Consider the following 55,643-nt stretch of genomic DNA (forward strand, 5'->3'; position numbering starts at 1 on the left):
GAGCGGCCGATGCCCACCGCGAAGCGGTATCAAGGGTTGGTCAAACAAGCCGTTTGCTGAGCGCCTTCAACTTAAAGCGGGGGCGTTCGGTGGCAAGTAGTGAATTTCAACAGCCTGCTAAGGTGCGGGGCACAGCCACCTTCCCGACTCCCCGCGAACCGCCCATGCTGACCGACGACGAGCGCTCTGCCTTCCTGCAATCCATCGCCCGCGTGCGGCAGCGGGCAGCACAGGTGCTGCGGCAGACCCAGGGCGCCGATGGTGCGGATGGCGCCGTGGCTTTCATCGCGCAGCTGCATCGGGGCCTGGACACCGTGGCCGAGCAGGCCCGCGCCACCGGCCCCCAGCACGCCTGCCAGGCCGGTTGCGCCCACTGCTGCCACTTGCGGGTCGAAGCGACCGAGCCCGAGGTCTTCAACATCGCCCAGCACCTGCGTGCCCAGCCAGCAGAGGCATTGGCCGATGCCCTCAGCGCTCTGCAGCGGCATGTGACCACCGCCGCGCTCAACCCCACCAACCCTGCACGCCAGGCCTGCAGCTTTCTCGTGGACGAGCGCTGCAGCATCTACCCCGTGCGCCCCGCCGCCTGCCGCAAGGCGCACTCGTTGTCAGCCAAACACTGCGCAGAACAATCCGCCACCATCCCGCAAAACCTGCGCCTGCTGGTGGACGCCGAAGCCCTGATGGCAGGCACAGCCCTGGCCTACCGCGACCAGCCCCTGCCCGCCAGCGCCCACGAGCTGAACGCCGCCGTGCTCGCCGCACTGGCCGACCCCACCGCACTGCACCGCTGGCACCAGGGCGACCCGGCCGCGCTGGTGCCCACACCCGCGCCAGCGCAAGACCCGCACACCCCCAGCGCACCGCCACGCCCTTGACATCCATCAAGCCCCAGCCCGCCCACCGGCCCACAATGCCGCCCATGAGGTCCTTGCACAACACACCCGCCGCGCGCCGCAGCGCCTGGCCCCGCCGCTGGCCTGTCACCCGCACACGCGTGCGCGCTGCCCCCCTGTTGCTCGCCCTGCCCCTGGGGCTGCTGGCAGGCTGCAGCAAGCCCGAGCCCACCGGCCCGGCCCAGACATCATTTGCCGCGCTGGCCAGCGCCTGCACCCAGTTCCTCGCCGCCCGCCAGCCCCACGTGCGCCCCAGCGGCCCTGGCGAATGGACGCTGACGGGCTACAGCCCTGCCCTGGTCCAGCCCGAAGTCACCCGCACCGAATCGTCCGTGACGCCCTATGTGGGCAAGCTCGTCATCAAGGACAACGAAGCCCAGGCCCACGCCCCCACCGAAGCCGCTGCCCAGGCCATCACCCTCACGCCCGCGCACCTGCTCTCCAACCGCACGCACACCTTCATCTACAGCTTTGACGGCCAGCAGTGGCGCTGGCAAAACGGCCAGCGCCTGACGAAGGTGCCGGGCCAGAACGACAGGCTGGAAGGGGTGACGCTGAAAGAAGTGTCGGCTGCGGGGGCGAACGGGTTTAGCGGTTGTTTGCCGCGCTGACGACAAACAAAAGCTATATTTTTAATAGCTGCTATCGCTTTCTGAACAAGCGTTAGAAGGCGATTTCCTAACAACCTCAGGAACATGAGGTCCAAAGCCGGGCGATGCCTGCCCTGCCCCGGGTCCGCAGCGTGGGAATAGGGTGCGGCAGGAAGCTATAGTCGCGTGCACCGCCCGACCGACTCCCCGGCCTGCTTTGACTTGCAGTGCTGGAGCCCGTATCGCTGAACGTACCTCAACATGGCGGCGGCGCCGCCTGAAGCCCTGCGGCGCGCTCGCCAAGCTGAATCCAAAGACTTCAGTGGGGGGGATACCCGCCCTATAACCTCCGCCTCTGGCGATGATCGTTGTCCATGCGCTTCAAAAGTCAACTGTTCGCCCTTGTGCTATCCGTTTTGCTGCCAGCCTGCCTCGCCGCCATGCTCGCCATCTGGTACGTGTACGAAGAGGAAAAGAACGCCCAGGAGACCGGCCTCAAGGAGGCCGCGCGCACTTTCTCTCTGCTGGTGGACAACGAACTGCAGTCGCGGCAGAGGATTCTGCGGACCATTGCCAACTCCCCGTCGCTGGCAAACGGCGACCTTGAACAGTTCTACGAGTTTGCCAAGAGGAATGCGCCCACGCCGGACACCACCATCATCCTCTTCGACCCCGATGGGCGCCAGCTGCTGAACACGCGAGTGCCTCTGGGGACAGCGCTTCCGACGCAGCGGGCTTCGGGTATCAACGAGTTGATGCAGCGCGACGGGGGCATGACGCCCTTGGTGTCGGACGTATTCTTTGCTCCCCTGGGCAAGCGCTATGACTTTGTCGTGCAAGTCCCGTATGTCGAACGCGGTGATATCCGCTACTTTGTGGTGATGGGCGTCAACGCCGCCGCCATCCAGGCGTTGCTGGCCCAGCAGAAGCTGCCCGAGCAGTGGCTGGGCGCTATCGTGGACCGCAAGGGCGTACTGCTGGCCCGTTCACGCAACCCGGCGGAATTTATCGGCCGCTCGTCGGACGAGCGCCTGCAGCGGCTGTTTTCCTCGACCTCTCAAGGCGTGACCCGCTCGGTCACGTTGGATGGGGTGGAAGTGAAGACGTTTTTCCACCGCGTGGCCAGTTCGGACTGGACCGTTATCCTGAGCATCCCAGAGAACGAGATCCGCAGCTCGGCCGTGCGGGGCGCCATCATCTTTGCATCGGCCGCGCTGCTGCTCCTGGTGGTGGCCCTGCTGTTGGCCCGGCGCATCGGCTCGGGCGTCATCCACCGCATGGAGCGGCTGGAGGACGCCGCGCAGGCGCTGGGCCGCGGCGACCCGGTGCACTACTCTTCGCAAGGGCTCTTGGAGGTGGATGCGGTGGGCATGCGCATGGCCGAGGTCAGCAACCGACTGCTGCTGGGGCAGCGCGAGATGGAACTGCGCGTTGCCCAGGCGGTGGCCGACACCGAACGCGCGCAGCGCGCGCTGCTGCAAAGCCAGAAGATGGAAGCGCTGGGCCGACTGACGGGCGGCATCGCGCATGAGTTCAACAACCTGCTGCAGACGCTGTCCACCTCGCTCCAGCTGGCCAAGCGGAGCAGCAACGACACCGCACGTGTCCACAGCCTGCTGGACACCTGCACCAAGGCGATCAAGCGCGCCAAGACGCTGACGGGCCAGCTCAGCTCGTTTGGCCGCACGCAGGATGCACGGCTGGAAACGGTGAGCCTGCACAAGCAGATCCACGAGTTCCGTCAGCTGGTTGACAACGTACTGCCCGCAAGCATCGCGCTGGACATTGCGGTGGACGAAGACCTGTGGCCGGTGACGATCGATCCCACGCAGTTCGAGCTGGCCTTCCTCAACCTGGCCATCAATGCCAAGGACGCCATGCCCGCCGGCGGGGCCATCCGCGTGCAGGTGCGCAATGAAGAGGCCGTGGTGCCCACCGCAGGCCTGCCGCCCGGCGACTACGTTTGCGTGAGCGTGGCGGACTCGGGGATTGGCATGACGGAGGAGGTCATGGCCAAGGCGCTGGACCCCTTCTTCACCACCAAGAAGGTTGGCCAGGGCACGGGCCTCGGCCTGCCGCAAGCCTTTGGTTTTGCCAAGCAATCCGGCGGCGCGCTTGTGCTGCACAGCCGGGTGGGCGAAGGCACGCGGGTGGACATCTTTCTGCCGCGCGCTCAAGGCGTCGATGGCGCTGTGCACTCATCCAACGCGCGGGGGGCCGACGCGGCGCTCAAAGCCCGAGGCACCCTGCTGTTTGTGGAAGACGACCCGCTGGTGCGCGAAAGCGTTGCCCCCGCCCTGGAAGCCGCAGGCCTCACCGTGGTCATGGCGGAAAGCGCCGATGCTGCACTGGCGCACCTGGAGACCGGCAAGGCCGTGGACTACGTTTTCTCGGACGTGGTGATGCCCGGCGCCCTCAACGGCATCGACCTGGCCCGTGCGGTGGTCAGCCGCTTCCCCCACGTGAAGATGGTGCTGGCCACAGGCTATTCAGAACACAGCGTGGCGATGCCAGGGGTGCAGGTGCTGGCCAAGCCGTATGACCTGGCAGATGTGCTGCGGCTGCTGGCGCGGCAAGGTTGAACATCCCTGGGCTGCCGCAGGGGTCAGCCAAACCCTGCACAAATCTGCAGCGCCCGCGTCCACCCACTTCCCGCAGAGAACCGTGGCCGCCCCCCCCGCGTCATGCGCCACCCCACACCGCAGCCGGGTTGGGATGGCTAGGCGGGCGTGGCGCACCCGCCTTGACACGGCGCACTGGCATGTCGGTAGCGAGTCGTTCGATGGCTGCACAGCGGGACGCGGGCTGAAAACCATGGGGCACCATCAGCACATCTGCGCAGGCCCTGCGCAGGATGCGTTGCGCAACGCTCTCGAGGAGCAAGTCTGCCCACAGGGACGCGGTATGTTTGCCCACCACGATCAGGTCAGCACCTGCGTGCTGCTGAGCCACCAACACCTCTCGTGCTGGGTCGCCACGACCGATGGAGGATGAAAGCCGGTTGCGCCGTGCATCGTACGAGTCGGTCAGCGTGAACATCCTGTCTTGCGCATGGCGCCTGCACTGCTCGCGGTAGCGCCGGATGGCTCGCTCAGACACTTCGGCATACCGCAGCTTGCCCTCGTTGGCGGTGCTGATGGCATGGAACAGTTCCACGCGTGCGCTGGGATCGAGCGCCAGGCCCAGCTCGACCATGCGGTGCGACGCATCTGAAAAGTCCACGGCCACCAGCAGACTCCGGTATGGGTAGGCCGCTGCGGTGCACACCGCGACCACGGGACGCTGGCAATCACGCAGCAGGTGGATGGCCGGATGCACGCCCCACCAGGCCCGCAGCCCGCGCAGCGGTGCCGTGCCCCACACCACCAGATCGTGCCCCGCTGCCGCGCGGGAGATATCGGCCACTGTGCAATCCACGCGCGTTATGGCATGAACGGGAACCTGATGGCGTTGCCTGAGCTGAAGCGCATGGTGCGACAAGCGCACGGCCACGTCGGGAGGGGCAAGCTCGCCCGGCTGTGCGAGGTAGACCAACTGCAATGCGGCGCGGTGCTGCGCACAGAGCAGCGCGGCACGGGCCAGGGCGTGCCCTCCCTGTTCAGAGAAATCGGTCACGGCAAGGATGGAGCGAGGGGTCATGTGAGAACGTCCTTTCTGAGTGCACAGCGCGCAGCTGTCCCGCAACGCCGCTGCGAGACGGCGCCGGGGCAATGGCAGGGATGGGGAGCGCAGCCGGGGGCGGGCCGCAGGCTAGAGGTACGGACTACGTGACGTAGTCACCCGTGGCTTCGGGTTGGAACTGGATGCTCTCAATCATGGCAGCGCACTCTTCGCCATGGGGCGTCTGCCACTTGGCGACATCTCCCACCTTCAGACCCAGCAGGCTGATACCCACGGGCGAGAGCACCGAGATGAAACCTGCTGCGGGTTCGGCGTCCTGCGGATAGCAGACCGTAAGTACCTGGCGCCGGTGGGTGTGCGCGTCCACCAGCTCAACGCGGGAATACATCGTGACCACATCGGGCTGCACCGCGCGGGAGCTGGTGATGTCTGCATTGGCAAGCAGATGCTCCAACACAGGAGGAACGTGATGACCCACCAGTTTTGTCAGACGCGAAAAATCCAGATCGGTGAGCATCCGCTCGCCGTGAACGTTAACCATTGCATGCATGAAAGCACTCCATCGAATGCGGCCGTGCCCATGCAAACAAGGCGGCCGCTACCGCGCCTGGCTGGTGCCCGGCGGTAGATGGTTTGCGCTGAAAGGGATGAGGAGGAGAGATGTGCCGCCGGGCTCAGGAATGTGCTGGCGTCAGTTGACGACGCGCGTTCTTCTTGGCCACCGCTCGCGCACAGGCCGCTGCGCGGGGCAGCGCAGCCAGGGCAGTAAAAGGGCAAACCAGAAGGGTCGTCATGGGCCGAGTGTAGGCAACGCGGGCTGTTTCGGGGGCAATAGCCCCAGGGTTCTTGCCAGATACCCTGCGGCCTGGCCCTGCGATTTCTGACGAGGGTCGGGGCACGCTGGTCTCGGCCACCTTGAAGCCGCGCACACAGCCCGCGTCAGATCACAGCTTGGCGATGGACACCTCGGTGGACTTGACCAGCGCGACCACGTCGGAGCCCACGGCCAGGCCCAGGTCGTCCACCGAGCGGGTGGTGATGACGGAAGTGACGATGCCCCAGGGGGTTTCGACATCGACCTCGGAGACAACATCGCCGCGAATGATCTCGCGCACTTTGCCCTTGAACTGGTTGCGTACGTTGATGGCTTGGATGGACATGGGGTTCTCCTAAAAAAAGTCCGTTGACGAAAACAATGAGGAATTCCGGATCACTCAGCGTTGAACGCTGCGCTCGGAACTGGCACGCTCCAGGCCAGTGCCACCGTGGAACTGGCTTTGCCAGGCCACCGGTGGCGTTCCCCTCCCGGAGGAGAGGGGGAAGGTGCGAAGCGACTCAGGGGTGCTTCTTTCATTCACACTGCCCAGCGCAGCCCATGCGCAGGCACGCCGGGCCAGGTGGGTTCGGGGGTGGGCTCCACATCGGGCTTTTGCAGCACGCGGTCGAGGATGCGCTTTTCAAGCTGGGCGAACGCTGCATCGCCGTGCACGCGCGGGCGCGGCAGGGCTATGCGCTGGTCCAGCGCAATCTGGCCGTCTTCGATCAGGATCACGCGGTCGGCCAGGGCCACGGCCTCTTGCACGTCGTGGGTGACCAGCAGCGCGGTGAAGCCCGACTGGCGCCACAGGCCTTCGATGAGGCGGTGCATCTCGATGCGGGTGAGCGCGTCGAGCGCGCCCAGGGGTTCGTCGAGCAGCAGCAGGCGCGGGTCGTGCACCAGCGCACGCGCCAGGGCCACGCGCTGGCGCTGGCCGCCGGACAGGCGTGCGGGCCATTCGCCCAGCCGGTCGCCCAGGCCCACGCGGGCCAGCACGTCGGCCGCGGCGCCGCGCCGCTCGGGCGGCAGGCCCAGGGCCACGTTGTCCTGCACGCGCTTCCAGGGCAAGAGGCGCGCGTCCTGGAACATGATGCGGGTGCTGCCGCTTTGCAGGCCGTCCACGCGGTTGCCGTCGATGCGGATGTCGCCAGCCGACGCCGGCTCCAGCCCCGCCACCAGCCGCAGCAGCGTGCTCTTGCCGCAGCCGCTGCGGCCCACGATGGCAACGAACTCGCCAGGCGCGATGACCAGCTCCGCCTTCTTGAGCACGTCGCGCGTGCCGTAGCGTTTGTCCACGCCGCTCACTTCCAGGCGCACGCCTTGGGGTTGTTGAGATGATTTATTGGTCAAAATGGCCTCCTGCGCCTGTCCATCAAGCGCTAGCAGCTATAAAAAAGTGAGTATCTGGGTGCAATGACTGCGCTGGGCGGGGCCCAATGCCAGGGACGCCGCGCAAGGGCCGCCCCGCCGCGCTGGCGTCGTCCCCCTTCCCGTAGCGCGCAGCGCGTAGAGAGAAGGGGCCGAGGACTACGGCTCCAAGCCTGCCCGCGCAGGCTTGGACAGTCCGAGGGGCTGCCGCCTCTGGCGGCTGCACCGAGCGGTCGCCGCTCAGGGGGATGCTCATGTCTGATAACCGGGATGCCAGCGCAGCCAGTACCGTTCGAGGCCTTTGGCAAACACATCCGCCAGCTTGCCCAGCAGCGCATACAGCAGGATGCCCACGAGCACGATGTCGGTCTGCAGAAACTCGCGCGCGTTCATCGTGAGGTAGCCGATGCCCGCCTGCGCCGAGATGGTCTCCGCCACGATCAGGATCACCCACATCAAACCGAGCGAGAAGCGCAGCCCCACCAGGATGCTGGAGAGCGCACCCGGCAGGATGATTTGCTTGTAGAGCTGCCAGCGGCCGAGGCCATACGTGCGGCCCATCTCGATCAGCCCCGCATCCACGTTGCGGATGCCGTGGAAGGTGTTGAGGTAGATCGGGAAGAACACCGACACGCTGATGAGGAACAGCTTGGCCGACTCGTCGATGCCGAACCACAGGATCACCAGCGGAATCAGCGCCAGCGCAGGGATGTTGCGCACCATCTGGATGGTGGAGTCGAGCAGCGTCTCGAACAGCTTGATGGAGCCGGTGAGCAGCCCCAGCAGCAGCCCCAGCAGCAGCCCCAGCAGCAGCCCCAGGCCGCCGCCCACCGCCAGCCCGGCCAGCGCGCGGCCCGCGCTGACCTTGACGTGCGTCCACAGCTCGCCCGACGCGGAAAGCGTCCACGCGGCCTTGACGACTTCCAGCGGCGCGGGCAGCACGCGCGTGGAGAGCCAGCCTTGCGACGACGCGATCTGCCACAGCACGATGAGGCCGATGGGCACGGCCCAGGGCAGGAGGCGCTGTGCGACGCTGGTGAGAAAGCGGGTCACGGGTGCGGGCAACAACGGTCCTTCGATGGGCAGGTCCACGGCGTCGGCCACCGGGGATACCTGCAGTTCTCTTACGGTGTGTGTCATGGCGGGTTCCGGTTCGGGGATGAATCAGCTTTGCGACGCGCGCGGCACAAAGTCGTTGGCCACGGTTTCGCCAAACGGGCCCAGCGGGTTGCCAAACAAGGGGTTGCCGCTGGCCAGCTGGTTGCGCAACGGCAGGGGCAGCAGCGGGAACACCAGCTCGGCAAAGCGGTAGGCCTCGTCCAGGTGCGGGTAGCCCGACAGCACAAAAGTGTCCAGCCCCAGCGCGGCGTATTCCTCGATGCGCGCAGCCACGGTCTGGGGGTCGCCCACCAGGGCGGTGCCCGCGCCACCACGCACCAGGCCCACGCCCGCCCACAGGTTGGGGCTGATCTCCAGGTCCTTGCGGCTGCGCTTGGCGCCGCCCGCATGAAGGGAGGCCATGCGCCGCTGGCCCTCGGAGTCCATGCGCGCAAACACGGCCTGGGCGCGCACCACGGTGTCGTCGGTCACATGGCTGATGAGTTCCTCGGCGGCGGCCCAGGCCTGTTCTTCGGTCTCGCGCACGATCACGTGCAGGCGGATGCCGAAGTTGACGGTGCGGCCATGTTTTGCGGCCCGGGCGCGCACGTCCGCCACCTTCTTCGCCACTTCGGCCGGTGGCTCGCCCCAGGTGAGGTAGGTCTCGACCTGCTCGGCCGCCAGGTCGTGCGCGGCGGCGGACGATCCGCCAAAGTACACCGGCGGGTGCGGATGCTGCACGGGCGGAAACAGCAGCTTGGCCCCTTTCACCGACAGGTGCTGGCCTTCGTAGTCCAGCGCTTCGCCGCGGTGGCTGCGCGTGAGGATCTCGCGCCAGATGCGGATGAACTCGGCAGACTGTGCGTAGCGTGTGGCGTGGTCCAGGAACACGCCGTCGCCCTCCAGCTCGGCCTGATCGCCGCCGGTGACCAGGTTGATGAGCAGGCGCCCGCCGGACAGGCGATCGAACGTGGCCGCCATGCGTGCAGCCAGCGCGGGCTGGTGCAGGCCGGGGCGCACTGCGACCAGGAACTTGAGGTTGCGCGTGACGGGCAGCAGGCTGGCGGCCACCACCCACGGGTCTTCGCACGAGCGGCCGGTGGGGATGAGCACACCTTCGTAGCCCAGGCTGTCGGCAGCGATGGCGACCTGCTTGAGGTAGTCGTGGTTGAGCTGGCGGGCGCCTTTGGCGGTGCCAAGGTAGCGGCTGTCGCCGTGGGTGGGGATGAACCAGAAAATTTTCATGAAGACCTCTGAGAAGTTGGATCGAGCAAAAAATCAGGACCGGGCATCAGGCCGCCACACGATGTCCGCCACGTTCACGGGTTTGGGAATCAGGCCGAGCTTGAAAAACGCATCGGCCACGCGCTGCTGGTCGGCCACGGTGTCCTTGCCCAGCAGCCCCACGGGCGACGACGGACGGCGCTGGATGAACAGGCTCACGACACCCGCGTCCAGGCCACTGAAGTCGGCAATGAGCTTGATCGCATCCTTGCGCGCCTCTTGCGCCAGGCGGTCGGCGCGGCTGAGCTCTTCAAACAGCACGCGCAGCACCTGCGGGTGGGCTTGCACAAACGGGCGGGCCGCCAGGTAAAACGAGTTGTTGCTGCTGGCCAGGTCGCGGCCGGTCGCAAGGACCCGGGGCTGGATGGCCAGTTCGGTGGCGGCGTAGAACGGGTCCCAGATGGCCCAGGCGTCCACGCTTTTGCGCTCGAACGCGGCGCGGGCATCGGCCGGGGCCAGGTAAACGGGCTGCATGTCGGACCACTGCAGGCCGGCCTTGTCCACCGCGCGCACCAGCAGGTAGTGGGCGCTGCTGCCCTTTTGCACGGCAATGCGGCGGCCCTTGAGGTCGGACAGGGTGCGCAAGGGCGAGTCCTGGAGCACCAGCAGCGCGGAGCTGTCGGGCTTGGGTGGCTCGGCGCCCACGTAGAGCAGGTCTTTGCCAGCGGCCTGGGCAAACACGGGGGGCGAGTCGCCGGTCAGGCCGAATTCGAGGCTGCCAACCGACAGCGCCTCCAGCAGCTGCGGCCCAGCCGGGAACTCCAGCCAGCTGATTCGCGTGCCCGGAAAGCGCTTTTCCAGCACGCCCTGCTGCTTCAGGATGACGAGGTTGACGGGCGACTTCTGATAACCAATGCGCAGTTGCTCAGGCCCTTGCACGGCGGCGCTTTGCGCGTGGGCATAGCGGCCGGCCAGCGCCCAGCTGAAAGCGGTAACGCCCAGCAGCTGCAGTGCGCGGCGGCGCTCTGCGTTGACGGTGAGGTGGGTCATGGCGATGTGTCCTTTCATGGCCCGGGTCACAGCAGATCCACCGGCGCGGCGTGTAGCAGGTTGAGCTTCTTGGGGATGAGCTTGAGGTCGAAGAAGGTGTCGGCAATCGCCTGCTGCTCGGCCAGGATCTCGCGCGTGACGGGCGCGGTGCCGAAGCGGGCGCGGCTCAGGTACAGGTCGGTGATGGATTTGTCCAGGCCCAGCACGGACGACAGCTCGGCAGCAGCGGCTTCCTTGTTCTTGGACGCCCAGGTGTCGATGGCATTGACCTCTTCGATGGCGATGCGCAATACGTCGGCGTTCTTGGTAGCGAAGTCGCGCGAGGTGAAGTAGTAGGCGCGGTTGTTGACCACGCCCGTGGCATCGACCAGCAGGCGCGCGTCGAGCTGCTTTTGCGCGGCGGCGAGGAAGGGGTCCCAGATGATCCAGGCATCGATCGCGCCGCGTTCAAACGCGGCCCGCGCGTCGGCCGGGGCCAGGAAGATGGATCGCACGTCGCCGTATTTCAGGCCGTTCTTCTCGAGCAGCTTGACCAGGAAATACTGCACGTTGGAGCCCTTGTTGTAGGCCACGCGCTTGCCCTTGAGGTCGGCCACGCTGCGGATGGGCGAATCCTTGGGCACGACCACGGCCTCCAGTGCGGGGCGCGGCACAGTGGCACCGGCATAGACCAGCGGGGCGCCTGCCGCCTGGGCAAAGATGGGCGGGGCTTCGCCCACGTCGCCGAAGTCGATGGAGCCGACATTGAGGGCTTCAAGCTGCACGGGGCCGGCGTTGAACTCTGTCCAGGTCACCTTCACGCCCAGCGGGGCCAGGCGCTTTTCGAGCGTGCCGCGGCCCTTGAGGATGGAGAGCCAGCCCTTTTGGTGGCCCACGCGCAGCACGCGGCCAGCGTTTTGCGACCAGGCCTGGGGCGCTGCGACTGCTGCGGTGCTGGCAGCAACCGCAGCCAGCAGTTGGCGGCGTTGCAGGGAGAAGCGGTTCAGTTCGTTCATGGTGCGGATTCCAGATTCAAAACAGGTGAGGGACTGACGACCGGACTGGGTTGGCAGCAGGCGGCACACCGCCCTGCCCGCGCACCCGGCGCAGCAACAAAATCAAAAAAAGACGAAGGGGTAGGAAGGCAGGCGCTGGCACCACGGCAGGGCCGCAGCGCCAGGCCGGTGTCAGACGCTACATCGCACCTGCGAGAACGGCACCGGCGCAAACCGCGTGGCCTGGGCGGGCGACGGGCGCAGGGTTTCGGTCACCAGCACGTTCACCGCATCGTCCAGCCGGGCGGCAATGTCGGCCTGCACGTGGTAGCGGCCCTCGGGCGTCAGCGTGACCTGGGCATCGGTGGCGTAAATGCCAGGCAGGATGCTTTTGGCACCCAGCGACTGAAGCACGGGGCGCAGCGCGTAGTCGAGCGCCAGCATGTGGTGCGGGCTGCCGCCCGTGGCCAGGGGCAACACGGTCTTGCCCTTGAGGGCCGTTTGCGGCAGCAGGTCCAGAAACACCTTGAGCACACCGCTGTAAGCCGCCTTGTAGACCGGGGTGGCCACCACCAGCACGCTGGCATCGGCCACCTGGTCGATGGCATGCACCACCGTGGGGTGGCCAAAGTCGGCCAGCAGCAGCGCCTGGGGCGAGAGGTCGCGGATGTGGATGCGGTCCACCAGCGCACCGCGCACCGAAAGGCGCTGGGCCACGGCATCCAGCAAGGCGGCGGAGCGGGAACGCTCGGAGGGGCTGCCAGCGATGAGCAAGGCGGACATGGTGTGGATTCCTTGACTACTACTGTTTTGATAGCTATCAGCGCTTGATGGAAGCGCGCAGAAGGCTGTTTTTTCTAATAAGAAGGACGTACAGCGCCCTACCCGGCCCGCCCGGGCTGGGTTTTGTTCATGGAGACTGGGACGCCTTCCACCCGCGCACAGAGGCGGGCGGGCTTGCTGGCTTACTTACTTGCGCGTGAAGATCTGGTCAAAGCTCGCGTTGTCGGCAAAGTGGTCCTTGGCCGCCTTGTCCCAGCCACCGAACGCGTCGTTGATGGTGAACAGATTCAGCTTGGGGAACTGCTTGGCGTACTTGGCCTTGGCTTTGTCAGAGACAGCGGGGCGGTAGAAGTGCTTGCCCGCAATGTCCTGGCCTTCCTCGGTGTAGAGGTACTGCAGGTACGCCTCGGCCACGGCGCGGGTGCCCTTCTTGTCCACGTTCTTGTCCACCACCGTCACAGCGGGTTCGGCCAGGATGGAGATCGACGGCGCGATCACGTCGAACTTGGCGCCGAATTCCTTTTCCAGCAGGTAGGCCTCGTTCTCCCACGCAATCAGCACGTCGCCCTGGTTGCGCTGCGCGAACGTGATGGTGGAGCCGCGCGCGCCGGTGTCCAGCGCAGGCACGTTGCCATACAGCTTGGCCACGAACTCCTTGGCCTTGGCGTCGCCACCGTACTTGCGCTTGGCGAATTCCCACGCGGCCAGGTAGTTCCAGCGCGCGCCGCCCGAGGTCTTGGGGTTGGGCGTGATCACCTTCACGTCGGCGCGCACCAGGTCGTCCCAGTCCTTGATGCCCTTGGGGTTGCCCTGGCGCACCACCAGCACGATGGTGGAGGTGTAGGGGGAGCTGTTGTGCGGCAGGCGCTTTTGCCAGTCCTTGGGGATCCAGCCGCCGTTGGTGTGCAGCGCGTCGGTGTCGCCCGCCAGGGCCAGCGTGGCCACATCGGCCTCCAGCCCGTCGATGATGGAGCGCGCCTGCTTGCCCGATCCGCCGTGGCTTTGCTTGATGGTCACGTCCTGGCCGGTCTTGGCCTTCCAGTGCTTGGCAAAAGCCTGGTTGAAGTCCACGTACAGCTCGCGGGTGGGGTCGTACGACACATTGAGCAGCGTCACCGACTGGGCGAGCGACGGCAATGCCGTCAGGGCCAAACTGCCCACCAGGGCGGCGGCGAAGGGAAACTTGATAAAGTCGCGGCGAAAGTTCATGGAAGAGCCTCTTTTGTGAATGTGTTGCGGTGCCAGACACCGATGAAACGCATTCTGGAAGGCCGTCTTCAAAACTGGAACTACTGAGATTTCAGTTCTTTATACCTAAAACATCTGAAGACTGACCCGCGCAGCCTTCGCATCCACCCCATCACGAGAAGGAAACACCATGGCACGCACCGTCCAATGCATCAAACTCGGCCAAGAGGCAGAAGGCCTGGACTTTCCGCCCTACCCGGGCGAGCTGGGCAAGCGCATCTGGGAAAACGTCAGCAAGCAAGCCTGGGCCGACTGGCTCAAGCACCAGACCATGCTGGTCAATGAAAACCGCCTGAACCTGGCCGACGCCCGCGCCCGCCAATACCTGGCCCGCCAGATGGAAAACCACTTTTTCGGCGGCGGTGCAGACGCCGCGGCGGGCTACGTCCCGCCCAGCGCATAACGGAGCAAAGCGAAGTGCAGCGCTGCAAAAAGTGGTTTCGCCAAAACCATTTCTTTGGCAGCGGCGCAGACGCTGCGGCGGGCTACGTCCCGCCCAGTGCGTAGTGGAGCGCAGCGCGGCATTGCAAAAAGGGGTTTCACGCAAGCTTTGTTTTGGTAGCGCCGATCATTTCAAGCATTCACCGCCAGTGATCTAGAACAACGGCTGTTCTGCCAACTTGCTGTAAAAACCAGCCTCAGCACGGCGCCCTTGTGGCGCCCTTTGTTTTTCTGGGCCACGCGCAAGGCTTGCACGGGCCCGGTGTTCAGCACTTGCATACCCCATGTCCGAGCCCATCGACTGGCTGCCCGACGGCACCCCCTACAGCCCCCGCTTTGGCGACCGCTACCACAGCGAGAACGGCGGACTGGACCAGGCCCGCCGCGTGTTCCTGCAAGGCTGCGGCCTGCCAGCGGCCTGGGCGGGCCGGCCCCAGTGGCGGGTGCTGGAAACCGGCTTTGGCTTTGGGCTGAACTTTCTCGTCACCTGGGCTGCCTGGCGCGCCGACCCGCAACGTCCGCGCCTGCTGCACTTCATATCGACCGAAGCCTGGCCTGTCAGCGCCGCCGACCTGCTGCGCGCCACCTCCGCCCACGCTGAGCTGGCACCGCTGGCCGAACAACTGCACGCCCAATGGTGGGGCCTGCTGCCCGGCGTACACCGCCTGGCCTTTGAAAAGGGGCGCGTGCTGCTCACCCTGTACGTGGGCGACGCGCAAGAAATGCTGCGCCAGCAGGCGCCCACGGCCGACTCGGTGTACCTCGACGGGTTCAGCCCGTCAGTCAACCCCGAAATCTGGAACATCCACACCCTCAAAGCCGTGGCGCGCTGCTGCCGCAGGGGTGCGCAACTGGCCACCTGGACCATTGCCCGCGCCGTACGCGATGGGCTGGCCGAGTGCGGCTTCGAAGTGCAGCGTGTACCCGGCGTGCCCCCCAAACGCGACAACCTGCACGCCACCTACAACCCCCGCTGGGAACCCCGCCCCCGCACAGCCACCTTGCCCAATGCCGTCCCCCAGGCCAGCGCGCAGCATCCGCATTGCCTGGTGATTGGGGGCGGGCTGGCCGGGGCTGCCGCCGCCGCCAGCCTGGCCCGCCGGGGCTGGCAGGTACAAGTGCTGGACCAGGCGGCCGAACCCGCAGCGGGCGCGTCGGGCCTGCCGGCGGGTGTGTTTGCACCGCATGTGTCGCCCGACGATGCCGTGCTGTCGCGCCTGTCGCGCAGCGGCGTGCGCACCACCTTGCAGCAAGCCAGCCAGCGCCTGCAGGCGGGCCAGGACTGGGGCCCCACCGGCGTGCTGGAACACCGCACCGACGGCACCCCCGGCTTGCCCACCGACTGGCACGAGGGGCCGGGCGCTGACTGGAGCATTCCCGCCCCCCCATCGGCCCGTGAACAAGCGGGCCTGCCGCCAGACGCCCTGGCCTGCTGGCACACCCGGGCAGGATGGGTCCGCCCACCCCAGCTTGTGCGGGCTCTGCTGCGCGAGCCGGGCGTGTCCTGGCGAGGCCAATGCGCCGTGGCCAGCCTGCGCCCCATCCCGGGGGCCGATGCCGCCACCCCCACCGAATGGCTGGCGCTGGATGCGCAAGGCCAGGTGCTGGCCCAGGCCCCCGTGGTGGTGATTGCCGCAGGCGCGGGCAGCCCCCCCCTGTTGGCCGAGCGCTGGCCTTTGCAACCCGTGCGCGGGCAGGTGTCCTGGGGCCGCTATGGCACAGACTTGCCGCCACCCGCGCCCTTCCCGGCGAATGGACATGGCAACCTGGTGCCGTCGTTTGGCGTGGGGCAGAACACCAACTCCACGGAACAAGCCACCGAGCGCGCCTGGATCATGGGCTCGACCTTCGAGCGCAATGTGACCGAACTGCCCGCCAGCGCGCCAGACCAGCTCGTAGCCCACCAGGGGCAATGGAACAAGCTGCAGACCCTGATGCCCACGGCCGCCCGCGCACTGGCGCCCCGTTTCGAGGCCACCCTGGCGGCTGGTGAGCAGGCCGATGGCGCAGCCGCCCCGGTTGAACACTGGGCCGCCGTGCGCTGCACTGCGCCGGACCGCCTGCCCATCGTGGGGCCGGTGGATGCCGCAGCGCTGCCCGGGCTGTGGGTATGCACCGCCATGGGTGCGCGGGGCCTGACCCTGGCCTTGCTGTGCGGCGAACTGCTGGCCGCCCGCCTGAACGGCGAGCCCCTGCCGCTGGACGCCAAGCTGGCCCGTGCACTGGCGAGTGAGCGGATGTAACAAACGCTGCGTGGACTGCCGGAAAACTGATTGGCCACCAGCTTGGCGCCTCTTACAACACGTCTTTATATCTATATTTGCATATTAGAAGCACAAAACAATAGTTTGCTTCCATAAGAAGCCCCTCTACATTCGCCGCCATGCAGGAATTGGCGTTTGTCTTTGCGGGTTTCGCGGTGGGTCTGATCGTCGGACTCACAGGCGTGGGCGGTGGCTCGCTGATGACGCCCATCCTCATCTTCTTTTTCGGCATCAAGCCCCACATGGCCGTGGGCACCGATTTGCTGTTTGCGGCCTTCACCAAGATGGGCGGCACCGTCAGCCTGGCCCGCCAGCGCCTGGTGCCATGGAAAGTGGTGGGCCAGCTGTGCGCGGGCAGCATTCCGGCTGCCCTGCTGGCGCTGTGGGCGCTGCACACCCTGGGCCCGGCCAGCGCCACCGCGCAGCGCATCATGACCACTACGCTGGGTTTTGCCCTGCTGCTCACAGCCGCCGCCACGCTCTACAAGGCCATTGTTTTTTCTGCCCAGCGCCAGGCCGCACAAAACGCCGCACGCAAGGCCCACACGGGCGACGCCACCCGCCCCCGCCACTGGAGCCTGCCCATGCTGCTGGGCGCGGTGATCGGCACGCTGGTCACGTTCACCTCGGTGGGTGCGGGCGCCATCGGCGTCACGGTGCTACTGCTGGTGTACCCCCTGCTGCCGCTGCCGCGCATCATCGGCGCCGACATTGCCTACGCCGTGCCATTGACCCTGGTGGCCGGGCTGGGACACGCGTCGCTGGGCTCGGTGGACTGGCCTTTGCTTGCACAATTGCTGGCTGGCTCGCTGCCGGGTATCTGGCTGGGCTCGCGCCTGGTCACCCGCACCCCTGAGCGCCTCATCCGCTCTGCCCTCTCCCTGCTGCTCGCCTGGGCGGGCTTCAAATTGATTCTGATCTGAGTGCTCCACGATGTACCAATACACCGACTTTGACCGCCAATTCATCCGCCTGCGCGCCGAGCAGTTCCGCGACCAGCTCGAACGCTGGCAGGCCGGCAAGCTGCCCGAAGAACATTTCCGCCCCCTGCGCCTGCAAAACGGCTGGTACATCCAGCGCTACGCACCCATGCTGCGCGTGGCGGTGCCCTATGGGGAGCTCTCCAGCGCCCAGTTGCGCGTGCTGGCCCGCGTGGCCCGCGAATACGACCAGCCCGAGCCCGCGTTGCTGGCCGAGGCCCAGGCCACGCAGGAAAAGCTGGGTGCCATTCCGCTGGCCGACGGCCGCCGCATTGGCACCAAGCTGAAGTACGGCTATGGCCACTTCACCACGCGCACCAACGTGCAGTACAACTGGATTCCGCTGGCAAAGGCCGCGGACGTGATGGACCTGCTGGCCACCGTCAACCTGCACGGCATCCAGACCAGCGGCAACTGCATCCGCAACATCAACAGCGACGCGCTGGCCGGCATTGCCGCCGACGAGATCGCCGACCCGCGCCCCTTCACCGAGATCCTGCGCCAGTGGAGCACGCTGCACCCCGAGTTCTCGTTCCTGCCGCGCAAGTTCAAGGTGTCCATCAACGGCGCCCGCGAAGACCGCGCTGCACTGGGCTGGTATGACGTGGGTCTGCAGCTCGTCAAGAACGACGCGGGCGAGCTGGGCTTCAAGGTGCGCGTGGGTGGCGGCATGGGCCGCACCCCCACCATCAGCCCGGTGCTGCGCGAGTTCCTGCCATGGAACCAGCTCATGAACTACCTGGAGGCCGTGATCCGCGTGTACAACCGCTACGGCCGGCGCGACAACAGCTGGAAGGCGCGCATCAAGATTCTGGTGAAGGCCGAGGGCCAGGCGTACGTGGACCAGGTGGAAGAAGAGTTCCGCCAGATCGTGGAGATCGAAGGCGGCCCCCACACCATCACGCAAGCCGAATACGACCGCGTGGCCGCCAACTTCCGCGAGCCCGACCTCGACCTCTCGCCCGCCAACGCCGAGGCCGAAACCCTGGCCCTGCTGCGCACCGCGGCAGAGGAGGACAAGGACTTTGGCCGCTGGCTCACCCGCAACGTGCTGCCCCACCGCCACCCGCAGCTGCGCGCGGTGATGCTGTCGTTCAAGCGCCTGGGCTACGCCCCTGGCGACGCCACCGCCGAGCAGATGGAAGCCGCCGCCGACCTGGCCGACCGCTTCTCTGCCGGTGAGATGCGCGTGACGCACGAACAGAACCTGCTCTTGCCCTGGGTGCGCCGCGACCAGCTGCCCCAGCTGTACCAGGCCGCCAAGGCCCTGGGCCTGGCCAAGCCCAACATCGGCCTCTTGACCGACATGATTGCCTGCCCCGGCGGCGACTTCTGCTCGCTGGCCAACGCCCGTTCGTTGCCGATTGCCGAAGCCATCACCGAGCGCTACCAGGACCTGGACGAGCTGTGGGACCTGGGCGAGATCGACCTGCACATCAGCGGCTGCATCAACAGCTGCGGTCACCACCACAGCGGCCACATCGGCATCCTGGGCGTGGACAAGGATGGCAAGGAGTGGTACCAGATCACCCTGGGCGGCGCTGATGGCTCCAACCTGTCGGGCCCTGCCACGCCGGGCAAGATCATCGGCCCCTCGTTCAGCGCCGCCGAAGTGCCGGGCGTGATCGAGGCCTTGCTGAATACCTACCGCACCGAGCGGCAGCTGCTGGCCGATGACGCGCAAGGCCCGCGCTACGAGAACTTCATCGACACCGTGCGGCGCGTGGGGCTGGAGCCCTTCAAGACCGCCGCCAATGCGGCCCGCCACCCCGTTGAAACCGAAACCGCCTGAGGGTTCATAACTATGAAACTAATAGCTGCTCACGAGCACCAGCCAAGCCCTGCAGGCCTGAAAGTCATCGAACTTCCCAACGACGCCAACCCGTTCGAGCTGGACCTGGCGGGCGTGGACCGCATTGACCTGCAGTTCCCCAAGTTCACCGATGGCCGGGCCTTCAGCCAGGCCCGCCTGCTGCGCGGCCGCCTCAAATTTGCGGGCGAGTTGCGCGCCACCGGCGAAGTGCTGATCGACCAGCTGGTGCAGATGGCCCGGTGCGGCTTTGACGTGGCCGTGCTGCGCGAGGGTGTGGACATGGCCGACGCCCAGCGCCAGTTCGACCGTTTCAAGGGCTTCTACCAAGGCGACGTGACGCACCCCCTGCCCCACTTCCGCGAGGCCGCCTGATGAACACCAGAGCCCCCCAAGCCGTGAGCCAGCTCGATCTGGCCACCGTCAACGCCGACCTGGGCCACAACGCGCCCGCCCTGGTGGAATGGGCCCTGGGCCTGGGCAAGACCAGCATCGTCACCACCAACTTCCGGCCTTTTGAAGCCGTGATCCTGCACATGGTCACGCAGGTGAACCCGAAGGTGCCCGTCGTGTGGATGGACAACGGCTACAACACCGAAGCCACCTACCGCTTTGCGGACGAGGTAACGAAGCAGCTGGGGCTGAACCTGAAGATCTATCTGCCACTGCGCTCGCGCGCCCACCGCGAGGCGGTGGAAGGCCCCACGCCCGCGCTGGACGACCCGCGCCACGCCGCGTTCACCGCCGAAGTGAAGCTGGAGCCCTTTGCCCGCGCCCTGCGCGAGACCGCGCCCGAGGTCTGGTTCACCGCCCTGCGCGCCACCGACACCGCCGTGCGCGCACAGATGGACCCGGTCAGCATCAACCCCGATGGCCTCATCAAGGTGGCGCCGCTGCTGCACTGGTCGTCCAAAGACCTGCACGAATACTGCGTGAAGCACGGCCTGCCCAACAACTTTGACTACGTGGACCCGACCAAAGGCGAAGACAACCGCGAGTGCGGCCTGCACATTGCGCACTGATCCGCCCGCCCAAGGCCCGACCATGAACGCCCGCACCGACTCAGCGCTGCTTGAGAAAACCAACAACATGAGCTACCACCTCAACAACTCGCACCTCGACGCCCTGGAAGAAGAAACCATCTTCATCTTGCGCGAAGTCGCCGCCGCCTTCGAGCGCCCCGCCCTGCTGTTCTCGGGCGGCAAGGATTCGCTGGTCATGCTCAAGTGCGCCGAGAAAGCGTTTGGCGCGGGCCGCATCCCCTACCCGCTCTTGATGATCGACACGGGCCACAACTTCCCTGAAGTCACGGACTTCCGCGACTTCCGCGCGAAGGAACTGGGCGCCGAACTCATCGTGCGCAGCGTCGAGGATTCGATGGCACGCGGCACCGTGCGCCTGGCACACCCGGGCGAGTCGCGCAACGTGCACCAGTCGGTCACGCTGCTCGAAGCGATTGAAGAGTTCCGCTTTGACGCCTTGATCGGCGGCGCCCGCCGCGACGAAGAAAAGGCCCGCGCCAAAGAGCGCATCTTTAGCCACCGCGACAGCTTCGGCCAATGGCAGCCCAAGGCCCAGCGCCCCGAGCTGTGGACCCTGTTCAACACCCGCCTGCAGCCCGGCGAGCACTTCCGCGTGTTCCCCATCAGCAACTGGACCGAGCTCGATGTGTGGCAGTACATCGACCGCGAGCAGATCGGCCTGCCCAGCATCTACTACACGCACAAGCGCCAGGTGGTGGACAAGAAGGGCCTGCTGATGCCCGTGACCGAGCTGACACCAGCGCGCGAAGGCGATGTGGTGGAAACGCGCGACGTGCGCTTTCGCACCGTGGGCGACATCACCTGCACCGCACCGGTCGAAAGCACCGCAGCCACCCCGGCCGAGATCGTCATCGAGACCCTGGCCGCCGACGTGAGCGAGCGCGGCGCCACGCGCATGGACGACAAGACATCGGATGCTTCGATGGAGAAGCGCAAAAAGGACGGGTACTTCTGATGACCACTACCAATTCGATAGCTGCCAGCGCTTATTCAGCAAGCGCTAGCGCCCCAAATGACCATATTTCCGCACTCAAGTTCATCACCTGCGGCAGCGTGGATGACGGCAAGAGCACACTGATCGGCCGCCTGCTGGTGGACAGCAAGGCCGTGCTGCAAGACCACCTGGCTGGTGTGCAGCGCCAGGGCGAGACCGACTTGGCCCTGCTGACCGACGGCCTTAGCGCCGAGCGCGAGCAAGGCATCACCATTGACGTGGCCTACCGCTACTTCGCCACCGAAGAGCGCAAGTTCATCATCGGCGACGCCCCCGGCCACGAGCAGTACACCCGCAACATGGTGACGGCCGCGAGCAGCGCTGACGCCGCCGTGGTGCTGGTCGATGCCACCAAGCTCGACTGGAAGAACCCCGGCCTGGCGCTGCTGCCGCAAACCCGCCGCCACAGCCTGCTGGTGCACCTGCTGCGCGTGCATTCGCTAGTGTTTGCCGTGAACAAGCTCGACGCGGTGGAAGACCCCGCGCTGGCCTGGAAGCACATCCAGGGCGCGCTGCAAGCCTTTGCCCAGGCGGCAGAAATCACCGTGCGCGCTACGGTGCCCGTGTCCGCCCTCAAAGGCTGGAACGTGGTCGATGCCCATGCGGGCTGGTGCGGCTACACCGGCCCCACCCTGCTGCAGGTGCTGGAAGAACTGCCCAACACCCCCGCCGACACGGCGCTGGCCCCGGCCTTCCCGGTGCAGTGGGTCGAGAAATTCTCGTCGTCCTCCGACACCAGCCAGGGCCGCCGCGTGTTCTGGGGCCGCGTGGCTGCTGGCAGCTTCGCACCTGCCACCGCCGTGCAGATCTTTCCCAGCGGCCAGCTGGCCACGGTGGCGCAAGTGCTAGACCATGCCCGCCGCCCCAAGGACGTGCCCGCGGGCACGAGCGCCGGCATCATCCTGGACCGCGAGGTAGACGTATCGCGCGGCGACTGGATTCTGGCCGCGCCCACGGCTGCTGCAGCGCCAGCTGCCGACGACGACTTTGGCGACACGCCCGCCGCCACCCCCGCCTGGCCCGCCAGCCGCGAACTGCGCACCACCATCGCCTGGATGGACGATGAGCCTCTGGTCGCTGGCCGCGTGTACTGGGCGCTGCATGGCCACCGATGGGTCAAGGCCAAGGTCAAGGCCGTGGTGCACAAGCTCAACATCAACACGCTGGCCGAAGAAGCCGCCACACAGCTCGACCCCAATGCGATTGGCCATGTTCAACTCGTGCTGCAAGAGGCCATCCCCGCTGCGCCGTTCACCCAGGCCCGCGTGCTGGGCTCGCTGATCCTGGTGGATACGGCCAGCCACAAGACGGCCGGTGCCGTGCTGGTCAACTGACCTGGATCAGCGCCTACCGACCCGACATCTCCCCCGCGAGAGGCCCCTGTAACCAAAGGGCGGTGAAAGCCTTAAAATCGAGGGTTTTCACCGACCCACACAACTCCTGTCATGACCCACGTCGTTTCCGAAAACTGCATCAAGTGCAAGTACACCGATTGTGTGGACGTGTGCCCCGTGGACTGCTTCCGCGAAGGCCCGAACATGCTCGTCATCGATCCCGATGAGTGCATCGATTGCGCCGTCTGCATCCCCGAGTGCCCGGCCAACGCCATCTTTGCCGAAGAAGATCTGCCCGCAGACCAGATCGCCTTCATCAAGCTCAATGCCGACCTGGCCTTTGCCGACGGCTGGAAGAGCATCACCAAGCGCAAGCCCGCACTGCCCGACGCCGACGAGTGGAACGGCAAGCCGGGCAAGGTCAACGAACTGATCAAGTAACCCGCCGCGCGCCCCGCTTGTGACTGAGACTTTGCAAGCGCCCGCAGTCGTAGAAACCGATGCCGTCGTCATCGGCGCGGGTCCCGTGGGGCTGTTCCAGGTCTTCCAGCTGGGCCTGCAAGGCATCACCGCCCACGCCATCGACGCCCTGCCCCATGCGGGCGGCCAGTGCGTCGAGCTGTACTGCGACAAACCCATCTACGACATCCCGGGCATCCCCGTGTGCACCGGGCGCGAGCTGGCAGGCCTGCTGCTTCAGCAGATCGCGCCGTTCAAGACCCAGTGGCACCTGAACACGCTGGTGTCTGCCCTCACCGTACAAGCGGACGGGCGCATGCTGGTCGAAACCTCGCAAGGCGCACAACTGCTGGCCCGCAGCGTGTTCATCGCCGCAGGCGTGGGCGCCTTTGTGCCACGCACGCTCAAGGTGGACGGCATCGAGCGCTTTGTGGGCACCCAGCTGCACTACCAGAACCTCCCCGCCAGCTTGGATGTGGCCGGGCGCCACGTGGTCGTGCACGGCGGCGACGAGCCCGCCGTGGCCCGCGCCGTGGAACTGGCCGAGCAAGGCCAGGCCGCCCGCGTGAGCCTGCTGCACCGCCGCGACGTCTTCCAGGCGCCTGAAGACTTGCTGCAACGCCTGCAGCAATTGCGCGAAGCATGCCGTATCCACGTCGAGGCCGCGCAGATCACCGGCATTGACACCGTGCGCGACCGCCTCACCGCACTACAGGTGGTGGATGCGGACGGCAGCACCCGGGCCCTGACGCTGGACCTGCTGGTGGCCGTGCTGGGCATCTCGCCCCGCCTCGGGCCCATTGCGGACTGGGGCCTGGCCATGGACCGCAAACAGCTGGTGGTGGACACCGAGGCCTTCCGCACCAGCGTGCCCGGCATCTACGCCGTTGGCGACATCAACACCTACCCCGGCAAACGCAAGCTCATCCTGTGCGGCTTCCACGAGGCCACGCTAGCCGCCTTCGGCGCCGCCGAGGCGCTCAAGGGCGACAAGGTGGCCCTGCAGTACACCACCACCAGCCCACGGCTGCACCAGTTGCTGGGTGTGGCACCCGCCCCTGCGGCTGCCTGACCGGGCGCGCAGCGGCTACACACGCCACTACAATCCGCAGCGCGCTGCTTTTGCAAGCGCTACCGCTAGGGGTGTCGAAACGGGCCCGCCTGTTTCGACTGAGAGAGTCCCTTTGAACCTGATTGAGATCATCCTCGCGCAGGGAAGCAAGTCCGCCATTGCACGGCTCTGAACACGTCAGGGCGCGCCGGCGGGCCGCCCCTGCTCTGTATCTGCTTACGGAGCCAATCCATGTCCTCATCCCCCGCCACGCACGCTACCAACGAAGCGCTGGCCCCCGTCTCCCCAGACCGCCGCGTCTTCCAGTGGCATGACCACGCCTCGCTCTGGTTCAGCCTGGGCGTGGGCCTGCTGGTCATGCAGGTGGGTGCGTACCTGATGCCCGCGCTGGGCACCAAAGAGGCACTGATTGCCATCGTGGCCGGTTCCATCGTGGGCGCGGGCCTGCTGGGCTGGGTGGCCAAGCTGGGTTGCGACAGCGGCCTGGCCAGCGCGGGGCTGATGCACGCCGTGTACGGCCGCACGTTTGCGAGCCTGCCCATCATCCTGAACATCGTGCAGCTGGTGGGCTGGGGCACATTCGAGCTGGTGGTGATGCGCGACGCCACCGTGGCCATCGGCCAACAATCAGGGGCCATGGCCGGCGCCCAGTGGCCCGTGCTGGCCACGCTGCTGTGGGGCGGCGTGGTGATGCTGCTGATCAGCGGATCGATGGTGCAGCTGGTGCGCAAGGTGATTGCGCGCGTGGCGCTGCCGCTGGTGGTGCTGTCGCTGCTGTGGCTGTCGTGGCAGTTCTTGTCGCTGGCTCAGGCCCAGGGTTTTGAAGCGCTGTGGACGCGCCAGGGTGCAGGCGGCATGGGCGTGTTGCCCGCGCTGGACCTGGTGATCGCCATGCCCATTTCGTGGCTGCCCCTGGTGGCCGACTATGCGCGCCATGGCAAGAACGGTGGCTCGGCATTGCGCGGCACCTGGCTGGGCTATGCGCTGGCCAACATGTGGTGCTACAGCCTGGGTGTGCTGGTGGCGCTGACCTTGCCGAGCAAGGACCTGGTGCAGGCGCTGCTGCTGGCCCAGGGCGGACTGATTGCGCTGTCGCTGATTCTGATTGACGAGGTGGATAACGCCTATGGCGATACCTATTCGGGCGCCGTGTCGGCCCACAGCCTGCTGCCGCGCTGGGGCGTGCGCAAGTGGGGCCTGGCCATGGCGGCGGTGTGCACGGCCCTGGCGCTGGTGCTGCCCATGCACAGCCTGGAGCCTTTCCTGCTGCTCCTCAGCTCGGTGTTTGTGCCTCTGTTTGGTGTGATCCTGGGGCGTCTGGCCTTTGGCACCAATGCGCCCGCGCTGCTTGCCGCAGCGGGTAAGGTCAATTGGGTGCCAGTGGCTATCTGGCTGGCGGGCATTGCGTTGTACCACCTGGCACCCAAGGTATTGCCAGGCGCAGGGTCGGCCCTGCCAGCGCTGGCGTTCAGCTTTGCGCTGGCCTTTGCCACACGGCCGAAATCGCGTTGATACGCTATGGAATTGTGAGCTGCTAGCGCTTGACGGACAAGCGCTAGAGCCCATAACGACTGAAATTTCTAAAGCACCAGCTGCGCGACGGGCGCGTAGCCGTGGTTGAGCGGGCCATGGCCACGCCCTGTGGTCACATCAGCGCCCGCTGCGATGGCGCCCAGGATGTAGGCACGCGCGCTCTCCACGGCCTGCTGCAGGGGCAGGCCCTGCGCCAGGTGGGCCGCAATGGCCGATGACAAGGTGCAGCCCGTGCCGTGCCCGTTGGGTGTGGCAATGCGTGCGGACTCCAGCCGCTGCCGCACGCCGCTGCGGGTGGCCAGCACGTCCACCACCCAGTCTCCGGGCAGGTGGCCGCCTTTGAGGAGTGCCGCGCGGGCACCCAGCGCGCACAGCGCCTGCGCCGCTTCATCCAGCGTGTTCACGCCCTTGATGCTGCGCCCCAGCAGCCACCCGGCCTCGTCCAGGTTGGGGGTGATCAGCTCGGCCAGCGGGAACAGCTCCTGCACAAGTACGCCCACGGTTTCCTGCGCGATCAGCCGGTCGCCGCTGGTGGCCACCATCACCGGGTCCAGCACCACATGGGGCAGCTGGTAGCTGCGGATGGCATCGGCCACCACGCGCACCACCTCCGGCGAATGCAGCATGCCGATCTTGACGGCGTCCACGCCGATGTCCTGCACCACGGCGTCGATCTGGGCCTTGAGCATCTCGGGCGGAACGCCGTGGATGCCGGTGACGCCGCAGGTGTTCTGGGCGGTGATGGCCGTGATGGCGGTCATGCCATAGCAGCCAAGGGCTGCAAAAGTCTTGAGGTCGGCCTGAATGCCTGCGCCGCCGCCGCTATCGGAGCCCGCAATGGAGAGCACACGCACATAGCGGCGTGTGGAAGGCTCGGATGGTGAGGAGGACGGCGGGGTCAAAGAAGTCATGGCAAAAATTATGGCCTATGCGCCAGCGCAAAAAGGGCGGCGCGGGCTTGTGCTGTAATTTGATTTTTCCGGACGAAACAGGGGTGTCCCGCCATTGAGAACCTGTTCTTGGGCGTGCGACTGAGAAATACCCTGGGGCTGCACAGAACCCTGCGTTGCGTTGCGCGCAATGGCCCCGCTACCCGATCCAGGTCATGCTGGCGTGGGGAGTTTCTTTTCAAGCGGCACAGCCCCGTTTTGTCCCTATGCACCTTGCTCGCGCCTCGCCTGCAGCACACGGACAGACCACAACGCCTATGCCACTGCCACCCTCCTCCTTTGCCATCCTGGGCGCAGGCCTCATGGGCCGCCTGCTTGCAGTGGAACTGGCCCGCCAGGGCCACCGCGTGGACATCCATGACGCGGGCAGCCCCGCCGCCGAAGGCTCGGCCGCCACGGTGGCCGCCGCCATGCTCGCGCCCCTGGCCGAATCGGCGATCACCGAACCCGGCGTGGTGCGCATGGGCCACCATGCCCTGGCCCGTTGGCCGCAGCTGCTGGCGCCGCTGGCCGAGCCGGTGTTCTTTCAGCAAGCAGGCACGCTGATCGTGTGGCACCGGCAGGACGCCGCCGAAGCCCAGCGCCTGACGCGCCAGCTGGAGGCCAACCAGCACACCGTGCCCGAGCTGCCCCGGCTTGAAAAGCTGGGCAGCGACGGCCTGGCCCAGGCCGAGCCCACGCTGGCCCACCGCTTTGCCCAGGGCCTGTACCTGCCCGGCGAAGGCCAGCTGGACAACCGCCAGCTGCTGGCCGCGCTGGTAGTGGAGATGGAGCGCCTGGACGTGCGCGCGCACTGGCACAGCCCCCAGTCGCCCGACACCTTCACCCCCGGCGCCCCGGGCCAGCCCGACTGGGTGCTGGACTGCCGGGGCCTGGGCGCCAAGAGCCAGTGGAGCGCGCTGCGCGGTGTGCGCGGCGAGGTGGTGCGCATCCACGCGCCCGATGTGACGCTGCAGCGCCCCACGCGGCTGGTGCACCCGCGCTACCCTATCTACATCGCGCCCAAACAAGATCACCTGTTTGTCATCGGCGCCACCGAGATCGAGTCCGACGACCTCTCGCCCGCCAGCGTGCGCTCCACGCTGGAACTGCTGAGCGCTGCTTACGCCGTGCACCCCGGCTTTGCCGAAGGCCGCATCCTGGAGCTGGCCACGCAGTGCCGCCCCACGCTGCCCGACAACCTGCCCGCCATCCGCCAGACGCAGCCGGGCGTGCTGGAGATCAACGGCCTGTACCGCCACGGTTTCATGATCGCCCCAGCGATGCTGGATGTGACGCTGGAAGTGCTGAACACAGGACAATCACAGCTTTCGCAGCGTTTTGATATGGCGTTGGACCTGGCACCAGCATCCGAGCCCACCCCCAACGTCGCCGCCGCCCTCGCATGAACATCACCATCAACCAGACCCCGCACGACCTGCCCGACGGCGCCACCGTGGCCGATGCCGTGGCCGCCATCGATGCACGCCCGCCTTTTGCCGTGGCCGTGAACACCACCTTTGTGCCCAACACCGGCTACACCGCCCGCACGCTGCAGCCCGGCGACAGCGTGGAAATCATCTCGCCGGTCACCGGGGGCTGATCCCGTACAAAAAATTTGAATTAAATTGGCCTCTAGCGTTTATCCATAAAGCGCTAGCAGCTATCAAAACCATAGTAAACCCATGACCACTCCGACGCCGCAAGACCCGCTGGTGCTGTACGGCCAGACCTTTGCCAGCCGCCTGCTGCTGGGCACCTCGCGCTACCCCTCGCCCGCCGTGCTCGAAGCCGCCGTATTGCGCGCCCAACCCGCCATGGTCACCGCCTCGCTGCGCCGCCAGGGCAGCAACTCAGCCGAAAGCGGCAGCAGCTTCTGGGAGCTGCTGCGCAAGCTCAACGTGCCCGTGCTGCCCAACACCGCTGGCTGCCACAGTGCGCAAGAGGCCATCACCACCGCACAGATGGCGCGCGAAGTGTTCAACACCCCGTGGATCAAGCTGGAGCTGATCGGCGATGACTACACCCTGCAGCCCGACACGCTGAACCTGGTGGGTGTGGCCGAACACCTCATCAAGGAGGGTTTTCAGGTGCTGCCCTACTGCACAGAAGACCTTGTGCTGTGTCAGCGACTGGTGGATGTGGGCTGCCAGGCCGTGATGCCCTGGGCAGCCCCCATCGGCACCGGCCGGGGCCCCGTCAACCCCTATGCGCTGCAGACGCTGCGCGATCGCCTTCAAGTCCCGATGCTGGTGGACGCGGGCTTGGGCCTACCATCACACGCCTGCCAGGTCATGGAATGGGGCTTTGACGGAGTGCTGCTGAACACCGCTGTGGCCCTGGCCCAAGACCCCGTGGTCATGGCCGGTGCGTTTGCCGACGCGGTGAACGCCGGCCGCGCCGCGCACCGGGCGGGCGCCATGTCGGCACAAGACGCCGCACAGCCCAGCACACCGGTGCTGGGCACCCCTTTTTGGCACCATGCACAACATGGCTGATACCTCTCAAATCTCTCAACTTGCGCAAGACATTGTTGCGCACCATGCAGCCACGTTTGCTGGCTTTGCACCCGAGCCCATGCCTGCGCCCACCCGCGACGACGCGACCTATCTGGCGGCCCTGCAGGCGTGCAGCACCCTGGGTTTCATCGCGCACGATGCCGAGTGCGTGGCGCAGGCCTGGCAGGCACGCGCCGTACGCACCGGCAGCGCGCAGCCCGAGGCCTGGCCCGACGCGCCAGAAGACTTCGGCCTGCAGCCCGTACCGCGCGCACAGGCGTTTGCGGCCTGCCCGCACAATCTGGGCCTGTACGCCGTTCTGCCCGATGCTGCCTGGGTGGGCCGCATGGCCCGAGCGGGTGTGCCCACGGTGCAGCTGCGCTTCAAGTCCGACAACGCGGCAGCCATTGAGCGCGAAGTGCGCGCCGCAGTGCAGGCGGTGCAAGGCACCGGCGCACTGCTGTTCATCAACGACCACTGGCGCGTGGCGATTGACGCAGGCGCGTATGGCATCCACTTGGGTCAGGAAGACCTCGACGCGCTGAGCGCGGCGGATTTGCAGGCCCTGCGCGGCTCCGGCCTGCGCTTGGGCGTCAGCACCCACGGCTATGCCGAAATGGTGCGCGCCGACGCTGTGGGCCCCAGCTACATCGCCATGGGGGCGGTGTTCCCCACCACGCTCAAGAAGATGGCCACGGCCCCGCAAGGCGTGGGCCGGCTGGGGGTGTATGCGCGCCTGATGCGCCACTACCCGCAGGTGGCCATTGGCGGCATCGGCGCGGAGCAGTTTGCGCAGGTACTGGCAACGGGCGTGGGCTCTATCGCCGTGGTGCGCGCCCTGGTGAACGCGCCTGACCCGGAGGCCGCGGCGGCGCAGCTGCTGCGGCACATGAGGCCTGCGGTTGCGCCGTGACCATGAGAGCATGCGTGTGCCGGCGGTTGTAAGGTAGCGTCACACACCAAGATGGGAGCGCCGATTGAACGCTCCAGCACCATCCGAGCAACAACCAAGCAGCGCCCGTGTTGGTGTTACTTGGGTTGCGTCTTGCGCAGTTGCTGCTGTTGCTGCTCCAGCTCCAGCCGCAGCTCCATGAGGTCGTTGTCCATGCCAAATCCCACAGGCTGGCCCGCCGGTGGAGGCGCAGTCACCGGCACCGGGGGCAGGTCGCTAAGGGTGAGGTGTGGCGGGTCAGACAGGTCCAGGTCCAGCGGTACGCTGCGTGAATCCGGGTCCAGGGCCGCAGGCGCCGTAGCTACCTGGGCCGCAGCAGCCTGCCGCGCCACCTCTGAAGGCACCAGGTCAAAGTCGAACTCCAGACTGGAGGCCATAGAGTCTGGCGGCCGGTCGTCCTTGCGGCGGTGGCCGACCGGAGCTTCTACCACCAGGGTTTCGGTGCGCGGCGGTGCCAGGGGCGTGGTGCGCTTGCGCGGCGGCGGTTCACCGCGCGCACTGGCCGGCGTGGTCTGCGCAATGGACAGCAGCAACAGCAGGTCATCGTAGGCAGCCAGGTCAAAGGGCTCGACCGCCTCTCCGCCGGGACTGCGGAACAGGAATTTCTCCAGCAGAATCAACACCGACGGCGACGTCCATTCGGCTTCGATCTCGGCCAGCGCATCCGTGTAGTGGTACAGCATGCGGCCCGTGCGATGAAAGCCGGTGAACTCCGGCACCTGCGCGTTGAACGACAGCATGAACTGCTTGCGCAACTGCGTGAACTCGTCCACCCGGCTGAGCGTGTGGTACAGCCGCAGAAGCTCAAGGTACGCCAGCGGTGACGATTCGCGGTGCTCAGCGATGTGCTTGCGAAGTACATCAATGGCTTGCTGGTGCTCACCCACCGACACAAAAAATTCAGCCTGCTGCTGCACGTCGAACAGCTCTTCGGGGTTGACGATGTGCATGGCCGCAGCGGCGGCTGGCGCCGACGAGGCCACTGACGTGGGTACAGAGGCTGCGCCAGTCGGCACGGCACGCAAGGCAGGCTTGGGCGCCGCCGCGGGTCTGGCAGCATCATCCCGCGGCGCATGGCCGCTGACGGCGGGGGATGTGGAAACAAAGGGCTCGTACACCGGCACCGGGGCCGACACCGGGACCATGCCTGAGGGGGTGGGTAGCGCGTCGGACGGCGTCCACGTGTCGTTGGGGTGCGGTGTGAGGCCCATGGCCGCATCGTGCGCCGCCTGCGCCTCGCGGTTGCCCAACGCCACGGAGTCGCGCCAGGCCGCCACGGCTTTGTCGGACGCACTGCGCAGGCGGACCCAGGTGCGTGCAAGCGCCAGCAGCGCCAGCAGCAGCAACGCCGCCAACGCATACACCACGGTGGCCGGGAAGCGCTCTTCCTCGGCCTGCGCGAGTTGCTGCTGCAGTTGAGCAGCGGCAGCGCGGTCTCGGCTGGCCTGGTCGCGCAGCGCGGCGGCTTCGGCCTCCAGGGCCTTGACCCGGTCCGTGTCTTGCAGGTCTTGCAGGTCCTGCGGCTGCACGTTCAGCGCCTTCCACTGTGCGGCAGCCTCGGCGCGTTTGGCTGTGGCCTCTTCAGATGGCGTAGTCAGCAATTCCATCGATGGCCGCAGCGTCAAGGGGCTGTCGAGCCAGACATCCAAGGGCTCCACCACCAGCCGCGACCGCGGAGTGGCCTGCTGCGCGGCCCGTGGCGCAGTTCGCGCGGGCGGCACAGCATCGGCGCTTTGCGGTGGGCGCACAGCGGGGCGTTGCGGCACACGGGGCGCGGCACGTTCGGCGGGTGCGGGCTGAGGGGGAATGCGTGGTGGGGATGCAGTTTCGGTAGACGGCGCGGCGGCGGGCGCTGCGGCGCCACCTTGCGCCGCCTGCGCCAGCCGCGCCACATCCACAGGCGCTGCGGTTCGGGGCACGGCCAGCGGAAAGTCGGCTAAAAAGGTATAGGTCCGCGTGGTCTTGCCCGCGCAGCCTGCGGTCAAGGTCACCGTCAGCACAGGCTCATCCACCGCCACTGCGGCTTGCACCCGCACGGCAGGCGTGCGCCCGGGTGCACCGGGTGCATCAGCCAGCGGCGTCACGCGGACCTTGGCTGCGCCAATCGGTGTGTCACCGGCACGCAGCGCAGCGTCAATGCATGACGAGGCCACGTCGGAGCCCGGATCAGGCTGCACTTCGAACGTCAGATCCACCGGACCACCCAACACCACAGCCCCTCGGCTGGCGCCCAAGGTCAGCGCCGAAGCGCCGGTGGCAACCACCCAAAGACCGGCGCCAAACATGGTGTTACGGATATTCACAATAAATTCTGGTCCAGGTTGCGGAGATTCTTGCACATAAGTCCTGCCCAAGGCCAGAGCCATAATGGCGCTATGAAAATTCAGTATTCCAACATCGCCGTCGTCGGCGCCGGCGCCATGGGCCGGGGCATTGCGCAAATTGCAGCCCAGGCCGGAAGCCAGGTTTTTTTGATGGATGCCAACCCCGGCGCTGCAGACGCCGCGAAGGCGGCACTGAACGAACAATGGGGCAAGCTGGTCGCCAAGGGCCGCATTGACGAAGCGCAGGCCGCCGCCTGGGGCGCACAGCTGCACACGGTGCAGGCGCTGGGCGACTTGGCCCATTGCGACCTGGTCATCGAGGCCATCGTCGAGCGGCTGGACGCCAAGCAGGGATTGTTCTCGCAACTGGAATCAGTGGTCCGCGAAAATGCGGTGCTCGCCACCAACACTTCGTCGCTTTCTGTGACCGCCATCGGCGCTGCGCTCAAGCACCCCGAGCGGCTAGCGGGGTTCCACTTCTTCAACCCCGTACCGCTGATGAAGGTGGTGGAGGTGATAGCGGGCCTCAAGACCAACCCCGCCTTGTGCACCGATCTGGCCTCCTACGCACGGCAGATGGGCCACACGCCCGTGCAGGCGCAAGACACCCCCGGCTTTATCGTGAACCATGCGGGGCGCGGCTACGGCACCGAGGCCCTGCGCATCGTGAGCGAAGGCGTGGCCGACTTTGCCACCGTCGACCGCATCCTGCGCGACCAGGTGGGCTTCAAGCTGGGGCCCTTCGAGCTGATGGACCTGACGGCGCTGGATGTGTCGCATCCGGTGATGGAATCCATCTACCGCCAGTACTACGACGAACCCCGCTACCGCCCCAGCGTGATCACCGCGCAGCGCCTCGCCGGCGGCGTGGTGGGCAAAAAGGTGGGCGAAGGGTTTTACCGCTATGTGGATGGAGCGGCACAGGTGCCTGCTGAGCCCCCCGCGCACGTGGTGGCGGACATGCCGCCGGTGTGGGTGTCGCCCCGCGCGTCCCGCCGCGCAGAGCTGTACCAGTTGCTCAAGGACCTGGGCGCAAGCATTGAAACCGGCCAGTCTCCCTCGCCGGCCGCAATCACCCTAGTGGCACCGCTGGGCTTTGATGTGACCACGGTGGCCGTGGTGGAGCGGCTGGATCCGGCGCGCACCATTGGCATCGACATGCTGATTGACGACGCCGCCACCAAGCGCCGCGTGCTGGCCACCAACCCTGCGACGCGGATTGACATCCGAAATGCCGCGCACGCGCTGTTCGCCCGCGACGGCAAGGCCGTGAGCGTGATCCGCGACAGCGGCGGCTTCGTCACCCAGCGTGTGGTGGCCACCATCGTCAACATCGCTTCGGACATCTGCCAGCAGGGTATCTGCTCGCCCAAGGACCTGGAAACCGCCGTGACCCTGGGGCTGGGCTACCCGCTGGGCCCGTTGGCCATGGGCGACCGCTGGGGCCCCACCAACATCCTCGAAGTACTGTTCAACATGCAGACTGTGTACGGCGACACACGCTACCGCCCCAGCCCGTGGCTGAGGCGGCGTGGCGCCATCGGCCTGAGCCTCACGCATGTAGAAGAAAACTGAACTCCCGTACCAAGGCCACCCATGCCCGCAGAACTCCGAAGCACCAGTCAGGGCCAGACCCTCATCCTGACCCTGAGCAACCCCGAGCGACGCAATGCCATCGACCCGTCGATGTACGCGGCGGGTGTGGAGGCCCTGAGCGTGGCCGAGAGCAGCGCCGACATCCGCAGCGTGGTCATCACCGGGTCGGACGGCATGTTCTGCTCTGGGGGCAACCTGCAGCGGCTGCTGGCCAACCGGCAGCAGCCGCCCGATGTGCAGGCCCAGAGCATTGAAGGGCTTCACAACTGGATCGAGACCATCCGCACTTACCCCAAGCCCGTGATTGCAGCGGTGGAAGGCGCAGCCGCCGGTGCGGGCTTTTCGCTGGCACTGGCTTGCGACTTCATCGTCGCGGCACGCAATGCCGTGTTTGTAATGGCCTACAGCAATGTGGCCCTGTCGCCCGATGGTGGCGCCAGCTGGAGCCTGTCGCAGGCCCTGCCCCGCCAGATCGCCACCGAGATCCTCATGGCCGGGGACCGCATTGGCGCAGAGCGGCTGCATGCACTGGGGCTGGTCAACCGCGTTGCCGAGGCAGGCTCGGCACTCGACTCCGCGCTGGCGCTGGCCGCGCAACTCAACACCAAGGCGCCCAACGCGCTGGCCAGCATCAAGGAGCTGCTGAACGAAGCGCCGCAGGCCAGCCTTGCGCAGCACCTGGGCCACGAGCGCGACCACTTCGTGAAGAACCTGCACCACATCAACGGTGGCGAAGGGATCTCGGCTTTCCTGGAAAAGCGCGGGCCACGCTACCAGTAGCCCCGCACAACTGCGCCCTTCCCTGCAAACCCCTGGCCGCGCCCTTTGCGCCCAGGGGTTTTTTGTTGCGTGCCTGGCTGCAGACAGGTTACGCCGCGCTCACAACACAGAGCCCACAGACCACAGACGCGCAGGTGACAACCCTGACGCAGCATGCAGGTCCCTGACGTGACAATGGACCTGTTTCCAGTCACCCAAAAGACAGACCATGGACGACCCGATTCTTACTATCGAAGAACGTGAAGCGATCAACTCCGGTCGCTGGTTCTCATCCCTTTCACCTTCGCTACGCCACGACATCCTGCGATGTGCCTACGTCAAACGTTACAAGGACGGCGCCCTGATCTGCGCACGCGGCGATCCACCCGAGGAGTGGATCGCCTGCGCACGCGGCGCGGTGCGGGTGAGCTCCACATCCATCTCCGGCAAGCAGATCACGCTGACCTATGTGGAGCCGGGCATCTGGTTCGGCGACGTGGCAATCTTCGACGGGGACCGGCGCACGCACGATGCGTATGCGCATGGCGACACCACGATCCTCTGTGTGGCCAAGTCCGACTTCAAGAAGATCCTGGCATCGCACGTGGAGTTCTACGAAGCCATGTTGCGCCTGCATGCGCGGCGCATCCGCCAGCTGTACGGCCTGGTGGAAGACCTCAACACCCTGCCCTTGCGTGCACGGCTTGCCAAGCAGTTGGTGCACTTGGTGCGCAGTTACGGCATTCCCAGCCTGTCGGACGGGCGGGAGATGCGCATCGGTCTGCAGCTGGCACAGGAAGAACTGGCGCAGTTGCTCGGCGCGTCGCGCCAGCGGGTGAACCAGGAACTCAAGGCCATGGAACGCGAGGACGCCATCCGCATCGAGCCGGGCGGGCTGGTGGTGCGCGACCGCGATGCGCTCATGCGCATTGCGGAGACCGACAACTGAAGAACAACAACATCCTTTGCCATCCATGAGCAACTTCGATCACTTTGTCGGCACCCGCCCCGTTACCGAACAGCACGCCTTCGACACCGAAAAGCTGACCGCCTGGCTTGCGCAGAACATGCAGGGCTTTGCCGGCCCGCTGACGGTGGAGATGTTCAAGGGCGGGCAGTCCAACCCCACCTACAAGCTCATCACGCCCACCACCAGCTATGTGATGCGTGCCAAGCCCGGCCCGGTGGCCAAGCTGCTGCCTTCGGCCCATGCCATCGAGCGCGAGTTTGCCGTGATGAGCGGCCTGTACGGCACCGACGTGCCCGTGCCGCGCATGTTTGTGCTGTGCGAGGACGAGTCGGTCATCGGCCGCGCCTTCTACGTCATGGAATGCATGCAGGGCCGCGTGCTGTGGGACCAGTCCCTGCCCGGCATGTCGCAGGCAGAACGCGGTGCCATCTACAACGAGATGAACCGCGTGATTGCCGCGCTTCACACCGTGAAGTTTGCAGACCGGGGCTTGGCCAGCTACGGCAAGCCCGGCAACTACTTCGAGCGCCAGATCGGCCGCTGGAGCAAGCAGTACGTGGCTTCCATCACGCAGCCCATCCCCGAGATGGACAAGCTCATGGAATGGCTGCCCGCCCACATGCCCTCCAGCGCACGCGACGAGAGCCAGGTGTCCATCGTGCATGGCGACTATCGCCTGGACAACCTCATGTTCCACCCCACAGAGCCGCGCGTGATTGCGGTGCTGGACTGGGAGCTGTCCACCCTGGGCCACCCGCTGGCCGACTTCAGCTACCACTGCATGAGCTGGCACATCCCCGCCGCCATGGGCCGCGGCATCGCGGGCCAGGACCTGGTCGCGCTCGGCATCCCCAGCGAAGACAGCTATATCCGCCTGTACTGCGAGCGCACTGCAATAGCCACGCCCGAGGCGCTCGCCGCCGACTGGAACTTTTACCTCGCCTACAACATGTTCCGCATCGCGGCCATCCTGCAGGGCATTGCCAAGCGGGTGGAGGCGGGCACGGCCTCCAGCGCCCAGGCCAAGGCCTCGGGGGATACCGCACGGCCCATGGCCGAGCTAGCCTGGTCGTTTGCGCAGCGCGGGTAGGCATCCCCACGATTACCAACGGAGAAGAGACCCATGGACTTTGACTACTCGCCCAAAACCAAGGAGCTGCAAGCGAAACTGCTGCAGTTCATGGATGACCACATCTACCCCAACGAGGTCTCTTACAAGGATGAACTGGCGGCCAACACCGCCGCAGGCAAGCGCTGGAGCGCTCTGAACACCATCGAGAACCTCAAGCCCAAGGCACAGGCCGCAGGGCTGTGGAACCTGTTTCTGCCTGTCGACAGCGCTGCCGCGTCGGGCTACGAAGGTGCGGGCTTGACCAACCAGGAATACGCACCCCTGGCCGAAATCATGGGCCGGGTGCCATGGTCCAGCGAGGTGTTCAACTGCTCGGCGCCCGACACCGGAAACATGGAAACCATCGCCCGCTACGGCGATGAAGCCAACAAGGCCCGCTGGCTTAAACCGCTACTGGAGGGCAAGATCCGCTCGGCCTTTGCGATGACCGAGCCCGACGTGGCATCAAGCGACGCCACCAACATTGCCACCCGCATCGAGCGCCAGGGCGATGAGTACGTGATCAACGGCCGCAAGTGGTGGATCTCCGGCGCTGCGGACCCGCGCTGTGCCGTGTTCATCACCATGGGCAAGACGGACCCCGAGGCGCCCAAGCACTCGCAGCAAAGCATGGTGCTGGTGCCGGCCGACACCAAGGGCATCACCATCATCCGCCCGCTGAACGTGATGGGCTATGACGACGCGCCCCATGGACACGTGGAGATGACCTTTGAGAATGTGCGCGTGCCCGTCTCCAACATCCTTTTGGGCGAAGGGCGTGGCTTCGAAATTGCACAGGGACGCCTGGGGCCTGGCCGCATCCACCACTGCATGCGCCTGATCGGCCTGGCCGAGCGTGCGCTGGAGCTGATGTGCAAGCGTGCCTCCTCGCGCGTGGCCTTCGGCAAGACAGTGGCCCAGCAGACCGTGACGCAGGAACGCATTGCCGAGGCCCGCTGCAAGATCGATATGGCTCGCCTGCTCACGCTCAAGGCGGCCTGGCTGATGGACGTGGCCGGCAACAAGGTCGCCAAGACCGAGATTGCCATGATCAAGGTGGTGGCGCCCAGCATGGCCTGCCAGGTGATCGACTGGGCCATGCAGGTCCATGGCGGCGGCGGCATGTGCGACGACTTCCCGCTCGCATCCGCGTACGCCAACGCACGCACACTGCGTTTTGCCGATGGCCCGGACGAAGTGCACCGCAACGCCATCGCCAAGTGGGAACTGGGCAAATACGGTACTTACGGCCGCGACGCGGCCGTGCCCATCACGCGCGGCAGCTGAGGCGGCCTCGCGGGTTCGTAGCCCGAACGCCCAGCGCCGGGTTGCGCCGGGTTGCACCGGGGGCAGTCTTGCTCACTCGCGTTCGGGTCCCTCTGAAGGCGGTGGCACGTTCTGCATCGCACTTTGCGCCGCGGCCAGCAGCACCTGCGTGGCGTGTGCAATTTCCGGCAGGCTGCGGCGCGTGTGCTCCATGCGCAGGTAGACCTTGCCACGCACCAGCATCAACAGCAGCGGCGACTCGGCGCGCACCGCGCTGCTTGTTGCATCACCCTGGCCCCCCGCTTCTACCGCATTGAGCAGCTGCGACACCACGGGCGCGTGGATCCAGTGCTGGGCGGTCTCTATGCGTTCTGCCACCACGGCAAAGTGGCGCCGAAACGAGGCGGGCAACTCTGGCCAGGCCACCTCTTCGTACATGGCCAGCCAGCGCATCTCCTCGGGCATGCGGGCGTCCACGGTGGTCTGCAGCGTGTCTGTGATGGCGCTGTAGGCATTGCCTTCCAGCGCCTCCTGCAATGGCCGGTTCAGCACCATCACGGCGGCATCGGGGTCAGCGCCTACGTCTGCACGGCCGCGCAGTTCCAGCCCCCGCACATAGTCGCGCGTGGAGGCCCCACACTCCAGCCGCCACGGTCGGCCGCCCAGTTCGCCCCCTAGGTCGAAGTGCACATCAACGGCTTGCGCCACGATGGCCAAGCGCTGGGCGGCGGCCCAGCGCACCACTTCCGTATTGGTCACGGGTTTGTCGGCAGGCGACAAGCCCGTGGGCTGCAGTGCTTTTCGGATGCGATCAAACATGGCAGGTTCGGAGCGGGGCTCCGCCAAAGTCGCTGGGCGCGGATATCGGGATTATTGGAGGCATTGGCCGCGGCGGCAAACCGCTACCATCCCGGCGTGTTCCGCACCACCCCGCATCCCGTGCACCCTCAACTGTCTTTGCCCGCTCTTCCGTGGAGCCCAACCCGCCGCCGCCTGCTGGTATGGGCCGCGGCGGCCACTTGCGGCCCCGTGGGGGTGCCAGTTGTTTATGCCTCTGCAGGCAGCGATGGGTGGCCGACAACGGACGCGTCCCCCGCCGCGCAGCGGATCGTGCGCTGGGCGGCAGCCACGGCAGACAACCAGGGCATGCCCTTTGCCGTCATCGACAAACCAGCCGCGCGCATCCACGTCTTTTCAGCACGGGCCCAATGGCTGGGCAGCGCGCCCGTGTTGCTGGGCGCTGCGCTGGGCGACCGATCCGCGCCCGACATCGGCACGCGCCCGCTGTCCAGGATTCGGCCCGAGGAGCGCACCACCCCTGCCGGGCGTTTTGTGACCGAGCCCGGCCACAACCTGCGGGGCGAAGACATTGTGTGGATCGACTACGAGTCTGCCGTGTCGCTGCACCGCGTGCGCAGCGTGCATGCATCCGAACGCCGCCTGCAGCGTCTGGCCACCCCCGGCACGCGCGACAAGCGCGTGAGCTACGGCTGTGTGAACGCGCCCGAAGCGTTTTACAACCAGTGGATTGCGCCGCACTTCGGCAAGGTGGCAGGCGTGATTTATGTGCTGCCCGATACCGAGCCGTTTGCTTCAGTTTTTGCAGCTGCTAGCGCTTACTGAATAACAATTTCAGGTAGAAAAGTGCATCAAACGCTTTAACGGCAAGCGCTACCAGCTATCAATTACGTAGCGCCACGGCTGCTGGTGCTTTCAACCTACACCGAAGCCGCCAGCGGCAGGTTCAGCAGCAGGTTCTGTGGCTTGATGCGCAGCGTGCCGTCCGCGCGCGTGGCAAGACCCAGGTACACCGGCTTGCCGGCCACGTCGGCGCGCATCTCGGCCGGTTCGGCAAACGTCAGCGTGAACAGGCTCACCAGACGCTGCATGCGCTCGGCCTCCACCGGGCGGTCTTCGTACAGGTCGTTCAGGATGGCGGTGGATTCCACGTCCAACCCCACGTGCCAGCGCCATGCGCTGTCTTGCACCTGGTGCGCGGGCTCGATCTGTACATGCACGCCTAGGAAATGGGCCACCCACTGCTCAAGCACCCGCGCCAGGGCCTTGAGCCCGGACCCTGCGCGGGTCATCTTGAGCGTGAGGCCGTGGCTCAGGTCCTGCGACACCTCGTGCGTGAGGTCCAGCAGAAAGCGGTGCCGGCCGCTGTCCTGCCAGTACTGGGCAGCGTTGTCCGCGCTCAGCACCTGCAGGTCGATGCGCGGCTGCAGGGCGCCGCTTTCCAGCAGCAGACGCCCCACGTCGCCCAGGCCTGCGGTTTCGTTCAGCATGTCCAGCGTGGCGCTGTCGCCCGCCAGTATCCGGCCTTCATGCTGAGTGATGCGCTGCGGTCTGAACAACATCTCGGCCGCCCGCACCTGCGTGGCGTCGCGGCAGTCGGCCAGCAGGCTGCGCAGCAAAGCCTGCACCACCGCGTCGATGAACACCGCAGGCACATCCACCGCCCCGCTGCGCATGAGCTGAAGGTAGTACGCCTCCAGCGTGCCCGCAGCCAACAGGCCGTCACGCACGCGCAGGAACACGGCGTAGTTCTCTCGCGCATCCCCGTCCATCACTGCGGCCAGCTCTGCGGGCAGCACGGCGCGCGCTGGGCGCACTTGCAGCGATTCATGCAGCGCGATTTCTGCCGGACAGGACTCTTCGACCAGGGCCAGTTCTGGCCGTGCCAGCAGGTGGCGCAGAAAGTCGTCGGTCGGAAGCAGCCAGCCGCGTTCGTTGCGCGCCATGGGCGCCACGCCGATGCCGGGCCAGAAGTGGAGGTGTGGGGTGGAAGTCATGAGAAGGCGCACAAGGCCGCAGTTGCAAAACGTGCATACGCGCTGCGCCCGATATTAGCGGCAGCGGTGTTCTCTCTTAGACGCGCCGGTTCGGATGCCGCAAAGGGCCGCCCTGGCCGTTCGGGAGCCCACCCACCAGGTAAGGGGCCAGGGCATGGGCCAGGCATTGCACCAAGGCCCGGTACGCTCCGCAAACCACTCGGTGGTTGGCGCGGAGCATCCCATGCGGTCAATACGGCGAGTCGGGGAAGTAGAACTTGGACGCGTTGTCCTTGGTTACCAGCACCGACGGGATGATGGTCTTTTCTGGCAAGGCCTTGCCGGCCACGCGCGCCTCGGCGGTCATTTTCATGGCGTCGGCAATCATGCTGGGCGAGTAGGTGACGTTGGCCGTCACCAGCTTGTCGCCGTCCATGACCTTCTTGATGTAGTCCTTCGCACCTGCGCCGCCCACGATGAGCTTCACGTCGGTGCGCTTGGCCTGCTCGATGGCGCGTTGCACGCCCACGGCCATGTCGTCGTCAGAAGCCCAGACGGCGTCGATCTGCTTGAAGCGGGTCAGGTAGTCCTGCATCACCTTGAAGGCATCGTCGCGGTTCCAGTTGCCATGTTTGGCGTCCAGCACCTTGATGTCGGGGTGTGCCTTCATGACGGCGTTGAAGGCGTCCACGCGCTCGTTGTCGATCACGGTCGGAATCCCGCGCAGGATCACCACGTTGCCCTTGCCCCCCATGGCCTTGGCCATGTATTCGCCTGCCACGCGGCCAAAACCGGGGTTGTCGCCCGCCACATAGGCGTTCTGCGCGGTGGGGTCCGTCAGGCCGCGGTCCACCACGGTCACATACACGCCCTTGCTCTTGACCTGCGCCACGGGCCGCGTGAGGGGCGCCGATTCGAACGGCAGGATCACCAGGGTGTCGATCTTGTTGACCGCTTGCAGATCCTGCACCTGGTTGGCCTGCTCAGTGGGCGATCCTGCGGTCTTGACGATGACCTTCACGCCAGGGTACTGCTTTTCGATCTCGTCCTTGGTGCGGTTGGCCCAGTACACGACCCCGCCGGTCCAGCCGTGCGTGGCTGCTGGTACGGACACGCCGATGACGGGCTTGTTCTGCGCCATGGCGGGCGCGGCAAAAACGCTGCCGAGCGCGATCGCGGTAAGGGCGAATAGTCTGCGTTGCATGCTTGTCTCCTGAGGGTTTCTTCTTGGGTCACAGGTATCCACAGGGCACGCGGGTGCGGCCTGCGGTTCGTCTCACCGCCGCCCTCTTTGCAAAAAGGCCACGATGATGATCACGAACCCCTGCACCGCCGCGTTCAGGTACACGCTGATGATGCTGGTGAGGTTCAGGATGTTGCTGATGACAGAAAGCAGCACGGCGCCCACGACGGTGCCGAAAACGCGGCCGCCACCGCCCTTGAGGGCTGTTCCCCCGACGATGACGGCGGCAATGGCTTCCAGCTCCCACAGCAGGCCCGTGGTGGGCGATGCCGAGCCCAGGCGCGGCACGTACAGCAGCGTGGCCACCGCAACGCAACCGCCCAGCAGCACGTAGGTCAGCACCTTGACCCGGTCGACCGCCACAGCCGAATAGCGCGCCACCTGCTCGTTGGATCCAATGGCCTGCACGTAGCGGCCGTATCGGGTGCGGTTGAGCAGATACCCGCCGACCAGTGCGATGGCGGCAAACACCCAGATGGGAATCGGGACACCCAGCCAGCTGGCGTAGTAGACGGGGCTGTAGACATCCACCAGCGCGCCATCCAGCGTGATGGCGCCGCCGTTGGAGAAGTACGTGAGGTACGCGCGAAAGATGCCCAGCGTGCCCAGCGTGACGATGAAGGGCTCGATACGCCCTTTGGTGATGAGCAGCCCGTGCGCAAGGCCGAACACCGCGCCCAGCACCAGCGCCACCGCGGCCCCGAGCAGCACCGCCACCAGAGGCGATCCCACCATCGGCGCCAGCTTGTTCATCACGAGAATGGTGCTGCCGGCGATCAGCGCGGCCATGGACCCCACCGACAGGTCGATGCCCCCGGAGATGATCACGAACGTCATGCCCACGGCGATGATGCCGATGAAGGCGGTGCGTGTGAGCACGTTCATCCCGTTGTCCCACGTGGCGAAGTCCGGGTTGAGCAGCGTGCCCGCCAGGCACAGCAGCAGCAGGCCCGCCAGCGGCCCGAACGCAGACAGGCGCGCCGCCAGGCTCCCGCGCCGGCGCGCGGCGATGGTGGGCGCATCGGACTGCGGGGCGGCGTGGGCGGGCGACGCCATGGGGTCAATGGGTACCGGTGGCATGGGCAATAAGCTCCGCTTCGTTCAGTTGGTCTCCGGCCAGCGTGGTCTGCACCCTGCCCGCGCGCATGACGACCACGCGGTGGCACAGGCCGATGAGCTCGACCAGCTCGGACGAAATGACGATCACGCCCCGGCCCTGGGCCGCCAGCTGCGCGATCAGAAAATAGATGTCGCGCTTGGCGCCCACGTCTACGCCCCGCGTGGGCTCATCCAGCACCACCACGCGCGGGCCGGGCTGCAGCACCTTGGCGATGGCCAGCTTTTGCTGGTTGCCGCCCGACAGGGCGCCCGCGCGGACGTCCAGGCTGCCGGTGCGCAGCCGAAAGTCCCGCACGGCCTGCTCCAGTGCGGCGCGCTCCGATGCGCGGTCCAGCCAGGGGCGCGCGTGCCGGTCCAGGTCCATCAACGTGACGTTGTCCTGCAGCGAAAGGCCCACGTGCAGGCCGCGACCCTTGCGGTCCTCGCTCAGATAAGTCATCCCGGCGCGGGCAGCGGCGCGCGGGTCGGCGAACGCCACGGCTTGACCTGCCAGTTGCATCTGGCCGCCCGCAGCGCGGGGGCGCAGGCCCAGCAGGCCTTCGAACAGCTCGGTGCGGCCGGCGCCGACCAGGCCCGCAAACCCCAGGATCTCGCCCGGCCGCACCTCAAAGCTCACATCGTGCGCCCAGCCGGGCACGCTGACACCCTGCACGGAAAAGAGCGGGGCAACATCCGTCGCCACGGGCGCCTTGGGCGGGAACATGTCGGTGAGCTCTCGCCCCACCATGAGGTTGGCCATGGCGTGGCGCGTGTACTGCGCGGTGGGGCCCCGGGCCACGAAGCGGCCATCGCGCATGACCACGATCTCGTCGGTGATCTGCTCCACCTCGTCGAGCTTGTGCGAGATGTACACGACGGTCACGCCCCGGTCGCGCAGCTGGCGGATGAGCTTGAACAGCTGCTGCGTCTCGCCGGGCGTGAGGGTGGCGGTGGGCTCATCCATCACCAGCAGCCGGGCATCGCGCGCGACGGCCCGGGCAATTTCCACCATCTGCTTTTCGGCCACGATGAGATCGCGCGTGCGGGTGTGGGGGTCGATGTCGAGGCCCACGGCGGCCAGCGCCTCGCGTGCCGCGGCCGCCATGCCGCGGTCGTCCAGGCGCCAGCCCCGGCGCCATTCGCGGCCGAGAAAGATGTTCTGCACCACCGTGAGGTCGTCCGCCAGGTTGAACTCCTGGTGGATGAGCACCACGCCTGCAGCCTCGGCCTCGCGCGAGTCGGCAAAGCGGCAGGGCCGGCCCTCGATGCTGAAACCTCCCTCACCAGCCTGCTCATAGCCGCACAGGATTTTCATGAGCGTGGACTTGCCCGCGCCGTTTTCGCCCAGCAGCCCGTACACGCGGCCCGGAGCAAGGTCAAAGCTCACACCGTGCAGCACCTGCACCGGGCCGAAGTGTTTGCACACCCCGTCAAAACGCACGGAGAGGCTCACGCTACAGCTCCACCCAGGCAGCACCCGCAGCCGCAGAGCGCACCGCCGCCTCGATGAAGGCCACGCCGTGCACACCGTCTTCAATGGTGGGAAATTCAACTTCATCGGGCACCGGCCGACCCTCACGCGCCGCATGAATGGCCTGGGCGATCTCGGTGTAGACCGTGGCGAAGCCTTCAAAATAGCCCTCGGGGTGCCCCGACGGCAGGCGCGTGACGCGGGCCGCAGCGCTACCCGCAGAGCTGGTGCCGCGCGACAGGGTGCGTGGCGCCTCGCCAAAGGGAGAAAAGCGCAGCTGGTTGGGGTGCTCTTGCTGCCATTCCAGCCCGGCCTTGCTGCCGTAGACGCGCAAGCGCAAGGCGTTTTCATTACCCGGCGCCACCTGGCTGGCCCACAACATGCCGCGCGCGCCGTTGGCGTAACGCAGCAGCATCTGCACGTTGTCGTCGAGGGCGCGGCCGGGCACCAGGGTGCTCAGCTCTGCACACAACTGGGTGGGATGCAGGCCGGTCACAAAACTCGCCAGTTGGTAGGCGTGCGTGCCGATGTCGCCCACGCAGCCTCCCGCCCCGGCGCGCGCCGGATCGGTGCGCCAAGCGGCCTGCTTTTGCCCTGTGGTTTCCAGCAGTTCGGTCAGCCAGTCCTGCGGGTATTCCACCTGCACCAACCGGATGTCGCCTAAAGCGCCCTCCCGCACCAGCTGCCGCGCATGGCGCACCATGGGGTAGCCGGAATAGTTGTAGGTCACGGCGAACAGCCTGCCCATGGCGCGCGCCAACGCGCGCAGGCGCTCTGCATCGACCACGGTGGTGGTGGCCGGCTTGTCGCAGATCACGTGGATGCCGGCCCGAAGAAAAGCTTCGGCGGCCGGAGCATGCTGGTCGTTGGGCGTGACGATGGCCACCGCCTCGATGCCGTCGGGCCGCGCGGCCTCTTCGCGGGCCATGGTGGTGTAGTCGGCATAGCTGCGCGGCAGGCCGATGGCGGCAGCCGAGCGCATGGCCTTGTCGGGTGTGGAAGACAGGGCGCCCGCCACCAGCTCGTATTGGTCGTCCAGCCGCGCCGCGATGCGGTGCACGGCGCCAATGAAAGCGCCCTCCCCACCGCCCACCATGCCCAGGCGAATGCGGCGGCGGCCCTCAGGTGCCGGTCCGCTGGCTTCGATGGTCATGCGGCCTCCGAGGTGATGCCCAGCATACGGCGCAGCTGTGCGGCGTCGGTCTCTGCGCCGGCAAAATCGTCAAACGCCTTTTCGGTTACGCGGATGATGTGATCGCGGATAAAATCGGCGCCCTCGGCTGCACCTGCTTCGGGGTGCTTGAGGCAGCACTCCCATTCCAATACTGCCCAGCTGTCGTAGCCGTACTGCGCCATCTTGGAGAAGATCGCGCCGAAGTCGATCTGACCATCGCCCAGCGAGCGGAAGCGCCCCGCGCGCTGCACCCAGGGCTGGTAGCCCGAGTACACGCCCTGGCGCCCGTTGGGGCGGAACTCCGCATCCTTGATGTGCAGCGCTTTGATCCGCTCGTGGTAGATGTCGATGAATTCGAGATAGTCGAGCTGCTGCAGCAAAAAGTGTGAGGGGTCGTAGTTGATGCAGCAGCGCGGGTGGTTGTTCACGCGCTCCAGAAACATCTCGAACGTCACGCCATCGAACAGGTCCTCGCCCGGGTGCAGCTCAAAACATACGTGGCAATCCGCATCCTCGAAGGCGTCGAAGATGGGTCTCCACCGGCGTGCGAGTTCGTCAAATGCGGTTTCTATCAGCCCAGCAGGCCGCTGCGGCCAGGGGTACAGATAGGGCCACGCGAGCGCGCCGGGAAAGCTAACATTGCTCTTGAGACCGAGGTTCTTCGATGCCTTGGCAGACAGCATCATTTGCTCCACCGCCCAGGCCTGACGTGCAGCGGGCTTGCCGCGCAGCGGCTCGGGCGCAAACCCGTCGAAGGCTTCGTCATACGCTGGGTGCACGGCCACCAGCTGCCCCTGCAGGTGCGTGCCCAGTTCGGTGATGGCCACACCATTCTCGTGCGCAATGCCGGCGATCTCGTCGCAATAGGTCTTGGACGCGGCCGCCTTCTCGAGGTCGAACAAGCGCTTGTCCCATGAAGGTATCTGCACGCCCTTGAAACCCAGGCCACCGGCCCAGCGGGTGATGGAAGCCCATGAGTCAAACGGCGCTGCATCGCCGGCAAACTGTGCCAGGTAGATGCCCGGGCCTTTGATGTTGGTGGCCATGTCTCGCTCCTTGTGTTTTCAGAGATAGCTGTTGACGAGGTGCTCCAGCCGCTCTTGCTGCGCGGAGCGCGGCTGTGGATCGAGCCCCCGTGCATCCACGTCGCTCGCGAGCTCTTCCAGCGAACGCTCGCCGCGCAGGATGGCTTGTCCGCCGTCTTCATCCCATCCGGCGTAGCGCGCTTGCACGTGGCGCTGCAGCGCGCCGTCCTGCAGCATCTGCTCTGCCACCAGCAGCCCGCGCGCGCACAGATCCATCGCCGTGGCATGGGCCCACACCAGGTCGTCCGGATCAATGGACTGGCGGCGCAGCTTGGCGTCAAAGTTGAGTCCGCCCAGGCCCATGCCACCGCCCTTGAGCACTTCATACAACGCCAATGCCAGCTGCGGCAGGCTGTTGGGGAACTGGTCGGTGTCCCAGCCCAGCTGCTCGTCGCCGCGGTTCATGTCCAGCGATCCGAAGATGCCCAACGCATGCGCCAGAGCAATTTCGTGTTCGAACGTATGGCCCGCCAGCAGCGCGTGGTTTTGCTCGATGTTGACCTTGACCTCGCGCTCCAGGCCATGCTCGCGCAAAAATCCGAACACGGTCGCCACGTCGTAGTCGTACTGGTGCTTGGTGGGCTCGGCCGGCTTGGGCTCGATGAGGATTTGCCCCTTGAAGCCGATCTTGTGCTTGTGCTCCACAACCAGGTTCAGGAAGCGCCCCAGCTGGGCCAGCTCGCGCTTGAGATCAGTGTTGAGCAGTGTCTCGTAGCCCTCGCGGCCACCCCACAGCACGTAGTTGTCTCCACCCAGCTGGTGCGTCAGCTCCAGCACACTCTTGACCTGGCCTGCTGCATAGGTGAACACCGCCGGGTCGGGATTGGTGGCCGCTCCGGCCATGTAGCGACGGTGCGAAAACAGGTTGGCCGTGCCCCACAGCAGCTTGATGCCGGTGTCCTGCATCTTTTTGGCGAACACGTCGCCGATACGGCGCAAATTGGCGTTGGACTCGGCGAGGGTTGCACCCTCGGGCGCCACGTCACGGTCGTGGAAGGTGAAGAATGGCGCATCGACAGTCCGAAACAGCTCAAAGGCCACGTCGGCCTTGGCCACCGCCTGCTCCATCGGGTCGCCAGCTGCATGCCATGGTCGCTGGAAGGTCGCATCACCAAAAGGGTCGGTACCGCCCCAGCCGAAGCTGTGCCAGTAGCACACCGCAAAGCGCAGCTGCTGCTCCATGGTCTTGCCCATGACCATCCGGCTCTTGTCGTAGTGCCGGTAGGCAAAAGGTTCTTGCGCGGTGGGCGTGAAGCCGGGGCCGCGGTAGGCCAGCGGCTGTGCAAAGCTGAAGTACGAAGGGCGTTGACCGCCTGCGGGCTCGTGTCTCATGCGGACTCCGGTAGGGGTGAAGGAAGTGGGAGCTGGCGCAGCCGTCCGTACAACTGCTGCCATTGGCTGAAAGCGCGGTCATGGTGTTGGGCGCGCGTGGCATGAGGCTCAAATGACCGCTGCCGCGCCGGCTTGTCGAAGAGCTGCACGCCATCTGCGGCCACGCGCGCCAGGCGCGCTGCCCCCAGGGCACAGCCGTGCTGCGAACCAGTGACCTGGTGCAACGGCATGCCCAGGACATCGGCCATCGTCTGGCACCAGAGGTCCGACCGTGCACCGCCGCCAATGAGGTCCGCCTCAGAAATTACGGTGCCGGCACTACCGAGTGCATCGCGCATGTCGCGGAATGCAAAAGCCACGCCTTCAAGCAGTGCGCGCGTCATGTCGGCGCGGCTCGTGTTGGGCGTCAGGTGAAGAAAGCCGCCGCGCACTGCAGCGTCGTTGTGCGGCGTGCGCTCGCCAGACAGGTACGGCGCGAACCAGCAGGCGCCATCGCTGCGCGGGCTGGCGTCCACTTCCTGCAGCAGCGCCGCCTCCGTGTAGCCGGAGACTCCGGCCCACCAAGAAAGGCTGGCAGCGGCCGAGAGCATCACGCCCATCTGGTGCCAGGTGTGAGGGATGGCATGGCAAAAGGCGTGCACTGCGCGGTCCGCAGCGGGCATGAAGCCGCTGGTAGTCGCCCACAACACTCCCGAGGTGCCCAGGGATACAAAGGCATCGCCCGGCGCGACAGCGCCCACGCCCACCGCGCCTGCCGCGTTGTCGCCCGCGCCGCCGGCAATCACCGGTGGTTGTGCAAACCCCCAGCGGGACACCCACTGCTGCTGCAGCACGCCCGTAGGCTCCACCCCCTCAACGAGGCGTGGCATCTGGCGCTCATCCAGACCACAGGCGGCGAGCAACGGAGCGCTCCAAGTGCGCGCCCCCACGTCCAACCACAGCGTACCGGATGCGTCGGACATGTCCTCGGCGAACTCACCACACAACCGATACCGCAGCCACGCCTTGGGCAGCAGCACCTTGGCGATACGGGCGAAGACGTCTGGCTCATGCTCGCGCACCCACAACAGCTTGGGCGCGGTGAAACCAGGCATGGCGGGGTTGCCCGCTCGCTGCCGCAGGTGGAGTTCGGGCACCTCGAGGGCGGCACATTGGGCTTCGCTGCGCCCGTCGTTCCACAAGATGCAGGGGCGCAGCAAGGCACCGTCTGCACCCAGCAGCGTGGCGCCATGCATCTGGCCCGACAAGCCGATCGCGCGCACGGCGGCAAGCGCGTGAGGATGCTCGGCCTTCAGTGCATCCAGGCAGTCACACGTGGCACGCCACCAGTCGGCAGGGTCCTGTTCGGACCACCCAGGGTACGGGCGGCTCACTTCCAGCGCGGCTGCGGCCACCGCGATCTGTCGGCCGTCGTCCAGCAGAAGCGCCTTCACACCCGAGGTGCCCAAGTCGATACCAAGGGCGATCACGGCAGGTTGTCCTTTACGTAGATGTCGATGCGAATACGCTCTTGGTCGGCGTGTACCGGCTCTTGGGTGACGCGCGCAAGTGCCTGGCGCAGCGTGGATCGGATTTCATGCCCGGCGTCCTGGTTGATGACCGCGTCCATGGTCCCATCCAGCAGGTCCGCACGCGCAGCAGGCGTCAACTCGTGCCCCACGAACACCACCTTGTCGGCACGCGTAGCGGTTTTGAGCGCCGCCGAGATGCCCTGGTTGCCCGCGCCAATGCTGTAGATGGCACGCAGCTCCGGGTGCTGCGCCAGCAGCTGCCCGGCAAGCGTCTCATTGAGCGCCGACGAATCTTTGCCCTGCAGCGTGGGCAGCACCGTGAGATGCGGGTACTCAGACGACATCACCTGGTTGAAGCCGAGGTTGCGCTCAGCGTGGTCGCGCAGCGAAAGGCTGCCCGCGATCACGCCCACCTCGCCCGGCTGACGCCCCACGAACCGGCCCAGCAAGGTCGCGGCCGTGCGGCCCGCAGCCACATTGTCGATGCCCACATACGCATGGCGACGCGACCGGGGCACGTCGGAGACCAGAGTGATGACGCCGCAACCATGCTCTACCAGGGAGTCGATGGCGGCCTGCACCTGGGGGTGATCAAGCCCCATCACGACCGCTGTATCGCACTCGTCCCTCAGCCCTCTAAGGAAGTCCGCGAGGTGCTGAGGTTCGAAGACATCCACCTCGCGGATGAGCGCACTCACCCGATGGTCTTCCAGCCACACGCGGCTGGCGTGGAGTTCGGCCTGCAGTTGCGCCACGAACGGGTTATCGCCCGAAGGCAGCACAAAACACACACGGTGCGTGCGGCTGCGCGCCAAGCGCGCCGCCGCAGGGTCGGGCCTGTAGCCGAGTCTTGAAACCGCTTCCCGGACGCGGGCGATGGACTTGGCATGAACGCCGGCGCGGTTGTTCAACACGCGGTCTGCAGTGGCCAGACTGACGCGGGCCTCGCGCGCCACATCGCTGAGCGTGGGACGCGTAGAGGATGACTCGAATGCAACGGACATGCACCCATTTTGATGTGCGCACCTCAAAAAATAGCATAGGGTTTACGCTTGAATAGACTTAGAAAAGATCCGCACTAACAATTCATGCACTCCTGGCCACCATCGAAATGATGTTCGAACATCAATTTGCCGAGCAACGCTGTGGAGCCAAGAAAAATGCCGCCAGCGAAGACCGGTGGCGGCATACATTGCAAGGCGCCCCACTCCACATCGGAGTGCGTCGCATCCGGCTTTGATCAGCCGGGCTGTAGGGGGCTGCTACATCACTCCCACTCAATCGTCGCTGGCGGCTTGCTGCTCACGTCGTAGGTCACGCGGTTGATGCCACGCACTTCATTGATGATGCGGCCTGACACCTTCTTGAGCAGCGCGTAAGGCAGCTCGGCCCAGTCGGCGGTCATGAAGTCGCTGGTCTGCACGGCGCGCAGTGCCACAACGTAGTCATACGTGCGGCCGTCCCCCATCACGCCTACGCTCTTGACCGGCAGGAACACGGTGAAGGCCTGGCTGGTCAGGTCGTACCAGGTCTTGCCAGTGGCTTCGTCCACAAAGTTGCGCAGCTCTTCGATGAAGATCGCGTCGGCGCGGCGCAGCAGGTCGGCGTATTCCTTTTTCACTTCACCAAGAATGCGCACGCCCAGGCCGGGACCGGGGAAGGGGTGGCGGTAGACCATGTCGGGCGGCAGGCCCAGAGCCACGCCGAGTTCGCGCACTTCGTCCTTGAACAAATCGCGCAGCGGTTCCAGCAGTTTCAGGCCCAGTTGCTCGGGCAGGCCGCCCACGTTGTGGTGGCTCTTGATGGTGACGGCCTTCTTGCTCTTGGCGCCGCCGGATTCGATCACGTCGGGGTAGATCGTGCCCTGGGCTAGGAAGGTGGCGCCCTTGTGGCCGCCGGTGCCCGCCTTGAGCTTGGCAGCCTCGGCCTTGAACACGTCCACAAACAGGCCACCGATGATCTTGCGCTTTTGCTCGGGCTCGCTCACCCCCGCCAGCTTGCCCAGGAACAGGTCGCTGGCGTCCACGCGGATGACCTTGGCGTGCAGCTTGCCTTCGAACATGTCCATGACCATGTCGCCCTCATGAAGGCGCAGCAAGCCATGGTCCACAAACACACAGGTGAGCTGGTCGCCGATGGCGCGGTGGATGAGCGCCGCAGCCACGGACGAATCCACACCACCCGACAGGCCGAGGATCACTTCCTCATCGCCCACCTGTTCGCGGATTTTCTGCACGGCTTCTTCGATGTAGTCGCCCATGACCCAGTCGGCACGGGTGCCGCAGATGCCCAGCACAAAACGCTCCAGCAAGGCGCGGCCCTGCACGGTGTGCGTGACTTCGGGGTGGAACTGCACGGCGTAGTAGTGGCGGCTTTCGTCGGCCATGCCAGCAATGGGGCACGACGGTGTGGAGCACATCACCTTGAAGCCAGGCGGCAGCGCCGTGACCTTGTCACCGTGGCTCATCCACACCTTGAGCATGCCGTGGCCCTCGGGCGTGGCGAAGTCTTCGATGCCCTTGAGCAGCTCGGTGTGGCCATGGGCGCGCACTTCGGCGTAGCCAAACTCGCGGGTGTTGGAGCCCTCGACCTTGCCGCCCAACTGCTGGGCCATGGTCTGCATGCCGTAGCAGATGCCAAGCACGGGGATGCCGAGTTCAAACACCGCATTGGGTGCCTTGTCATCCACCTCGTACACGCTGGCGTGGCTGCCCGACAGGATCACGCCCTTGAGCGAGCCGTCCTTGGCGTAGGCACGGATCCACTCGTCGTTCACGTCGCAGGTGTGCACTTCGCAATACACATGGGCCTCGCGCACACGGCGGGCGATGAGCTGGGTGACTTGCGAGCCGAAATCGAGGATGAGGATTTTCTGGTGTTGCATGCTGGTGGTCCGTCAGAGGCTGGAGAGATCAAGAAGCGGGACGCCGCTGCGCTGGGCGGCAGCAATCTGCTGGGGGTCGAAAGTGGCCAGCGGCAGGCGCAGCGAGCGCGCCAGCCACAAATAGGCGGCATCAAAGGTGGGCAGGCCGGTGTCGAGCGCCACGTCCATCACGGCTTTGTGCTGTGCAGGAGCCAAGTCGTGCAGCTCGACACGGTGGCGAATCGCTTCGAGCACGCCCCACAGGCCTTCAACCGATGCGGATGGGATGCGGCCGCTGTGCACGCCGCTGCTGATGAGGTTGCTGCATTCCCACTGCCAGAGGTTGGGCGCCTGCGGCTCAACCTCGTCGCGGCGGATCAGGGTGTACAGGCGGCGGGTGTGCTCGCTGGCTGTGTCGGGCAGCAGCCAGGCGGCGGTGACGGAGGCGTCGAGGACGAAGGCGGTCATGCGGCGCTCCGGCCCTTGCGGCGCAGGGTGTCGGGGGTGGCAACAGCTTCACCTGCAGGGCGGACGGTGGCGTGCAGCGCGTCGATCTGGCCCAGCTCGCGGGCGATCTGCTCGTCAGTGATCACGGGGCGGCGGCGCACGGGCAGCATGCGCACCACCTCTTTGCCGTGGCGGGTGATGCGCACTTCCTCACCCTGCTCGACCAGTTCGATCAGGGCGGAGAACCGGCTCTTGGCTTCGTAAATACCGACGGACTGCATGGAAATGCGGACCCCAAAAAAGAAAAGTCTGGCCTGAACAATTAATTCAGACCAGACTATATCAGTCTGACCAGATTTTTTCAATCAGGCCAGACTCCGGATCTCCGAGGGTCGAGCAGACCCATGGCTTGCGAACATCGACAGCGCAAGCCAGGGAAGCCGTGCAAGGGCCGCCCTGCCGCACTGGCTGCGTCCCCCTTCCCGAATGGCGCGGCCATTCGAGAGAAGGGGGAAGGCGCGAAGCGACTCAGGGGGTTGTCACTTAGTCAGCGCGGTAGTTCGGCGCTTCCTTAGTGATCTGCACGTCGTGCACGTGGCTTTCGCGGATACCTGCGGTCGTGATCTCGACGAACTCGGCCTTGTTGTTCATCTCTTCAATGGTGGCGCAACCGCAGTAGCCCATGGAGGCACGCACGCCGCCCGCCATCTGGTAGACGATGGAAACCATCGAGCCCTTGTAGGGCACGCGGCCCTCGATGCCCTCGGGCACGAGCTTGTCGGCATTGGGGTTGCCGGTGCTCGACTCCTGGAAGTAGCGGTCCGCACTGCCCTGCTGCATGGCGCCAATGGAGCCCATGCCGCGATAGCTCTTGTAGCTGCGGCCCTGGAACAGGATCACTTCGCCAGGTGCTTCTTCAGTGCCCGCAAACATGCCGCCCATCATCACCGTGCCTGCGCCAGCGGCCAGGGCCTTGGCGATGTCACCGCTGTAGCGAATGCCGCCGTCAGCAATCAGCGGCACGCCGGTGCCTTTAAGGGCTGTAGCCACGCTGTCAATGGCCATGATCTGCGGCACCCCCACACCGGCCACGATGCGGGTGGTGCAGATGGAGCCAGGGCCAATTCCGACCTTGACTGCGTCGGCGCCCGCCTCGACCAGCGCCAGCGCTGCCGCGCCCGTGGCGATGTTGCCGCCAATCACGTCGATCTGTGGGTAGTTCTGCTTGACCCAGCGTACGCGGTCTATCACTCCCTTGCTGTGGCCGTGGGCCGTATCCACAACGATGGCATCGACACCGGCCTTGACCAGCGCTTCGACGCGCTCTTCGGTGCCCTCGCCCACACCCACCGCCGCCCCCACACGCAGGCGGCCTGCGGCATCACGCGCGGCATTGGGGAAGCTGGTTTGTTTGGTGATGTCCTTCACCGTGATCAAGCCCTTGAGTTCGAAGGCGTCATTCACGACCAGAATGCGCTCTAGCTTGTGCTTGTTGAGCAGCGCCTTGGCTTCGGCAGGCGTGGTGTGGTCCTTTTCGTTGACCGTGATGAGCTTCTCGCGCGGTGTCATGATCTGGTGGACCTTGACGTCGTAGCGCGTTTCAAACCGCAGGTCGCGACCCGTCACGATGCCGACCACCTTGCCACCATCGCACACCGGGAAACCCGAGATGCCCAGCTGCTCGGACAGCTGCAGCACCTGCAGCACCGTGTGCTCGGGGGTGATGACCACGGGGTCGCGCAGCACGCCGGATTCGTAGCGCTTGACCTTGGCTACATGAGCTGCCTGCTCTTGCGCCGTGAGGTTCTTGTGCACGATGCCGATGCCGCCCTCCTGGGCAATGGCAATGGCCAGACGCGCCTCGGTCACGGTGTCCATGGCAGCAGACACGAGCGGCAGGTTGAGTTGGATGTTGCGGGAGAGTTTCGTCGCGAGGGACGTGTCCTTGGGCAGGACCTGGGAGTACGCTGGCACCAGCAACACATCGTCGAAGGTGAGCGCTTTTCCAAGAAGGCGCATGAGAAAGCTCCAAAAAACGGATTGTACCCGTGCCCAGCAAGCCCGGGCCTGCCGCGCCGATGGCTGAAGTCGCCGTCAGCATGCCCTGCCGCCTCCGAGTGTGGCGTAAACGCGCCCACCGGTCGTATCCGCACTGGCGGGCGGGTGACCGCAGGGATAAACTTGTTCGGATGAAAACGCACAAGCTTCTCCTGCTGGCCGTGGCCTGCACCTGGGCCATGGGCGCTTCGGCGCAATGGCAGTGGATCGATAAAGATGGCCGGAAGGTGTTCAGCGACCGCCCTCCCCCACAGGAAATCCCTGAAAAAAGCATCCTGAAACAGCCCGGCGGCACCCGCGCTGCCCGCACCGCACCCGTTGCAGCGGCGCCGGCCGACTCCGCATCCGCTCCTGCTGCGGCCGGTGCGCCGCGGGCAGCGGCCAGTGCAGCCGGCGCCAGCAAGGACAAAGAACTGGAAGCCAAGAAGGCCCAAGCCGACGCCGCAGAAGCCGCCAAGAAGAAGGCAGAAGAGGAAAAAGTCGCCAAGGCCAAGGCTGAAAACTGCACCCGAGCCCGCCAGGCCAAGGCCACGTTCGATAGCGGCCGCCCCATCACCCAGTCCAACGCCCAGGGCGAACGCAT

General features: G+C 66.1%; 51 protein-coding genes and 2 riboswitches (1 of these 53 running past the window's edge). Of the genes, 25 read left to right on the top strand and 26 right to left on the bottom strand.

Going from position 1 to position 55,643, the window contains the following annotated elements; all coding sequences use genetic code 11:
- Window positions 1–164 precede the first annotated feature (164 nt).
- The 3 genes from ACK4HJ_RS15920 (at window position 165) to ACK4HJ_RS15930 (ending at window position 4,068) form a co-directional block, all read left to right on the top strand.
- A complete protein-coding gene (locus ACK4HJ_RS15920; protein ID WP_409833378.1) occupies window positions 165–878 on the top strand; it encodes a YkgJ family cysteine cluster protein in 714 nt (237 codons plus the stop codon).
- 44 nt (window positions 879–922) lie between these two features.
- A complete protein-coding gene (locus tag ACK4HJ_RS15925; protein ID WP_409833379.1) occupies window positions 923–1,507 on the top strand; it encodes a hypothetical protein in 585 nt (194 codons plus the stop codon).
- 419 nt (window positions 1,508–1,926) lie between these two features.
- Complete coding sequence (locus tag ACK4HJ_RS15930) at window positions 1,927–4,068, top strand: ATP-binding protein (protein ID WP_409833381.1); 2,142 nt, start codon at window positions 1,927–1,929, stop codon at window positions 4,066–4,068.
- A gap of 100 nt (window positions 4,069–4,168) precedes the next feature.
- On the opposite strand, the gene ACK4HJ_RS15935 is transcribed toward ACK4HJ_RS15930, so the two are convergent.
- The 10 genes from ACK4HJ_RS15935 to ACK4HJ_RS15980 form a co-directional block, all read right to left on the bottom strand.
- Window positions 4,169–5,125 (bottom strand): universal stress protein, encoded by a 957-nt coding sequence (locus ACK4HJ_RS15935; RefSeq protein ID WP_409833383.1) that lies wholly within the window; start codon window positions 5,123–5,125, stop codon window positions 4,169–4,171.
- A gap of 124 nt (window positions 5,126–5,249) precedes the next feature.
- Window positions 5,250–5,657 carry a GreA/GreB family elongation factor gene (locus ACK4HJ_RS15940; RefSeq protein WP_409833385.1) on the bottom strand — a complete coding sequence of 136 codons (408 nt, stop codon included), beginning with the start codon at window positions 5,655–5,657 and terminating at the stop codon, window positions 5,250–5,252.
- 394 nt (window positions 5,658–6,051) lie between these two features.
- Window positions 6,052–6,267 carry a molybdopterin-binding protein gene (locus ACK4HJ_RS15945; RefSeq protein WP_094437412.1) on the bottom strand — a complete coding sequence of 72 codons (216 nt, stop codon included), beginning with the start codon at window positions 6,265–6,267 and terminating at the stop codon, window positions 6,052–6,054.
- 194 nt (window positions 6,268–6,461) lie between these two features.
- Window positions 6,462–7,274, bottom strand: a complete 813-nt coding sequence (locus tag ACK4HJ_RS15950; protein WP_409833387.1) for an ATP-binding cassette domain-containing protein — start codon at window positions 7,272–7,274, stop codon at window positions 6,462–6,464.
- A 270-nt stretch (window positions 7,275–7,544) separates the two neighbouring features.
- Window positions 7,545–8,432, bottom strand: coding sequence for an aliphatic sulfonate ABC transporter permease SsuC (ssuC, locus tag ACK4HJ_RS15955; protein WP_409833389.1), 888 nt, complete (start codon window positions 8,430–8,432; stop codon window positions 7,545–7,547).
- A gap of 24 nt (window positions 8,433–8,456) precedes the next feature.
- Complete coding sequence (ssuD, locus tag ACK4HJ_RS15960) at window positions 8,457–9,635, bottom strand: FMNH2-dependent alkanesulfonate monooxygenase (protein ID WP_409833391.1); 1,179 nt, start codon at window positions 9,633–9,635, stop codon at window positions 8,457–8,459.
- 33 nt (window positions 9,636–9,668) lie between these two features.
- A complete protein-coding gene (locus ACK4HJ_RS15965) occupies window positions 9,669–10,664 on the bottom strand; it encodes a sulfonate ABC transporter substrate-binding protein (protein ID WP_409833393.1) in 996 nt (331 codons plus the stop codon).
- Between the two features lie 26 nt (window positions 10,665–10,690).
- A complete protein-coding gene (locus ACK4HJ_RS15970; RefSeq protein ID WP_409833395.1) occupies window positions 10,691–11,659 on the bottom strand; it encodes a sulfonate ABC transporter substrate-binding protein in 969 nt (322 codons plus the stop codon).
- Between the two features lie 171 nt (window positions 11,660–11,830).
- The gene (gene ssuE / locus ACK4HJ_RS15975) at window positions 11,831–12,421 is read right to left on the bottom strand and encodes an NADPH-dependent FMN reductase (protein ID WP_409833397.1); all 591 of its coding nucleotides are present in this window, start codon (window positions 12,419–12,421) and stop codon (window positions 11,831–11,833) included.
- 186 nt (window positions 12,422–12,607) lie between these two features.
- Entirely contained in the window at window positions 12,608–13,630 is a 1,023-nt protein-coding gene (locus ACK4HJ_RS15980) for a sulfate ABC transporter substrate-binding protein (RefSeq protein WP_409833398.1), read from the bottom strand.
- Window positions 13,631–13,799: 169 nt separating this feature from the next.
- Here ACK4HJ_RS15980 and ACK4HJ_RS15985 point away from each other — a divergent pair, with 169 nt between their 5' ends.
- The 11 genes from ACK4HJ_RS15985 (at window position 13,800) to ACK4HJ_RS16035 (ending at window position 25,578) form a co-directional block, all read left to right on the top strand.
- A complete protein-coding gene (locus ACK4HJ_RS15985; RefSeq protein ID WP_044400580.1) occupies window positions 13,800–14,072 on the top strand; it encodes an oxidative damage protection protein in 273 nt (90 codons plus the stop codon).
- A gap of 322 nt (window positions 14,073–14,394) precedes the next feature.
- Complete coding sequence (gene mnmC / locus ACK4HJ_RS15990; RefSeq protein ID WP_409833400.1) at window positions 14,395–16,353, top strand: FAD-dependent 5-carboxymethylaminomethyl-2-thiouridine(34) oxidoreductase MnmC; 1,959 nt, start codon at window positions 14,395–14,397, stop codon at window positions 16,351–16,353.
- Between the two features lie 140 nt (window positions 16,354–16,493).
- A complete protein-coding gene (locus ACK4HJ_RS15995; RefSeq protein WP_409833402.1) occupies window positions 16,494–17,297 on the top strand; it encodes a sulfite exporter TauE/SafE family protein in 804 nt (267 codons plus the stop codon).
- 10 nt (window positions 17,298–17,307) lie between these two features.
- Entirely contained in the window at window positions 17,308–19,146 is a 1,839-nt protein-coding gene (locus ACK4HJ_RS16000; RefSeq protein ID WP_409833403.1) for a nitrite/sulfite reductase, read from the top strand.
- A gap of 12 nt (window positions 19,147–19,158) precedes the next feature.
- A complete protein-coding gene (locus ACK4HJ_RS16005) occupies window positions 19,159–19,539 on the top strand; it encodes a DUF934 domain-containing protein (RefSeq protein WP_409833405.1) in 381 nt (126 codons plus the stop codon).
- A complete protein-coding gene (locus ACK4HJ_RS16010; RefSeq protein WP_409833407.1) occupies window positions 19,539–20,186 on the top strand; it encodes a phosphoadenosine phosphosulfate reductase family protein in 648 nt (215 codons plus the stop codon). The genes ACK4HJ_RS16005 and ACK4HJ_RS16010 overlap by 1 nt, the downstream gene beginning before the upstream one ends.
- Window positions 20,187–20,208: 22 nt before the next feature.
- Window positions 20,209–21,162, top strand: a complete 954-nt coding sequence (gene cysD / locus ACK4HJ_RS16015) for a sulfate adenylyltransferase subunit CysD (protein ID WP_067511677.1) — start codon at window positions 20,209–20,211, stop codon at window positions 21,160–21,162.
- A complete protein-coding gene (locus tag ACK4HJ_RS16020; protein ID WP_409833409.1) occupies window positions 21,162–22,535 on the top strand; it encodes a sulfate adenylyltransferase subunit 1 in 1,374 nt (457 codons plus the stop codon). Before cysD ends, ACK4HJ_RS16020 begins: the two co-directional genes overlap by 1 nt.
- A gap of 111 nt (window positions 22,536–22,646) precedes the next feature.
- Window positions 22,647–22,976: a ferredoxin FdxA gene (gene fdxA, locus ACK4HJ_RS16025; protein WP_008904181.1), complete on the top strand. Its 330-nt coding sequence runs from the start codon at window positions 22,647–22,649 to the stop codon at window positions 22,974–22,976.
- Window positions 22,977–22,995: 19 nt separating this feature from the next.
- Window positions 22,996–24,066: an NAD(P)/FAD-dependent oxidoreductase gene (locus tag ACK4HJ_RS16030; RefSeq protein WP_409833411.1), complete on the top strand. Its 1,071-nt coding sequence runs from the start codon at window positions 22,996–22,998 to the stop codon at window positions 24,064–24,066.
- Window positions 24,067–24,123: 57 nt separating this feature from the next.
- A riboswitch (TPP riboswitch) is annotated at window positions 24,124–24,228 on the top strand.
- A 69-nt stretch (window positions 24,229–24,297) separates the two neighbouring features.
- On the top strand, window positions 24,298–25,578 hold the full coding sequence (locus ACK4HJ_RS16035) for a purine-cytosine permease family protein (RefSeq protein ID WP_409833413.1): 1,281 nt from the start codon (window positions 24,298–24,300) through the stop codon (window positions 25,576–25,578).
- A 68-nt stretch (window positions 25,579–25,646) separates the two neighbouring features.
- Here ACK4HJ_RS16035 and thiD read toward each other — a convergent pair whose 3' ends face one another.
- Entirely contained in the window at window positions 25,647–26,510 is an 864-nt protein-coding gene (gene thiD, locus ACK4HJ_RS16040) for a bifunctional hydroxymethylpyrimidine kinase/phosphomethylpyrimidine kinase (RefSeq protein ID WP_409833414.1), read from the bottom strand.
- 69 nt (window positions 26,511–26,579) lie between these two features.
- Window positions 26,580–26,736: riboswitch (TPP riboswitch) on the top strand.
- A gap of 70 nt (window positions 26,737–26,806) precedes the next feature.
- Between thiD and ACK4HJ_RS16045 the strand changes: the two genes are divergently transcribed.
- From ACK4HJ_RS16045 to thiE, 4 genes are all read left to right on the top strand, one after another.
- Entirely contained in the window at window positions 26,807–27,937 is a 1,131-nt protein-coding gene (locus ACK4HJ_RS16045) for an FAD-dependent oxidoreductase (RefSeq protein WP_409833416.1), read from the top strand.
- Window positions 27,934–28,131 (top strand): sulfur carrier protein ThiS, encoded by a 198-nt coding sequence (thiS, locus tag ACK4HJ_RS16050; RefSeq protein ID WP_409833417.1) that lies wholly within the window; start codon window positions 27,934–27,936, stop codon window positions 28,129–28,131. The genes ACK4HJ_RS16045 and thiS overlap by 4 nt, the downstream gene beginning before the upstream one ends.
- 82 nt (window positions 28,132–28,213) lie before the next feature.
- A complete protein-coding gene (locus tag ACK4HJ_RS16055) occupies window positions 28,214–29,026 on the top strand; it encodes a thiazole synthase (protein ID WP_409833418.1) in 813 nt (270 codons plus the stop codon).
- A complete protein-coding gene (gene thiE, locus ACK4HJ_RS16060) occupies window positions 29,019–29,939 on the top strand; it encodes a thiamine phosphate synthase (RefSeq protein WP_409833420.1) in 921 nt (306 codons plus the stop codon). The genes ACK4HJ_RS16055 and thiE overlap by 8 nt, the downstream gene beginning before the upstream one ends.
- Window positions 29,940–30,055: 116 nt before the next feature.
- Here thiE and ACK4HJ_RS16065 read toward each other — a convergent pair whose 3' ends face one another.
- A complete protein-coding gene (locus ACK4HJ_RS16065) occupies window positions 30,056–32,263 on the bottom strand; it encodes a hypothetical protein (RefSeq protein ID WP_409833422.1) in 2,208 nt (735 codons plus the stop codon).
- Between the two features lie 90 nt (window positions 32,264–32,353).
- On the opposite strand from ACK4HJ_RS16065, the gene ACK4HJ_RS16070 reads away from it, so the two are divergent.
- The 5 genes from ACK4HJ_RS16070 (at window position 32,354) to ACK4HJ_RS16090 (ending at window position 38,025) form a co-directional block, all read left to right on the top strand.
- Complete coding sequence (locus ACK4HJ_RS16070; protein ID WP_409833423.1) at window positions 32,354–33,877, top strand: 3-hydroxyacyl-CoA dehydrogenase; 1,524 nt, start codon at window positions 32,354–32,356, stop codon at window positions 33,875–33,877.
- Window positions 33,878–33,898: 21 nt separating this feature from the next.
- The gene (locus ACK4HJ_RS16075; protein WP_409833425.1) at window positions 33,899–34,678 is read left to right on the top strand and encodes an oxepin-CoA hydrolase, alternative type; all 780 of its coding nucleotides are present in this window, start codon (window positions 33,899–33,901) and stop codon (window positions 34,676–34,678) included.
- A 208-nt stretch (window positions 34,679–34,886) separates the two neighbouring features.
- Entirely contained in the window at window positions 34,887–35,606 is a 720-nt protein-coding gene (locus tag ACK4HJ_RS16080; protein WP_409833427.1) for a Crp/Fnr family transcriptional regulator, read from the top strand.
- Between the two features lie 25 nt (window positions 35,607–35,631).
- Complete coding sequence (locus ACK4HJ_RS16085) at window positions 35,632–36,717, top strand: phosphotransferase (RefSeq protein ID WP_409833429.1); 1,086 nt, start codon at window positions 35,632–35,634, stop codon at window positions 36,715–36,717.
- A 33-nt stretch (window positions 36,718–36,750) separates the two neighbouring features.
- Entirely contained in the window at window positions 36,751–38,025 is a 1,275-nt protein-coding gene (locus tag ACK4HJ_RS16090; RefSeq protein ID WP_409833431.1) for an acyl-CoA dehydrogenase family protein, read from the top strand.
- Window positions 38,026–38,097: 72 nt separating this feature from the next.
- On the opposite strand, the gene ACK4HJ_RS16095 is transcribed toward ACK4HJ_RS16090, so the two are convergent.
- Window positions 38,098–38,823, bottom strand: a complete 726-nt coding sequence (locus ACK4HJ_RS16095; RefSeq protein WP_409833433.1) for a hypothetical protein — start codon at window positions 38,821–38,823, stop codon at window positions 38,098–38,100.
- A 96-nt stretch (window positions 38,824–38,919) separates the two neighbouring features.
- Between ACK4HJ_RS16095 and ACK4HJ_RS16100 the strand changes: the two genes are divergently transcribed.
- Window positions 38,920–39,627, top strand: coding sequence for a hypothetical protein (locus ACK4HJ_RS16100; RefSeq protein WP_409833435.1), 708 nt, complete (start codon window positions 38,920–38,922; stop codon window positions 39,625–39,627).
- Between the two features lie 95 nt (window positions 39,628–39,722).
- On the opposite strand, the gene ACK4HJ_RS16105 is transcribed toward ACK4HJ_RS16100, so the two are convergent.
- The 13 genes from ACK4HJ_RS16105 to guaB form a co-directional block, all read right to left on the bottom strand.
- Window positions 39,723–40,799 (bottom strand): DUF6352 family protein, encoded by a 1,077-nt coding sequence (locus ACK4HJ_RS16105; protein ID WP_409833437.1) that lies wholly within the window; start codon window positions 40,797–40,799, stop codon window positions 39,723–39,725.
- Between the two features lie 229 nt (window positions 40,800–41,028).
- Window positions 41,029–41,982 (bottom strand): ABC transporter substrate-binding protein, encoded by a 954-nt coding sequence (locus tag ACK4HJ_RS16110; protein ID WP_409833439.1) that lies wholly within the window; start codon window positions 41,980–41,982, stop codon window positions 41,029–41,031.
- Window positions 41,983–42,054: 72 nt separating this feature from the next.
- Window positions 42,055–43,101, bottom strand: coding sequence for an ABC transporter permease (locus ACK4HJ_RS16115; protein WP_409833441.1), 1,047 nt, complete (start codon window positions 43,099–43,101; stop codon window positions 42,055–42,057).
- Complete coding sequence (locus tag ACK4HJ_RS16120; RefSeq protein WP_409833443.1) at window positions 43,082–44,572, bottom strand: sugar ABC transporter ATP-binding protein; 1,491 nt, start codon at window positions 44,570–44,572, stop codon at window positions 43,082–43,084. The genes ACK4HJ_RS16115 and ACK4HJ_RS16120 overlap by 20 nt, the downstream gene beginning before the upstream one ends.
- Window position 44,573: 1 nt before the next feature.
- A complete protein-coding gene (locus ACK4HJ_RS16125; RefSeq protein WP_409833445.1) occupies window positions 44,574–45,743 on the bottom strand; it encodes a Gfo/Idh/MocA family protein in 1,170 nt (389 codons plus the stop codon).
- Window positions 45,740–46,810, bottom strand: coding sequence for a sugar phosphate isomerase/epimerase family protein (locus ACK4HJ_RS16130; protein WP_409833446.1), 1,071 nt, complete (start codon window positions 46,808–46,810; stop codon window positions 45,740–45,742). Before ACK4HJ_RS16130 ends, ACK4HJ_RS16125 begins: the two co-directional genes overlap by 4 nt.
- A gap of 18 nt (window positions 46,811–46,828) precedes the next feature.
- A complete protein-coding gene (gene xylA / locus ACK4HJ_RS16135; RefSeq protein ID WP_409833447.1) occupies window positions 46,829–48,181 on the bottom strand; it encodes a xylose isomerase in 1,353 nt (450 codons plus the stop codon).
- Entirely contained in the window at window positions 48,178–49,650 is a 1,473-nt protein-coding gene (gene xylB, locus ACK4HJ_RS16140) for a xylulokinase (RefSeq protein WP_409833448.1), read from the bottom strand. Before xylB ends, xylA begins: the two co-directional genes overlap by 4 nt.
- Entirely contained in the window at window positions 49,647–50,696 is a 1,050-nt protein-coding gene (locus tag ACK4HJ_RS16145; protein WP_409833450.1) for a LacI family DNA-binding transcriptional regulator, read from the bottom strand. Before ACK4HJ_RS16145 ends, xylB begins: the two co-directional genes overlap by 4 nt.
- A 263-nt stretch (window positions 50,697–50,959) precedes the next feature.
- Complete coding sequence (gene guaA / locus ACK4HJ_RS16150) at window positions 50,960–52,576, bottom strand: glutamine-hydrolyzing GMP synthase (RefSeq protein WP_409833452.1); 1,617 nt, start codon at window positions 52,574–52,576, stop codon at window positions 50,960–50,962.
- A gap of 12 nt (window positions 52,577–52,588) precedes the next feature.
- Window positions 52,589–53,023 (bottom strand): type II toxin-antitoxin system VapC family toxin, encoded by a 435-nt coding sequence (locus tag ACK4HJ_RS16155; protein WP_094290861.1) that lies wholly within the window; start codon window positions 53,021–53,023, stop codon window positions 52,589–52,591.
- Window positions 53,020–53,283, bottom strand: a complete 264-nt coding sequence (locus ACK4HJ_RS16160) for a type II toxin-antitoxin system Phd/YefM family antitoxin (protein ID WP_409833454.1) — start codon at window positions 53,281–53,283, stop codon at window positions 53,020–53,022. Before ACK4HJ_RS16160 ends, ACK4HJ_RS16155 begins: the two co-directional genes overlap by 4 nt.
- A gap of 262 nt (window positions 53,284–53,545) precedes the next feature.
- A complete protein-coding gene (gene guaB, locus ACK4HJ_RS16165) occupies window positions 53,546–55,021 on the bottom strand; it encodes an IMP dehydrogenase (protein ID WP_409833456.1) in 1,476 nt (491 codons plus the stop codon).
- A gap of 170 nt (window positions 55,022–55,191) precedes the next feature.
- On the opposite strand from guaB, the gene ACK4HJ_RS16170 reads away from it, so the two are divergent.
- On the top strand, window positions 55,192–55,643 hold the 5' portion of the coding sequence (locus tag ACK4HJ_RS16170; protein WP_409833458.1) for a DUF4124 domain-containing protein. Its footprint extends 76 nt past the window's final position; only the first 452 of its 528 coding nucleotides appear in the window; the start codon lies at window positions 55,192–55,194; the stop codon falls past the right edge of the window.

The sequence above is a fragment of the Acidovorax sp. genome (genome assembly GCF_046294525.1).
In the GTDB taxonomy this organism is placed as follows: domain Bacteria; phylum Pseudomonadota; class Gammaproteobacteria; order Burkholderiales; family Burkholderiaceae_C; genus Acidovorax.

Excerpts from the sequence above, each read along its gene's own strand:
- ACK4HJ_RS16090 (WP_409833431.1), top strand. The coding sequence starts at position 36,751 with ATGGACTTTGACTACTCGCCCAAAACCAAGGAGCTGCAAGCGAAACTG.
- cysD (WP_067511677.1), top strand. The coding sequence starts at position 20,209 with ATGAACGCCCGCACCGACTCAGCGCTGCTTGAGAAAACCAACAACATG.
- ACK4HJ_RS16105 (WP_409833437.1), bottom strand. The coding sequence starts at position 40,799 with ATGACTTCCACCCCACACCTCCACTTCTGGCCCGGCATCGGCGTGGCG.
- ACK4HJ_RS16005 (WP_409833405.1), top strand. The coding sequence starts at position 19,159 with ATGAAACTAATAGCTGCTCACGAGCACCAGCCAAGCCCTGCAGGCCTG.
- ACK4HJ_RS15940 (WP_409833385.1), bottom strand. The coding sequence starts at position 5,657 with ATGCATGCAATGGTTAACGTTCACGGCGAGCGGATGCTCACCGATCTG.
- guaA (WP_409833452.1), bottom strand. The coding sequence starts at position 52,576 with ATGCAACACCAGAAAATCCTCATCCTCGATTTCGGCTCGCAAGTCACC.
- ACK4HJ_RS16145 (WP_409833450.1), bottom strand. The coding sequence starts at position 50,696 with ATGTCCGTTGCATTCGAGTCATCCTCTACGCGTCCCACGCTCAGCGAT.
- ACK4HJ_RS16035 (WP_409833413.1), top strand. The coding sequence starts at position 24,298 with ATGTCCTCATCCCCCGCCACGCACGCTACCAACGAAGCGCTGGCCCCC.
- ACK4HJ_RS16095 (WP_409833433.1), bottom strand. The coding sequence starts at position 38,823 with ATGTTTGATCGCATCCGAAAAGCACTGCAGCCCACGGGCTTGTCGCCT.
- ACK4HJ_RS16085 (WP_409833429.1), top strand. The coding sequence starts at position 35,632 with ATGAGCAACTTCGATCACTTTGTCGGCACCCGCCCCGTTACCGAACAG.
- mnmC (WP_409833400.1), top strand. The coding sequence starts at position 14,395 with ATGTCCGAGCCCATCGACTGGCTGCCCGACGGCACCCCCTACAGCCCC.
- ACK4HJ_RS16000 (WP_409833403.1), top strand. The coding sequence starts at position 17,308 with ATGTACCAATACACCGACTTTGACCGCCAATTCATCCGCCTGCGCGCC.
- ssuD (WP_409833391.1), bottom strand. The coding sequence starts at position 9,635 with ATGAAAATTTTCTGGTTCATCCCCACCCACGGCGACAGCCGCTACCTT.
- ACK4HJ_RS16080 (WP_409833427.1), top strand. The coding sequence starts at position 34,887 with ATGGACGACCCGATTCTTACTATCGAAGAACGTGAAGCGATCAACTCC.
- ACK4HJ_RS16125 (WP_409833445.1), bottom strand. The coding sequence starts at position 45,743 with ATGACCATCGAAGCCAGCGGACCGGCACCTGAGGGCCGCCGCCGCATT.
- ACK4HJ_RS15995 (WP_409833402.1), top strand. The coding sequence starts at position 16,494 with ATGCAGGAATTGGCGTTTGTCTTTGCGGGTTTCGCGGTGGGTCTGATC.
- ACK4HJ_RS16110 (WP_409833439.1), bottom strand. The coding sequence starts at position 41,982 with ATGCAACGCAGACTATTCGCCCTTACCGCGATCGCGCTCGGCAGCGTT.
- ACK4HJ_RS16010 (WP_409833407.1), top strand. The coding sequence starts at position 19,539 with ATGAACACCAGAGCCCCCCAAGCCGTGAGCCAGCTCGATCTGGCCACC.
- ACK4HJ_RS15925 (WP_409833379.1), top strand. The coding sequence starts at position 923 with ATGAGGTCCTTGCACAACACACCCGCCGCGCGCCGCAGCGCCTGGCCC.
- ACK4HJ_RS16020 (WP_409833409.1), top strand. The coding sequence starts at position 21,162 with ATGACCACTACCAATTCGATAGCTGCCAGCGCTTATTCAGCAAGCGCT.
- fdxA (WP_008904181.1), top strand. The coding sequence starts at position 22,647 with ATGACCCACGTCGTTTCCGAAAACTGCATCAAGTGCAAGTACACCGAT.
- thiE (WP_409833420.1), top strand. The coding sequence starts at position 29,019 with ATGGCTGATACCTCTCAAATCTCTCAACTTGCGCAAGACATTGTTGCG.
- ACK4HJ_RS16045 (WP_409833416.1), top strand. The coding sequence starts at position 26,807 with ATGCCACTGCCACCCTCCTCCTTTGCCATCCTGGGCGCAGGCCTCATG.
- ACK4HJ_RS16075 (WP_409833425.1), top strand. The coding sequence starts at position 33,899 with ATGCCCGCAGAACTCCGAAGCACCAGTCAGGGCCAGACCCTCATCCTG.
- ACK4HJ_RS15965 (WP_409833393.1), bottom strand. The coding sequence starts at position 10,664 with ATGACCCACCTCACCGTCAACGCAGAGCGCCGCCGCGCACTGCAGCTG.
- ACK4HJ_RS15920 (WP_409833378.1), top strand. The coding sequence starts at position 165 with ATGCTGACCGACGACGAGCGCTCTGCCTTCCTGCAATCCATCGCCCGC.
- xylA (WP_409833447.1), bottom strand. The coding sequence starts at position 48,181 with ATGAGACACGAGCCCGCAGGCGGTCAACGCCCTTCGTACTTCAGCTTT.
- ACK4HJ_RS16155 (WP_094290861.1), bottom strand. The coding sequence starts at position 53,023 with ATGACCGCCTTCGTCCTCGACGCCTCCGTCACCGCCGCCTGGCTGCTG.
- ACK4HJ_RS15980 (WP_409833398.1), bottom strand. The coding sequence starts at position 13,630 with ATGAACTTTCGCCGCGACTTTATCAAGTTTCCCTTCGCCGCCGCCCTG.
- ACK4HJ_RS16115 (WP_409833441.1), bottom strand. The coding sequence starts at position 43,101 with ATGCCACCGGTACCCATTGACCCCATGGCGTCGCCCGCCCACGCCGCC.
- ACK4HJ_RS16160 (WP_409833454.1), bottom strand. The coding sequence starts at position 53,283 with ATGCAGTCCGTCGGTATTTACGAAGCCAAGAGCCGGTTCTCCGCCCTG.
- ACK4HJ_RS15970 (WP_409833395.1), bottom strand. The coding sequence starts at position 11,659 with ATGAACGAACTGAACCGCTTCTCCCTGCAACGCCGCCAACTGCTGGCT.
- ACK4HJ_RS16070 (WP_409833423.1), top strand. The coding sequence starts at position 32,354 with ATGAAAATTCAGTATTCCAACATCGCCGTCGTCGGCGCCGGCGCCATG.
- ACK4HJ_RS15930 (WP_409833381.1), top strand. The coding sequence starts at position 1,927 with ATGCTCGCCATCTGGTACGTGTACGAAGAGGAAAAGAACGCCCAGGAG.
- ACK4HJ_RS16055 (WP_409833418.1), top strand. The coding sequence starts at position 28,214 with ATGACCACTCCGACGCCGCAAGACCCGCTGGTGCTGTACGGCCAGACC.
- thiS (WP_409833417.1), top strand. The coding sequence starts at position 27,934 with ATGAACATCACCATCAACCAGACCCCGCACGACCTGCCCGACGGCGCC.
- guaB (WP_409833456.1), bottom strand. The coding sequence starts at position 55,021 with ATGCGCCTTCTTGGAAAAGCGCTCACCTTCGACGATGTGTTGCTGGTG.
- ssuC (WP_409833389.1), bottom strand. The coding sequence starts at position 8,432 with ATGACACACACCGTAAGAGAACTGCAGGTATCCCCGGTGGCCGACGCC.
- ssuE (WP_409833397.1), bottom strand. The coding sequence starts at position 12,421 with ATGTCCGCCTTGCTCATCGCTGGCAGCCCCTCCGAGCGTTCCCGCTCC.
- ACK4HJ_RS16130 (WP_409833446.1), bottom strand. The coding sequence starts at position 46,810 with ATGGCCACCAACATCAAAGGCCCGGGCATCTACCTGGCACAGTTTGCC.
- ACK4HJ_RS16065 (WP_409833422.1), bottom strand. The coding sequence starts at position 32,263 with ATGTTTGGCGCCGGTCTTTGGGTGGTTGCCACCGGCGCTTCGGCGCTG.
- thiD (WP_409833414.1), bottom strand. The coding sequence starts at position 26,510 with ATGACTTCTTTGACCCCGCCGTCCTCCTCACCATCCGAGCCTTCCACA.
- ACK4HJ_RS15985 (WP_044400580.1), top strand. The coding sequence starts at position 13,800 with ATGGCACGCACCGTCCAATGCATCAAACTCGGCCAAGAGGCAGAAGGC.
- ACK4HJ_RS15935 (WP_409833383.1), bottom strand. The coding sequence starts at position 5,125 with ATGACCCCTCGCTCCATCCTTGCCGTGACCGATTTCTCTGAACAGGGA.
- ACK4HJ_RS15945 (WP_094437412.1), bottom strand. The coding sequence starts at position 6,267 with ATGTCCATCCAAGCCATCAACGTACGCAACCAGTTCAAGGGCAAAGTG.